This window comes from Paenibacillus sp. FSL R7-0272, from assembly GCF_037969905.1.
GTDB classification, from domain to species: domain Bacteria; phylum Bacillota; class Bacilli; order Paenibacillales; family Paenibacillaceae; genus Paenibacillus; species Paenibacillus polysaccharolyticus.
Map to the genome: position 1 here is coordinate 6,110,933 of NZ_CP150221.1, position 57,671 is coordinate 6,168,603.

Annotated in this window: 51 protein-coding genes and 1 pseudogene (2 of these 52 running past the window's edge); 7 read left to right on the forward strand and 45 right to left on the reverse strand. The window is 48.8% G+C overall.

What is annotated here, in order from left to right:
* Together MKY23_RS26745 and MKY23_RS26750 are read left to right on the forward strand one after the other, a co-directional pair.
* Positions 1 to 71: the final stretch of a glycosyltransferase family 4 protein gene (locus MKY23_RS26745; protein ID WP_339833549.1), read on the forward strand. The gene continues 1,369 nt to the left of window position 1, outside the view; the window shows 71 of its 1,440 coding nt (coding positions 1,370-1,440); its start codon lies off the left edge, out of view; it ends in the stop codon at positions 69 to 71.
* On the forward strand, positions 68 to 748 hold the full coding sequence (locus MKY23_RS26750; protein WP_339833552.1) for a class I SAM-dependent methyltransferase: 681 nt from the start codon (positions 68 to 70) through the stop codon (positions 746 to 748). The genes MKY23_RS26745 and MKY23_RS26750 overlap by 4 nt, the downstream gene beginning before the upstream one ends.
* A gap of 542 nt (positions 749 to 1,290) precedes the next feature.
* On the opposite strand, the gene MKY23_RS26755 is transcribed toward MKY23_RS26750, so the two are convergent.
* The 5 genes from MKY23_RS26755 to MKY23_RS26775 all read right to left on the reverse strand — a co-directional run bounded on the left by MKY23_RS26755 (position 1,291) and on the right by MKY23_RS26775 (position 9,814).
* Positions 1,291 to 3,267 carry a glycosyltransferase gene (locus MKY23_RS26755; RefSeq protein ID WP_339833555.1) on the reverse strand — a complete coding sequence of 659 codons (1,977 nt, stop codon included), beginning with the start codon at positions 3,265 to 3,267 and terminating at the stop codon, positions 1,291 to 1,293.
* Positions 3,268 to 3,344: 77 nt separating this feature from the next.
* Positions 3,345 to 5,402: a TPR domain-containing glycosyltransferase gene (locus MKY23_RS26760; protein ID WP_186809701.1), complete on the reverse strand. Its 2,058-nt coding sequence runs from the start codon at positions 5,400 to 5,402 to the stop codon at positions 3,345 to 3,347.
* Positions 5,329 to 7,779 (reverse strand): tetratricopeptide repeat protein, encoded by a 2,451-nt coding sequence (locus MKY23_RS26765; RefSeq protein WP_339833559.1) that lies wholly within the window; start codon positions 7,777 to 7,779, stop codon positions 5,329 to 5,331. Before MKY23_RS26765 ends, MKY23_RS26760 begins: the two co-directional genes overlap by 74 nt.
* A 79-nt stretch (positions 7,780 to 7,858) precedes the next feature.
* Entirely contained in the window at positions 7,859 to 9,304 is a 1,446-nt protein-coding gene (locus tag MKY23_RS26770; RefSeq protein WP_339833562.1) for a DUF6385 domain-containing protein, read from the reverse strand.
* 39 nt (positions 9,305 to 9,343) lie between these two features.
* The gene (locus MKY23_RS26775; RefSeq protein WP_339833565.1) at positions 9,344 to 9,814 is read right to left on the reverse strand and encodes a DUF6385 domain-containing protein; all 471 of its coding nucleotides are present in this window, start codon (positions 9,812 to 9,814) and stop codon (positions 9,344 to 9,346) included.
* Between the two features lie 266 nt (positions 9,815 to 10,080).
* Between MKY23_RS26775 and MKY23_RS26780 the strand changes: the two genes are divergently transcribed.
* Entirely contained in the window at positions 10,081 to 10,614 is a 534-nt protein-coding gene (locus MKY23_RS26780) for a hypothetical protein (RefSeq protein ID WP_154890129.1), read from the forward strand.
* Between the two features lie 30 nt (positions 10,615 to 10,644).
* Entirely contained in the window at positions 10,645 to 11,226 is a 582-nt protein-coding gene (locus MKY23_RS26785; RefSeq protein WP_154890127.1) for a hypothetical protein, read from the forward strand.
* 113 nt (positions 11,227 to 11,339) lie between these two features.
* On the opposite strand, the gene MKY23_RS26790 is transcribed toward MKY23_RS26785, so the two are convergent.
* The 19 genes and pseudogenes from MKY23_RS26790 to MKY23_RS26880 form a co-directional block, all read right to left on the reverse strand.
* The gene (locus tag MKY23_RS26790; RefSeq protein WP_154890124.1) at positions 11,340 to 12,701 is read right to left on the reverse strand and encodes an MFS transporter; all 1,362 of its coding nucleotides are present in this window, start codon (positions 12,699 to 12,701) and stop codon (positions 11,340 to 11,342) included.
* A gap of 69 nt (positions 12,702 to 12,770) precedes the next feature.
* Entirely contained in the window at positions 12,771 to 13,949 is a 1,179-nt protein-coding gene (locus MKY23_RS26795; RefSeq protein WP_186809700.1) for a winged helix-turn-helix domain-containing protein, read from the reverse strand.
* Between the two features lie 205 nt (positions 13,950 to 14,154).
* Positions 14,155 to 14,949, reverse strand: a complete 795-nt coding sequence (locus MKY23_RS26800; RefSeq protein ID WP_090921652.1) for an ATP-binding cassette domain-containing protein — start codon at positions 14,947 to 14,949, stop codon at positions 14,155 to 14,157.
* Position 14,950: 1 nt separating this feature from the next.
* Positions 14,951 to 15,871, reverse strand: coding sequence for an ABC transporter permease (locus tag MKY23_RS26805; RefSeq protein ID WP_090921650.1), 921 nt, complete (start codon positions 15,869 to 15,871; stop codon positions 14,951 to 14,953).
* A gap of 131 nt (positions 15,872 to 16,002) precedes the next feature.
* Positions 16,003 to 17,052: an ABC transporter substrate-binding protein gene (locus MKY23_RS26810; RefSeq protein WP_154890118.1), complete on the reverse strand. Its 1,050-nt coding sequence runs from the start codon at positions 17,050 to 17,052 to the stop codon at positions 16,003 to 16,005.
* Between the two features lie 369 nt (positions 17,053 to 17,421).
* A complete protein-coding gene (locus MKY23_RS26815) occupies positions 17,422 to 19,440 on the reverse strand; it encodes a methyl-accepting chemotaxis protein (protein ID WP_339833578.1) in 2,019 nt (672 codons plus the stop codon).
* 274 nt (positions 19,441 to 19,714) lie between these two features.
* Positions 19,715 to 20,359: a metalloregulator ArsR/SmtB family transcription factor gene (locus tag MKY23_RS26820; RefSeq protein ID WP_339833580.1), complete on the reverse strand. Its 645-nt coding sequence runs from the start codon at positions 20,357 to 20,359 to the stop codon at positions 19,715 to 19,717.
* A gap of 21 nt (positions 20,360 to 20,380) precedes the next feature.
* Entirely contained in the window at positions 20,381 to 21,268 is an 888-nt protein-coding gene (locus tag MKY23_RS26825) for a rhodanese-related sulfurtransferase (RefSeq protein ID WP_154960536.1), read from the reverse strand.
* Positions 21,269 to 21,523: 255 nt separating this feature from the next.
* Positions 21,524 to 22,633: a hypothetical protein gene (locus MKY23_RS26830; protein ID WP_339833583.1), complete on the reverse strand. Its 1,110-nt coding sequence runs from the start codon at positions 22,631 to 22,633 to the stop codon at positions 21,524 to 21,526.
* Positions 22,634 to 22,695: 62 nt separating this feature from the next.
* On the reverse strand, positions 22,696 to 24,213 hold the full coding sequence (locus MKY23_RS26835; RefSeq protein ID WP_339833586.1) for a HAMP domain-containing sensor histidine kinase: 1,518 nt from the start codon (positions 24,211 to 24,213) through the stop codon (positions 22,696 to 22,698).
* Complete coding sequence (locus MKY23_RS26840; protein ID WP_154960523.1) at positions 24,210 to 24,923, reverse strand: response regulator transcription factor; 714 nt, start codon at positions 24,921 to 24,923, stop codon at positions 24,210 to 24,212. The genes MKY23_RS26835 and MKY23_RS26840 overlap by 4 nt, the downstream gene beginning before the upstream one ends.
* Before the next feature lie 269 nt (positions 24,924 to 25,192).
* Positions 25,193 to 26,073: pseudogene (locus MKY23_RS26845) on the reverse strand (Rpn family recombination-promoting nuclease/putative transposase).
* Between the two features lie 306 nt (positions 26,074 to 26,379).
* A complete protein-coding gene (locus tag MKY23_RS26850; RefSeq protein WP_253499345.1) occupies positions 26,380 to 27,297 on the reverse strand; it encodes an AraC family transcriptional regulator in 918 nt (305 codons plus the stop codon).
* Positions 27,298 to 27,444: 147 nt separating this feature from the next.
* Positions 27,445 to 28,854, reverse strand: a complete 1,410-nt coding sequence (locus MKY23_RS26855; RefSeq protein ID WP_090921633.1) for an MATE family efflux transporter — start codon at positions 28,852 to 28,854, stop codon at positions 27,445 to 27,447.
* 274 nt (positions 28,855 to 29,128) lie between these two features.
* Positions 29,129 to 30,010 (reverse strand): carbohydrate ABC transporter permease, encoded by an 882-nt coding sequence (locus tag MKY23_RS26860; protein WP_339839738.1) that lies wholly within the window; start codon positions 30,008 to 30,010, stop codon positions 29,129 to 29,131.
* Positions 30,011 to 30,047: 37 nt separating this feature from the next.
* Positions 30,048 to 30,929, reverse strand: a complete 882-nt coding sequence (locus MKY23_RS26865) for a sugar ABC transporter permease (RefSeq protein WP_339833596.1) — start codon at positions 30,927 to 30,929, stop codon at positions 30,048 to 30,050.
* Positions 30,930 to 30,991: 62 nt separating this feature from the next.
* The gene (locus tag MKY23_RS26870; protein ID WP_221786690.1) at positions 30,992 to 32,329 is read right to left on the reverse strand and encodes an extracellular solute-binding protein; all 1,338 of its coding nucleotides are present in this window, start codon (positions 32,327 to 32,329) and stop codon (positions 30,992 to 30,994) included.
* Between the two features lie 165 nt (positions 32,330 to 32,494).
* Entirely contained in the window at positions 32,495 to 33,283 is a 789-nt protein-coding gene (locus tag MKY23_RS26875) for a response regulator (RefSeq protein WP_339833604.1), read from the reverse strand.
* Positions 33,273 to 35,039, reverse strand: a complete 1,767-nt coding sequence (locus MKY23_RS26880; protein WP_339833607.1) for a sensor histidine kinase — start codon at positions 35,037 to 35,039, stop codon at positions 33,273 to 33,275. The genes MKY23_RS26875 and MKY23_RS26880 overlap by 11 nt, the downstream gene beginning before the upstream one ends.
* A 425-nt stretch (positions 35,040 to 35,464) precedes the next feature.
* Here MKY23_RS26880 and MKY23_RS26885 point away from each other — a divergent pair, with 425 nt between their 5' ends.
* On the forward strand, positions 35,465 to 36,130 hold the full coding sequence (locus MKY23_RS26885) for a hypothetical protein (protein WP_339833610.1): 666 nt from the start codon (positions 35,465 to 35,467) through the stop codon (positions 36,128 to 36,130).
* A 116-nt stretch (positions 36,131 to 36,246) separates the two neighbouring features.
* Here the strand turns inward: MKY23_RS26885 and lspA are convergent, their stop codons facing one another.
* On the reverse strand, positions 36,247 to 36,729 hold the full coding sequence (gene lspA, locus MKY23_RS26890; RefSeq protein ID WP_090921622.1) for a signal peptidase II: 483 nt from the start codon (positions 36,727 to 36,729) through the stop codon (positions 36,247 to 36,249).
* Between the two features lie 222 nt (positions 36,730 to 36,951).
* Here lspA and MKY23_RS26895 point away from each other — a divergent pair, with 222 nt between their 5' ends.
* A complete protein-coding gene (locus MKY23_RS26895; protein ID WP_260510667.1) occupies positions 36,952 to 37,434 on the forward strand; it encodes a heme-degrading domain-containing protein in 483 nt (160 codons plus the stop codon).
* A 123-nt stretch (positions 37,435 to 37,557) separates the two neighbouring features.
* On the opposite strand, the gene MKY23_RS26900 is transcribed toward MKY23_RS26895, so the two are convergent.
* The 14 genes from MKY23_RS26900 to MKY23_RS26965 all read right to left on the reverse strand — a co-directional run bounded on the left by MKY23_RS26900 (position 37,558) and on the right by MKY23_RS26965 (position 50,809).
* Positions 37,558 to 38,535 carry a permease prefix domain 1-containing protein gene (locus MKY23_RS26900; RefSeq protein ID WP_339833617.1) on the reverse strand — a complete coding sequence of 326 codons (978 nt, stop codon included), beginning with the start codon at positions 38,533 to 38,535 and terminating at the stop codon, positions 37,558 to 37,560.
* Between the two features lie 6 nt (positions 38,536 to 38,541).
* Positions 38,542 to 38,868, reverse strand: coding sequence for a PadR family transcriptional regulator (locus MKY23_RS26905; RefSeq protein ID WP_154984372.1), 327 nt, complete (start codon positions 38,866 to 38,868; stop codon positions 38,542 to 38,544).
* Between the two features lie 206 nt (positions 38,869 to 39,074).
* Entirely contained in the window at positions 39,075 to 40,022 is a 948-nt protein-coding gene (locus MKY23_RS26910; protein ID WP_154890084.1) for a nucleoside hydrolase, read from the reverse strand.
* Positions 40,023 to 40,135: 113 nt separating this feature from the next.
* Positions 40,136 to 40,540, reverse strand: a complete 405-nt coding sequence (locus tag MKY23_RS26915) for a DUF350 domain-containing protein (protein ID WP_253499327.1) — start codon at positions 40,538 to 40,540, stop codon at positions 40,136 to 40,138.
* A complete protein-coding gene (locus tag MKY23_RS26920) occupies positions 40,528 to 41,922 on the reverse strand; it encodes a glutathionylspermidine synthase family protein (RefSeq protein WP_154984369.1) in 1,395 nt (464 codons plus the stop codon). The genes MKY23_RS26915 and MKY23_RS26920 overlap by 13 nt, the downstream gene beginning before the upstream one ends.
* 54 nt (positions 41,923 to 41,976) lie before the next feature.
* The gene (locus tag MKY23_RS26925; RefSeq protein WP_318283365.1) at positions 41,977 to 42,423 is read right to left on the reverse strand and encodes a hypothetical protein; all 447 of its coding nucleotides are present in this window, start codon (positions 42,421 to 42,423) and stop codon (positions 41,977 to 41,979) included.
* Positions 42,423 to 42,971 (reverse strand): hypothetical protein, encoded by a 549-nt coding sequence (locus tag MKY23_RS26930; RefSeq protein WP_339833631.1) that lies wholly within the window; start codon positions 42,969 to 42,971, stop codon positions 42,423 to 42,425. The genes MKY23_RS26925 and MKY23_RS26930 overlap by 1 nt, the downstream gene beginning before the upstream one ends.
* Before the next feature lie 717 nt (positions 42,972 to 43,688).
* Positions 43,689 to 44,807: an IS110 family transposase gene (locus MKY23_RS26935; protein WP_154985940.1), complete on the reverse strand. Its 1,119-nt coding sequence runs from the start codon at positions 44,805 to 44,807 to the stop codon at positions 43,689 to 43,691.
* Positions 44,808 to 45,340: 533 nt separating this feature from the next.
* The gene (locus tag MKY23_RS26940; RefSeq protein WP_339833638.1) at positions 45,341 to 47,479 is read right to left on the reverse strand and encodes an ABC-F family ATP-binding cassette domain-containing protein; all 2,139 of its coding nucleotides are present in this window, start codon (positions 47,477 to 47,479) and stop codon (positions 45,341 to 45,343) included.
* Between the two features lie 98 nt (positions 47,480 to 47,577).
* Complete coding sequence (locus tag MKY23_RS26945; protein ID WP_186809699.1) at positions 47,578 to 47,739, reverse strand: hypothetical protein; 162 nt, start codon at positions 47,737 to 47,739, stop codon at positions 47,578 to 47,580.
* Positions 47,740 to 47,963: 224 nt separating this feature from the next.
* Positions 47,964 to 48,416 carry a hypothetical protein gene (locus tag MKY23_RS26950; protein ID WP_339833642.1) on the reverse strand — a complete coding sequence of 151 codons (453 nt, stop codon included), beginning with the start codon at positions 48,414 to 48,416 and terminating at the stop codon, positions 47,964 to 47,966.
* A 14-nt stretch (positions 48,417 to 48,430) separates the two neighbouring features.
* Positions 48,431 to 48,718 carry a YesK family protein gene (locus MKY23_RS26955; RefSeq protein WP_221786697.1) on the reverse strand — a complete coding sequence of 96 codons (288 nt, stop codon included), beginning with the start codon at positions 48,716 to 48,718 and terminating at the stop codon, positions 48,431 to 48,433.
* Positions 48,719 to 48,756: 38 nt separating this feature from the next.
* Positions 48,757 to 49,755 (reverse strand): glycosyltransferase, encoded by a 999-nt coding sequence (locus tag MKY23_RS26960; protein WP_339833647.1) that lies wholly within the window; start codon positions 49,753 to 49,755, stop codon positions 48,757 to 48,759.
* Positions 49,756 to 49,801: 46 nt separating this feature from the next.
* Entirely contained in the window at positions 49,802 to 50,809 is a 1,008-nt protein-coding gene (locus MKY23_RS26965; protein ID WP_339833650.1) for a phosphotransferase, read from the reverse strand.
* Positions 50,810 to 51,034: 225 nt separating this feature from the next.
* On the opposite strand from MKY23_RS26965, the gene MKY23_RS26970 reads away from it, so the two are divergent.
* Entirely contained in the window at positions 51,035 to 51,478 is a 444-nt protein-coding gene (locus MKY23_RS26970) for a hypothetical protein (protein WP_186809698.1), read from the forward strand.
* Between the two features lie 122 nt (positions 51,479 to 51,600).
* Here MKY23_RS26970 and nikE read toward each other — a convergent pair whose 3' ends face one another.
* The 6 genes from nikE to MKY23_RS27000 all read right to left on the reverse strand — a co-directional run.
* On the reverse strand, positions 51,601 to 52,401 hold the full coding sequence (nikE, locus tag MKY23_RS26975; protein WP_339833656.1) for a nickel import ATP-binding protein NikE: 801 nt from the start codon (positions 52,399 to 52,401) through the stop codon (positions 51,601 to 51,603).
* Positions 52,402 to 52,478: 77 nt separating this feature from the next.
* Positions 52,479 to 53,285 carry a nickel import ATP-binding protein NikD gene (nikD, locus tag MKY23_RS26980; protein WP_339833659.1) on the reverse strand — a complete coding sequence of 269 codons (807 nt, stop codon included), beginning with the start codon at positions 53,283 to 53,285 and terminating at the stop codon, positions 52,479 to 52,481.
* 35 nt (positions 53,286 to 53,320) lie between these two features.
* Positions 53,321 to 54,151, reverse strand: coding sequence for a nickel ABC transporter permease subunit NikC (gene nikC, locus MKY23_RS26985; protein ID WP_339833662.1), 831 nt, complete (start codon positions 54,149 to 54,151; stop codon positions 53,321 to 53,323).
* On the reverse strand, positions 54,148 to 55,092 hold the full coding sequence (nikB, locus tag MKY23_RS26990) for a nickel ABC transporter permease subunit NikB (RefSeq protein WP_090921753.1): 945 nt from the start codon (positions 55,090 to 55,092) through the stop codon (positions 54,148 to 54,150). The genes nikC and nikB overlap by 4 nt, the downstream gene beginning before the upstream one ends.
* A gap of 94 nt (positions 55,093 to 55,186) precedes the next feature.
* Positions 55,187 to 56,827 carry a nickel ABC transporter substrate-binding protein gene (gene nikA, locus MKY23_RS26995; protein WP_339833664.1) on the reverse strand — a complete coding sequence of 547 codons (1,641 nt, stop codon included), beginning with the start codon at positions 56,825 to 56,827 and terminating at the stop codon, positions 55,187 to 55,189.
* 277 nt (positions 56,828 to 57,104) lie between these two features.
* Positions 57,105 to 57,671, reverse strand: the 3' portion of a protein-coding gene (locus MKY23_RS27000; RefSeq protein ID WP_339833666.1) for a glycoside hydrolase family 130 protein. Its footprint extends 471 nt past the window's final position; the window shows 567 of its 1,038 coding nt (coding positions 472-1,038); the start codon falls outside the window, past its right edge; the stop codon is at positions 57,105 to 57,107.

Sequence of the window (57,671 nt, forward strand, 5' to 3'; positions counted from 1 at the left end):
GTAGCCGGTGGAGCAGGGTACTGGAATCTTTTTTGGCTGATACAGGAGTGAAGGAGGCGATTCAAACATGATGGACACACCCGACACCACGGCAATGATGGAATCAAGGTACATCCGGCAAAGCGATCCGAAAACAGATACGCTCGTTTTCCCGCTTCATCCCGCATGGTGGAGCCGTCCTTATGAGTATGAGTGGGCGCGGCAGTTTGCACGTTCAAGCGACGTGGTACTGGATGCAGCCTGCGGCATTTCACACCCGTTCAAATTTTGGCTCACGGAGCATTGTCGTGAAGTTCACGCGTGTGATTGGGATGAACGCATCTTGTCGGATGAGACGATTCGTCTAGATATTGCGGCTGATTTTGGCGAACAGGCGGCTCTCCATCTGCCCGAGCATTACCTTACTCGGCTTCACCGCGCTCAGGCCAATCTGGCTCAGCTTCCGTATCGTCCCGAGCAGTTTGACCGCGTATTCTGCATCTCTGTTCTGGAACATCTCGACACGGGCACGATGCTGCGGGCTTTTCGCGAATTCGCTCGGGTGTTGAAGCCACGCGGACAGTTAATCGCCACTTTTGATGTGCCCGAGATGCGACCGGATTTACTGGAGACGATCATGGCTGTCACAGGGCTGACGATTGAAGATAAGTTAACCGTGGAAGAGCCTGCGGACGCCATCTCCTCGGAGATGTATGGCGCACCGATCCGCTGTTTCAGGGCTGTGATATGCAAGACGGGAAAGGGATAGTGACGTTAGTGAGGCACAACATTTTAATGCACCTATCTTTACACACGTTATACAGTACTTCATCTGATCTATATAATTTGAACTAAAGATTTTACATAGTCCACTCCGATGACAGAAGAACCTGGAGAGTAGCGGTTATCCCCAGATTTTTTGGATTCCCTTTTCCAAAGGGAAAAATCCGGTGATAAAGGCGAAGCGTATGCTTCCGATGCTAGCTTTCTTTCAGAAAGCTTTTAGCTCCGCTTTTCCAGGTTTTTTCTGTCTTCTCGTTATTGTGTAAAAGAATAGTTCAACTTATATAGCATCTAAATAAGCACTCTCATAGAGGCTTTTGATAAGAAAACGATCGGGTATCCAAACGTAATATGAGGAAACGGTAGTGTTACGGATTGCATAACGAATTGCATAGTTATATGTTTATCCGTCTGAAACAGCAGGCCAAACTTGTGGTAAATGCAGTGTGTGCCGGGATACCCCGGCTTTTTTGCTGTGCTGTGAAGTCGGGGCATCCCGGAGACATCCGGCGCTATGGGTACGCCGGATTACAGGTATACCAGCAGCATGTTGCACTGCTGCTGGAAGGCTGGGGCATGGGCTGCGCCAGAGGCCGTCAGGCGCAGCAGGGTCTGTAGGCCCGGCGGCGGGGTCTTCGCCGGGCGGCCTTGGGCGGCAGCATGCCGTGCCGTGATCCGGGCCGCGCAATCGACCCAATCACGCGCCAGGCTCTGCCGCCCGGCGAGCAGCGCGAGCGTGCCCGCCAGGAGCGCATGCGCTGCGAGCGCCGGGGCGGGCACTTCGTCCGCGCAGGGCTGCTGCGCGCCGCATAGCGCAAGCAGCCCTGCGCGGACGCAAGCGGGCGCGCGCAGCAGCCCGCAGCGGGCCGCAGGCGGGAGCGCTGCAAGCAGCGCCAGCGCGCCGGCTGGCGGCAGGGCCTGCAGCAGGCGCAGCCATGCGGGCCAGGCGCCCACGGCGGCGAGCGCTTGCGCGGGTAGCGCCATGCTGCTCGCGTAAGCGCCGCACGTTGCTGCGCCCTCGTCTTGCAGCAGCGCCTCGGCCGCACGCGCCACCTCCGGCACGGCTACACGCTGGCGCGTTGCCGCCGCACGCCCGGGCACGCCGCGCTCACGCTGCTTGTGGCCCAGCGCCCACAGTGCCAGCGCAGCCTCTGGCCCATGCTGCGCATGCGCTGCCCACGGCCGGAGTGCCGCCCTCGCGGCTGCGTCCTCACCGATCTGGGCCAGCGCCAGCCCAGCGGCAAGCGGCTTCGCGCGCTGCACCGGGCCCAGCGGCCATGCATGGCGCAGCAGCCATTCCGGCCGATGCGCCGCAAGCGCGACAGAGACCAGTGCTTGCCACGACGCTAGCGGCAAGCTCCCCCACTCGGCTACGCCAGCAATGGCCTGCGGCCGTCCCGTGGCTGCCCCAAGGAGCAACATTCGCTGCCATGCTACCCCGTTGCCGGGCTGTATGCGCAGCGCTTCCGTATAGGACGCTTCCGCTTCTGCCCAGCGGCCATCCTGTTCATGTGCCATGCCTTCCAACGTTAGGCTACGGTAGCTTCCGGCACCGGACACCGAGGTATATCTCCCTGCTGTCGATGCGGCGGATTTCGCCTGCTTTAACCATTCTAATGCACGATCTGCACGGTTCTGATCCAGTTCCAACACAGCGGCAAGTTCAAGCAGGTCCGGGAAATCATCATATACCGTTACCCAGTTCTCCACCACAGAGAGCGCCAGCTCAATCTGCCCCAACTCTCTCCACGTATATGCTGTTTTTAGTACCACATCCGAATGATATCCACACGTCGGATCAAGCTTTGCCAGCAGCGGCAGCAGTAATCGAATTGCTTCATCATACTTCGCTTGCTGAAACCACTCTGCAGCCAGCGCATAGAGCAGTTCCTGCTGATCTGGTGTCTGTTGCAGAGCCAGCCGAATCAATCTCATGTTACGCACATCTTTTCGTTTAGTAGCAATCACTTTATCCAAATAACCGTAATGGACAACCTCGAAGTCCGAATGACGAATCCCTTGCGGCATCAACGCAAGAATAGAAGAAGCGACTTCCTCATGGATTCTTCCATGAAAAGCAATTCGGGGGTCATTTCGAAATAAACGGCACACCTCGTCCGTTACACGTTCTTCGCCTGAGTTACCCAGCAGACTCGTCACCTTAACCCAGTATCCCCAGCTCTCTTCACTCCCCGCTTCGAGCCACTCCATTAGCTCTGACTTTGTCCATAACGTATGCATCCACATTTCATCGGCATCCAGCACCAGAATCCATGTAAAACTTGCGGCAGCAAGTGAAAGATTACGCGCCTGGCTAAAGTCTCCGTTCCACTCTGCACTAATGATGGTTGCATCATATCGCTGAGCAATAGCTACGGAATCATCCGCCGAACCTGTATCCACGATAATGATCTCGTCTATGATTTCACGTACAGAAGCCAGACAACGTTCCAGAAACTCGCTTTCATCCCTCACGATCATACATAAGCTGATACCTTCCTTCACCCGCACCCTGCCCTCCTTCCGTCAAAACCCTCCCTGCATATCCTTTCCTTCCATGTATTGTCCGCCGCTCTTCCGACTCAGCCCTCGAATCCGTCTGCTCCAGGCAACTCCAGCCGAATATGCTGAATGACAGGCCAGTATGAAAGACGCTGCCTTTTCCCAGGCTCCACCTGTTCCGTATCAGACGTCAGTTGCGCCAGATGGTGATCTGCGGCACGAATTAGTCCTTTAACTAGCCAGCTCGTTCCGCTAAGCGTATCCGAAGCTCCTATAAACGGTTCTCGAATCAACTTTCCGGCATCGATTATCTCCCGTTTAACTTGTTCTCCCTGACTTCTCTCCTTCGCCAGTCTTTTTTCAGTTGCATCATGCACTTCATCCAGCAGTTGCCTCCCCCGTTGAATCAATCCATGCAGCGCCTGCCATCTTCCAGACTGAACACAGCCTTCCAGCATCAGCCCAAGTGCTTGCCATCCGTCGTACAACTCTGCATGGTCTGCGTCCGCCACACCCTCAAGTGTAGCTGCATTCTCCAAGTTCGATCTGTTCCCCATCTCTACTGCGAGCTTTCCCCATCCTGTAGACCCTGACTCTTCCTCAGATGCACTCTCCCTGCCCTCGCCTACCTGTGAGCCGTTCATCAGCCAACGGGTGAAGGCATCCTGGAATTTCATTTCCTGCCCCTCTTTCCCACTCAGCCATTGCAAACGTTCAAGCCAACGGGCAGCCATAGGTGCAAATGAGCCCTTTTTCCGCTTCACCGTTTCGAGTTTCAAACGCGCGCTACTCCAGTCCCCTCGCTGTACATGCAGAACAGCCTCAGCTATAGAACGTTTCTCCCGTTGCTCGCCGGAAGAAGCAGACGGTAACTCCCCGAGCAGTTCAAGCGCCGCATCGTAACAATGGCACTGTTCCAGAATACCTAGTACTTTAGATAAAGCTTCCTCCGAGCTCATGGCAAAACGCGACTCCATCACCGCTGGAATCTGCCCCTCCTGCCCGGATACCCGCATGATTCGAAATAGGCGATACAGTGGCGGTACCAAGCTGGATTTTGCCCGCACCGTTTCCACATAAGCATCGACCGCTCCCTCAAGATCGGCCTTTCCTTCCAGCAAGCGGCCCAGCGTGTACCATGTCTGGTATGTGCCCATGCCTTCCTCTGTGTGAAAAATCGCTGGCGGTGGCCCCTGCTGAACGGCTTTACGAAGCCACATCTCAGCAGCATCCGTATCCCCCACAGCATCCGCACATATCGCCCGATGATGCATCAGGTCTGTGTATTCTGGAAAAAGTTCCAGCGCCGCGTCCACAAGTTCCAGCGCCTCCTGCCAGCGCTCTAAATGCTCCAGACAGCGGACTTCGTATTTCAACAGCAAATGCGCATAACTGGTCACGGTAGGATCAATCATCTTCCGGGCTTTACCGAACGATTCCAGTGCCTGCTCCGCTTCACCCACACGCAAATACTCCACGCCCAAGTTATAGTGATGGAACGGTTGATCTGGCTCTTCTTCCACCGCCTGTTGTAGCAAACGCACGTTGCGATTCACCTTGTCCTTGCGCTCCACAACCACTGTCTGATACCCGTAATGGTGAATCACCATGTCCGTGATATGAAACGCGGCCTCCGGATTTCGCTCACAGATCGCCGCCGCAATCTGCTCATGGATGCAACCTTTGAACCGATGCTCAGGATGACTGCGAAACAAACGTAGCACCGGATTGACCGTTGCGCCCTGCTGACCCGAACCCGTATAGTTATGAATGTTTAGAAACAATCCGTCGCATCCGCTGACTTCCGTCCAGCTCCTGATCTGCTCCCGAGCTGTCGCTTCCAGCGCCTCGTCCGCATCAAGAAAGAGAATCCAGTCGCCGGAAGCCCGCTCCAGGCCAGCATTTCGCGCGGCGGCAAAATCATCGCACCACGCAAACTCAACCACCGACGCGCCATACTCCCGCGCAATGGCCACACTGCGATCAGATGATCCAGTATCTACTACAATGATCTCATCCACCACATCCCGCACACTTTCAAGGCAACGTGGCAACATCTCTTCCTCATCCTTGACGATCATGCACAGAGAGATCCGCTCGGCCTGACTCCGCTGTCTCTGATGCTGATGTGCCTGCATGATGATTCCTCCTTTCTTTTGCATGATATACTGTCCGCCAAGGTATCCCCTCCGCTATTCGCAACTGTTTCTCCAAAGCCAGCTGCTGATCCGCAAGCACCCTAACCTCGGAAGAACGATTCCGTTCCTGACGAATTAAACCAAGAGCCATCTGCAAGTAACAGATAGCCGCTCCAGCACGGGCTTCACTGAAATCCGGTTTTTGCTCCAGTGCCTGTTCCAAGAGCGACAGTGCTTGATCCAAATGTCCTTTGGAGTACAGCGTTTCTCCCAAACAGAACAGCCCTTCCGCATCCAGTTCTCCTTCCGTCATACTCTGAATCAGCATCTCGGCGGCAATCATCGTGTATCCATGCTGGTGCAACAGACCCGCATAATTTCGCCGAATCTCTGTTTCTGTCCTCTCAGGATCTGACATGATACGAACCAGTCGCTCATGCAACTGCTGTGCGATGACCAAATGCCCGCTCTGAATCGCACGAGCCACTAACTGCCTTGCGATCATTTGCACAGGTTCACTCCATTGCAGAAGCTGCCCATCCGGTACAGCAGGTACAGGAGCGATAGAAGAACTAGCTGATAGAGCTGCAGGCTTATACTCAAACAGTAATCGGTCCGCTACCTTCCACATTCCCCTCTCTAGAGGAGATACTTTAGCGAAGAAAGATGAAGGCAAACGCCTGCCACTCGCCCAACACGCTAGCGCCCAATCACTTCGCTCATCCGATTGAAGGCTCATATCAGCAGCATCCTCCACTCCTGACGTGATGACAGACGAGAAAGAGGTCCGTTTATGATCCTCTCTATCCGCTTCTCCCCAGCTACTCTGAGCGAGATTCCATGCATCGGTAACTTGGCCTGCACACAACATCCAGTGAAGTTGATCACCTACTGGAATATGAATATGGGATGCCTCACCACCCAGAAGAAGTAGTGCTTGTTTATACGCTCCACAATTAGCGAGGGCATAGAGCATATGCATCAGCACAATCTTCGTTTCCTTTCCCAAAGAGGGATGTGGTCGGTTCATTTGATCTGCATGATCTGTCGTTACATGGATCTGATGTAATCGATGAGCTAGATGAAGCAACCGATCTGCAATGGATTCGTCCGAAACTCCCTGCTGTTGCAGTGCATCCGCCAGCCCCATCCAAGCCGGTCTGTAGGTAGATAGATGCTCCAGGGCAAGCTCATATAGCCGAACCGCTTCCTGCCCGAATCCCCGTTGCTGTGCCAGCCGAGCCATCGATGTATATGCCCGGTAACTGCAAGCGCCTGCTTCTGTCACGTAAAAAGCTTTGACCACGGCTTCACCGCCACCAGACCTTCCGTGATCATTTGGACTGGAGGCACAGGTGCTCGCCCGTGCATAGGCACGATAAGCCCGTTCCTGCAAGCCTTGTCGCTCCAACACTTCACCGTATATCAAATGCAGATCAGCGTATGCAGGGTAACGTTGAGTTTCTGCGGAAAGCAACAGATGTGCTTCTTCGTAACGCTCCAGTTCTACCAGCACTTTGGCCAAATCTCTCACAAGGGTGGAGCGATAGGGAGCTTGCCATTTGGCCCGTTTCAGTGACTCACGAAATGCCTCCACCGCCTGTTCCAAATCACCCAACTGGCAGCGTGTTACGCCCAGATTATACAGGTGAAAAGGATCTGCAGGATGATCGGCAAGCTCCCGCTCGATCAGGCGCAAATTACGCTTGCTCTTATCCCCTTTGGCGATTACCGTAGCGAGATAACCATCATGCCCCAGACGCAAAGGAGCAAGCGGCTCTTCTTCGACTTCTACATCTATTTCTACTTCAACAGCTGCTGAATGATCTACTGTACTTATTTCCAGTGAATCTAAGTGTATATCGCTCTTACTTATGGACTTATTTGGTTTAACGGCATCGCTCTGATAATCCGTATTTTGGCGAAACAACTGCTCATGAATGCGTCCTGTATACCTGTAACCGTGATGAGCCCGGAACAGCCGTACCGGATGGGACAGGATCTTATCCTCCGGCCCTTCGCCGTACTGATTTTCGATCGTTATACGCAATCGGGTAATGCTCTTATGGACACCTGGCAAAACATACATCAATTGATCCAGACCGTCGATGACATACTCATCGGCATCCAGACAGAGAATCCATTCGGTCGTTGCCAGGGGCAGGCTAATATTTCGGGCTTTAGCAAAATCATCTTCCCAACTGGCGTGCAGCACTGTCGCACCATATGTTCTGGCCATATCAGGTGTCTGATCGAACGAACCTGTATCCGTAATGAACCATTCCGAACCCGCTTGCTTCAAGCTGTCCAGACAGCGGGGCAGGTGATGCTCTTCATTTTGCACAATCATATGAATACCGAGTAACCGGTTCTGCATCCGCAGTGACCTCCAATACATAAAAATACATGAAGCCCACTAAAGTGAACTCCATGTACCTATATGACAGCAGAGCAGGTTATGTGCCTTGTCCATTGAAGAACACATCAATCGTGCTTGGTGCACCGATCAAGCTTGAGCGATAAGAAAGACGTGTGTATTTCAGGAAACGTTGCGGTACCAGAACATCTACAGAACCGGATAGAATCCCTGTTACCGTAGTCACATCGGTGTACCAGTTAGTTCCGTTCGCACTGATCTCTACTTGGGCATCCACCCTGTTCACACCTGGTCCCCTGTTATACACGAAAAAGGAGTATGTGCCGAATACACTCGTGGTCACAGCAGGCAGCGGTGTGAATGTGTTAGCAGTCGGTGTGCCGACAAGTTGGTTCTCCTGAAAACTTTTTTGCGAGATAGAGGTTACGCTGCTAAGTGTACCGGCCGTAATCGTTGCGCCAAGCACGCTGGTAATGGTCCCGTTCAACAAGTTGGTTAACGTTCCGGCTGTGATCGTGGCACCGAGAACACTTGTGAGGGTACCATTCAGCAAGTTCGTCAATGTGCCAGCCGTCACAGTGGCACCGAGAACGCTGGTGATCGTTCCGTTTAGCAGGTTCGTCAGCGTTCCGGCCGTCAAGGTAGCACCAAGCACACCGGTAATCGTTCCGGCCGTGATGGTTGCTCCAAGCACACTCGTAATTGTACCTGCTGTGATCGTTGCTCCGAGGACATTCGTAATCGTTCCGTTCAACAAGTTCGTTAACGTACCTGCGGTAATGGTCGCGCCCAGTACACTGGTGAGCGTACCATTTAACAGGTTCGTTAAGGTACCTGCCGTCAACGTTGCTCCGAGCACACTGGTAATCGTTCCGGCGGTAATCGTAGCACCCAGTACACTCGTAATGGTTCCCGCCGTGATCGTTGCTCCAAGCACATTGGTTATCGTACCGTTTAGCAAGTTCGTCAGGGTCCCAGCAGTCACCGTCGCGCCCAGGACACTGGTGATTGTCCCAGCTGTAATCGTCGCGCCGAGCACGTTCGTGATCGTACCATTCAGCAAGTTGGTCAGCGTTCCAGCCGTGATGGTTGCACCGAGTACGCTGTTAATTGTTCCTGCGGTGATCGTTGCTCCGAGCACACTGGTAATTGTACCGTTCAACAGATTAGTTAATGTTCCGGCAGTGATTGTTGCACCGAGGACACTCGTGATGGTACCGTTTAGCAAGTTGGTCAGGGTCCCCGCTGTTACTGTGGCACCCAGCACACTTGTGATCGTTCCAGCTGTAATCGTCGCGCCGAGTACGTTCGTGATGGTACCGTTCAGAATGTTGGTGATTGTACCCGCGTTAATGGTAACCGTGGTCAGACCTGAAATGTTGCTGATCGTCCCGTCTAGAATGATACCTACCACATTCCCGCTTGTATCCGTTCTGACGGGCTGAGCCGTACCTGTACTATCCTGACCAAAAATCAGTGTTCTCAAGTTATCCGGATTCGTATTAAACGTTGTAAAGTTAGGCATAAGCCTCGTCCTCCTCCCTGGACAATCTGGGTAATGAAACTACCTTACGAGCATACGCTGTGCCTGAAAATATACATCAAGCCGAGTAGGCTGAGCCGGATCTACAGGCAGGAGCACAAGCCGGGTATAGTGTAGAAATCGCAAGGGAACCAGCGCCTTCGTCTGTCCCCCCTCAATGACTTCCTGACTATCCACTGCATAATCTACGGCATTCGGACTGACCTGAACTTGAACGATAGCTGGATGTTTTCCGCGATTCACCACGCCATAACTGTACATGCTCAGAGATGAGGTATCCTGCGGCGGGAGGGCATGTTCACCCTGACCTGTCTCTGCTCCAGTGTAGGTATGCTCTGTAAAACAGTGAGTAGCACCAGGGAGTTTCGTGCGTGAGAAAGCACCCTGTTTGAACCTAGGACGGGTAATCCGGGAACAAGGGGGCTTCAGCAGTTTGGCGCGGCGAGAACAACGGGATGGGTGGCGGCTGACATATTTAGTTTTTGGTTTCATCGTCTGCTTGGCTGAGGGTTTCGTTCTCTTCCTGCTTCGCTTGGCTGTTCGACTCATCTCGATTTCCCCTTAAAAAATGTGCTTACGCATCGTATGCCCGGAAGGAAAATACGGGCACGGCATCCGCCGTTATTTGGGAATTCGGATGTAATCCCCAAACGCTTTCTCTTGCTTCTACATATCATGCTAGTAATGAGGACAGGCGAAAAAACGCAGGCTATAGGCTTTTTTCCATCTATTCCATGGTTCAGAGGAGGTCAAGCGGGATGACCAATACGAATGTGTTCAACCAGTCCAATGGCCCTTTATTTACACAGCTGACCAACACATTTGCGGCCCCGGGAATCGGAGCAGCTCCAGACACCGGTGCGGCTGCGGCAGGCAGCTTTTTCGCCCTGACCACGAACAATACATTGATCCCCTCCAACCAAAATCTACTTCTGCAAATTTTGAACGCAGCAGGTAGCGGCAGAACGATACGCATTGCGAGCCTCTCAGGGGGCACAACAGCAACAGCTACACTTGTGGTCTATTCCGGTGGAACCGTGACTGTCGGCAGCACACCCGCGCCTGTCAATACACTGCTTGGCAATGCCAATACCAGCATCGTAACAACAAGGCAGAACACAGGCACACTTGGCGGAACCTTCACAAGCCTGCTCAGTATCCCGCTCACCGCAGGCCTATATGCTTTGGATTTGAATGGCTCCATTGTTGTTCCCCCAGGACAATCGTTATCCATTAGTTTGGGCATTGGTAATCAGACGGGAGCAATAAACCTGTTTTGGTGGGAATTCTAACCAGATTTTAGATCAAAGGTGGTGCACAACGTGCCAAATAATAATGTGTTTAATCCATTAAATCGCCCCGTCTATACGTCGAATACCAACACATATATCTCGCCCGGTATTGTTGCCCCACCCGAGAATAGTGCGGGCAGCACAGGTAACCTGTACAATGCAGGTTCCACTAACTCCACCACACTGGGGTTGCTTGGAGGGAGCGTAACGGCCACTTTGCAACTCGCCAATCCAACCGGAAGCGGCAGAACATTGTATGTTTCCCGTTTGTCTGGTGGAATTACTGTTGCGCTCAATCTGCTGTCCTCGTTCAGCGGCACGTTGACCCTGACTGCAAACGGTACACTCTCATCGCCAAGCACACTTACAGCCGTAAACAGTAATCTGTCCAGCAGTAACACAAGTGTTGCTCTTGTTCGATTTTCTACAGCAGCCCCATCCGGTGCTACCGCTATCATGTCCATGCCTCTGCAAGTTGGCCCATTCCAATCAAATGAGTTTGGCAGATACGTCATTCCTCCCGGTCAGGCCATAAATCTTTCCGTCACCGGATCACTCTCCGTTGCCGGTTTATTAGCCTCCACAACGTATTTCACTTGGTGGGAAGTGTGATAATCTATAGCCGTGCCTCTGTGCAGGCCAAAGAACAGAAATAGCCACATTCGGATGAGTGCCGAATGCGGCTATTTCGTATGTTAGGATATGGAACGATCCAAACAAGCAATTTAGGAGACGCCTTGCTGTGCAGATCCCACCTTTTCACTCGAAGTGGATCTTCTGTTAAGCGACCACAACATACGCTGGAACAGGATGCCTGTCAGACCAATGGCTAGCGTAGCCAGACCGATCATTTGAAAAGTCGGACTTGGTCCCGCCGAGCGGATAATCGCACCGCCTGCCAGTGGGGCAGCGACCAGCACAACGCTGTATAACGAGTTTTGAATGCCGAATACACGTCCTACATAGTCAGGAGAGGTCTCTTTTTGCAGCAAATAATTCATCGTGACCATAAACAGTCCATTCCCCAGACCTGTACACAGGCCCAACATAATAATCCATGCCGTCGACGTATCCGGACCAACCCAGCCGAGTCCCGCAATTCCGGCCCCAATGAGAAAGTAGCCGCCGCCAAGCCCCCACCCGTACCCTAATCTCGGCAATCGATTTAACAGCAAAATGATAAACACTGCTCCCGCACCTACGGATGAACCGAGCCAGCCGAGCATAGATTCATTACCTGGCTTGATTTCCCGAAACAGGGTCGTAAATTGATATTCGACCATTAGAATAGACATGAGGCCAAGACAGCCAAACACGATGGTATTCCTGACTGTGTGGGTGTGGCGTAAATACTTCCAGCCCTGTTGCCACTGCTTGAAGAAAGTCTCGGGTTCCTTCTGATTCTCTTCGTTATGCTCATCGGTTACTACAGCTTCTTTCTTCTCTACCAAACGTCGCAAAGGCCATAATACAGCGCCAGATAACAGCCGAGCACTCGCATTGATCAGAATGCAGATTTGTGGAGAGAAAAAGGCCAATACAACTGCACCCAGAAGGGGGCCTGCTATCTTGGCACACTGATTCACAAACCCGTTCAGTGACGAGGCTTGGAACAACTGCTCCTCTGCCACGATCTGTCGTGTCAATGCCTGCTGGGCAGGAACGTGAAACACACTCATCATCGCACGCAGAGCCAGAAGTGGCAGTAGCCATGCCGGGCTTGGTGCGAATAAAATGCCCACCGTTAGCGCAATGGTAATGCCATCACAGAGAATCATAATTCTCACTTTATGCAGTCGATCAGCGAGAGCACCAGCTACCGACCCAAATAAGATACCTGGTACAGCCATACAGACAGGGATCAGCGCGATAATCAACGGATCGGCTCCCCATCGGTAAGCCACCATGATTTGAATTGCGAGCGCATCGAACCAATCGCCAAAGGTGGCGAGTGCGTAAGCAACAAACAGACGCACAAACTTAAGATTAGTCCAGAGGCTTTTTGAGGTTTTTGCAGCAGATTCACCAGATGAATTACCTGCTTTAGACGAATCGGATGTGTCGTTTCTTGATGAATTAGCTGTCATACATGTACTTCCTCCCTTGATTACAGCGGTTTTGCGAACATGATGTCCTTAGCTGTAATCTTAGGCGAGCTATGTCAGAGGAAGATCAGAGGATAAGGAATTAGCGAATAAAAAGTGACGGATCGTCTTCACGATCTGCTGCCCGTATACGGACACGCCATAGGATTTACTGATTTCTGTATAAATCTGTTGGTATTTATTGCGGAGTCTCCCTTCAACTCGGTGATGATCCATGAACAGGAGAATTTGATACGCTGAATTAAGATAAAGCGGTGCATGGAGCGACATTTTCAATACTTCCAGACCGTCATCCATTCGCAGTTCAGCTTCTCGCACCCGTCCCTGCCGCAGTAGCCATAAGCCCTCCATCACCTGGAAACGGCCGATCTCCCGCAGATAAGGAGCGTCTTTTAATTGCGTGCGCAGAACGGCCATCTGTTCCTCAACGGCCTCACCGCTCCCACCCCATAGTTCAACAGACAGTGCAGTTATACTCACAGGTAACTTGAAATAGATTAACTGATTTGCTTCCATCACCCGATATGTTTCTTTCAACTGCTTCTTGGCTTCCTGATACTGACCCGTCTCGGCATAGATATCAATGATATTAAGAATCCTTAATTCCTGGCGGTGCTCGGCAGGCAAAACAGATGAATGAATCGCTTGTTTGTACAACATCAGACTTTCCGCAGGTTCAACGAGAGCATGGACATAAATCAGCAGCCAATACAGACGCTCCTCCAAGGGAAACTCCGCTGTGTTCATTAGCCAATCCAGATCTCCCTGTATGAAATGCAGGTACAACTGATAATACGGTTCTATTCGTACGCCGAGTGCCTCTTGTTGACGAATCAGCATCTGGATTGAATTCCCCTGGCCGAACAGATGATATTTCCGAAGCAGTCCATGCACAACTTCCTGCATCTCGGGATCATGGATAGACGGATTCGGGGGCAACACGGCCCTATTCTCCCGTAAAGCAAGCCGATATCCATAACCACGAACCGTATCCAGACTGACTTCATCCCAGCGCTTCAACTTCTTACGGAGACGATAGATGTGATCATCTACGGTGCGCTCCACCGGATATTCTAGCGGCCATACTCGATCCAGCAGTTGACTACGTGTGAAGGCCTTATCTTTGTTTTCGTACAGAAAATGCAAAAGCGCAAACTCCTTCGCCAGCAAGCGAATCGAATCCATTTGCTGAGATACCGTATAGGTTCCCTCATCAAATTGAAGAGACATTCTCGTTCCTCCCTTGTGTGCCCTCATATATGCCATACGCAGATCAGCAATCTACTTTATCTTTTTTCTAATGTATCTATGTATCTCTCAAGTATTTTCCAACTCACACCTCTTCAAGATACCATAAAAAAAGCCCCTTGCGATAACGCAAAGGGCCCTGTTTCTCAAGCGATAGTTGTGGATGTGACTTCACATGAATTCAACCTTATCCCAATACCACGCGGTCATCCGCCATTTTTTTGCCGCTGATCCGCTCGAATTCACCGAGCAGTTCCGGCACCGTAAGTGTGCGCTTACGCTCTTCACTGACATCGAGGATGATTCGTCCTTTGTCCATCATAATCAGGCGGTTGCCTAGACGAATGGCCTGTTCCATATTGTGCGTTACCATCAACGTGGTAAGTCTCATCTCGCGGACAAGGGTCTCTGTCAGTTCGGTAATCAGCTCTGCGCGAGATGGGTCAAGCGCAGCTGTGTGTTCATCCAACAGCAGAATCTGCGGCTGAGTGAAGGTTGCCATCAACAAGCTGAGCGCCTGGCGCTCACCGCCCGACAAAAGACCCACCTTCGCATTCGGGCGTTTCTCCAGCCCGATTCCCAGTTTCTCCAGCTGCGCGTTAAAGATTTCACGTCTCGCACGGGTCACACCAAAACCAAGTCCGCGTCCCTTGCCGCGTTTGTACGCCATTGCCATATTCTCTTCAATGGACATATGCGGGGCGGTTCCAGCCATGGGGTCCTGAAAGACACGACCGATCCAACTACTACGTTTATGCTCCGGCAAGTTTCTGATTGAACGGTCGTTGATGAGCACGTCGCCCATATCTGGTTTCATCACACCTGAGATAATGTTCATCAAGGTTGATTTCCCGGCGCCGTTACTGCCAATAACCGTTACAAAATCACCCGGATTCATAATCAGATTAACACCAACCAGAGCTGTTTTCTCATCCGTTGTGCCCGGGTTGAACAGTTTGGTGACTTGTGTAATCTCTAACATGCTACATGCCCCCCTTTGCCTGTTGGCCGCCGGAACGCATCAGCTCTTCGGTCCGTTTGCGAGCGAGGCTACGCTGTTTCATGGAACGCTGCATTGTCGGGAAGACGAGTGCAATAATAACGATAACGGCAGTGATCAGCTTCAGATCAGATGTATCAAACCATTCCACCTGCAAAGCCAGTGCAACCACAATCCGGTAGATAATGGAACCAACGACAGCTGCCAGTGTCGCCCAGAATACTGTTCTGGCACCCAGGATCGCTTCGCCAATAATGACGGAGGCCAGACCAATGACGATCATGCCAATGCCCATTGTAATATCAGCAAACCCGGATTGCTGGGCAATAAACGCACCAGACAAGGCTACCAGTCCATTGGACAGACTGACACCAATAATGGTCGTTACATCCGTATTCGCGCCAAAGCTGCGAATCATGCGTTTGTTATCCCCTGTAGCGCGAAGCGCGAGTCCGATATCTGTTTTCATGAACAGATCGAGCATGATTTTAAATACCAGCACAACAATAATGATAATGATCATGACATGTTCGCCTGAAAATGGCGTTTCCACGCCCATAATCGATTTATTCGGTGCGCCAAGAATACGCATGTTGATCGAATACAGGGCAATCATCATCAGAATCCCGGACAGTAGTCCGTTAATTTTGCCTTTCGTATGCAGCAGACCCGTTAGGGCTCCAGCGATCATGCCGCCAGCCATAGCTGCCAAGCAGGCCAGCCAAGGGGAGTAATCATTGGAGATCATGACCGCCGCAATAGCGCCTCCTGTTGTAAAACTTCCGTCTACGGTAAGATCGGGGAAATCCAGAATGCGAAACGTTATATACACACCAAGTGCCATCAGTGCATATAACAGTCCCAGTTCAATGGCCCCTTCAATGGAATTCCAACTTATACTCACACTGCTTCCTCCCTGTCTATCTCTACCGGAAAAGAATGAGGCGAACCCACCTGCTCGTTCGCCTCGCCTCCGTCTGCCGAAATAATGTCAACCTTTCAGCTAATCAATAAATGAATCCGGCCATTGGTTCATTATTGGATAATATTGTTTGCCTGATCTTTCACTTCGGCCTTCATCTCATCCGTTACCGTGATGCCTTGAGCTTCGGCTGCCTTCAGGTTCAGGATCAGATCCAGCTTGTCCGGCACGGTCACTTTCATATCGCCTGGTTTGGTTCCATTTTTCAAAATGTCCGCAGCCATCTCGCCTACTTGGTAGCCGTGGTCATAATATTTAAATCCTACGGTTGCAAAAGCGCCTTTCTCTACCGTATCCCGATCACTGGAGAAGAACGGAATTTTGTTGCTGTTTGCCGTCTGGATGATCGTATCTACAGCACTTACAACAGAGTTGTCGAGTGTAATGTAAAATGCGTCGACTTTACCAACCAGCGAGTCTGTCGCTTGTTTGACTTCCGATGTATTGGTTACTGGTGCTTTAACCAGCTTGATATTATGTGTAGCAAGAGCCTTCTCTGCATTATTTGCCATAACAACTGCATTCGGCTCACCTTCATTAATGACGAGTCCTACTGTTTTTACATCTGGCAGATTTTTAGCAATAAAATCAGCCAATTGCACGATTGCCTCTGGATTCGTATCCGACGCACCGGTTACGTTGCCGCCCGGTTTGTCCATATCACTCACGAGTTTCGCACCCAACGGGTCCGTCACAGCGGCAAACAAGAGTGGCTTGTCCTTCACTTGTTGCGCAAGAGCTAATGCAGATGGCGTCGCAATCCCGAGCACGAGGTCGTTTTTGGAATCACCGGCAATTTTCTGGGCAATAGACAAGTTGTTCGTGGAATCCCCTTGCGCATTGTTATAATCAATCTTGAGGTTTTTGTTCTCTTCAATGCCGGCATCCTTCAGAGCAGCGATGAAACCTTCACGTGTAGCATCCAGCGATGGATGTTCAACAATCTGGGAGATGGCAATTTGATATGATTTTTCTGCACTTCCGCCCCCTGTTGTGCTGTCTGAACCTTTGGACTCCGAGCCTGCACCACTGTTATTTCCGCAACCCGCCGCTACGATCATCGAAGCAGCCATCATTAGTGACATCCAAAACTTCTTTTTCATCTGTAAGAACCCCTCTCCAAATGTTAAAATGTGGTCTTCCGGTTACACTCCATCTTGTATCCCCTCGGATACGATAGAGCGGGACAAAACAAACGCTTCAACGCATTGTTGCTTTGATCGACAAAAGCAGACAAATCTAGACTTTTGGCATGCGACTGAAGTCCATGCCGTGATGCTCTTTTATTGTTTTCCTAATATTAAAGTGCATCCTGACTTCCGTCAATGGTTGAACCGCTTCCATTTTCGTTTCACTCAGATTCGTGATAGAAAACTTTACATTATCAAAAAAAGACAACCCCAAATAATGGGTTGCCTCTTTTTTTATATCTACTTTAATCCATAAGCATCGATCTAATACGTTATATCGATCTACAATTTAAATTTCTCAATCTGTGACCGCAGTTGCTCTGACATATTAGCAAGTTCCGCTGATGAGGAAGCGACTTCCTCCATAGAAGCCATTTGTTGCTGTGCCGCTGCGGAGACATTTTCAGTCTCTGCTGCTGTCTCGCTAGCCGAATCAGCAATGAGGCGAATAGAACCCACCAGGCTTCCCGTTCCAGAGACAATCTCCTCTGCCGCCGCTGTCACACTACGGATACTGTCAGCGACCTGTTCCACGGACGAGCGAATATTCGTAAACAGCTCACTTGCCACTTCGCCCGCCTGTTTGCCTTGAGCAGCCTGCTCAACGGTCTGCTCAGAAGCACGAAGTGTACGCTCAATCTCCACCTGAATGCGCCCAATAAATCCAGCAATCTGCTCTGCGGATGCAATCGACTGTCCGGCAAGATTACGAACTTCATCGGCCACGACGGCAAATCCCCGGCCAGCCTCACCAGAACGTGATGCTTCAATTGCCGCATTCAGAGAGAGGATATTCGTTTGCCGGGCGATGTTGCTGATTACACCTACAACCTCACCAATAGAGGTGGACAAACTGCTGAGGTTTTGAATCGTACCGGACAACTCACGAATTCCATACTCCATCTCATCCATCTTCCTACCCAGATCATGCATCGCTGTAGATCCATCCGTCGCGAGTACATTCGCTTCCGAAGCAACGGTAGATACATGAGAGCTATGTTCTGCGACACCATTAATCTGCATCGCAATATTTTCCGCTACATCGCTACCATCTTGTACGCTCGACGTTTGACGCTCCGAGCCCTCAGCAACCACCATAATAGCCTCCGTAATGCTCTGTGATGCATTGGAACCTTGCTCAGCACCTACGGCTAACTGTTTGGCAGAATCGGTTAATTGTCCGGAGAGATCCGAAACATTCGTCATCAACTGATGTAGTTGCTCACTGGATCTATTAAATGAATGCAGAGCTGCGGTAATATCCGTTTTCCCTTTTACAGGAATGCGATACGTCAGATCGCCTTGTGCCAGTAGATCAATCCCGTGTGTGAGTTGACGAATGGGCTTTACAATTTTTGTCGCGATTAAAATACTGAGTAACAATGCTGCCGCAACGATGATGATTCCTACAGTTAGTACAAGTACGAGCAGATCATTAACCGGTTTTGAAAATTCACTCTCATCCATATATGTAACAACAAGCCAGTTCAGTTCTGTTTGAGTCATGTATCCCAATCTTTTAACACCATCTATTTGAAAATCAAATGCAAGATAATTGCCTTTTACCGCTTCAGCAAATGCTTCATTCATATGGGTGTTACCCATATCCGTAATATTACTATTCATAATCTTCGTCTCATCTGGAGAATAGATAAAGATTCCACTCGCTGTAGTCAACACTGCTTGTCCCGTGTTGCCGTGCTTAAATGCAATTACATCTTCGACCAATTCATTAATCTGATATCCAGCTGTATAGAAACCAACCGGTTGACCATCTTTCATAATCGGCGACCCAATGGCAACGCCAAGTTTATTATCTACTACAGAAATCAACGGTTCAGAGACATACGGACGACCCGCCTGAATTTCTTTTACATAAGGCCGGCTCGATAAGTCATATTCTTTACCTGTCGCGTCCATCGCAGACTGTCCTGTTACATCCGGTGAATAGAGAACCGTAGTAAACTCCGGATGTTGTTCTTTTAAACTGGAGAGAAATTGCATCTGTTGCTCTTTATTGTCTCCAATTGATGCACCTTGCTCGGCAATCATTCTAACGATAGTTTGTTGCTCTTTCATTTTGATATCCATTTCTTTGGCCAGCAATTTCGTATCCAATACGAGCTGTTTCGTTGAATAACTTTTGACCTGATTCGATGTAGGAACATAGAAGGTAACTGAAAGGACCGCAACACAGACAATAACGATGATCAGTGAAGACAGCATGATTTGTCCTGCCGTTTGCCTTAATGAACAAAATGTGAGTATTGAACGAAGAAAACCTGATTTTTTCCGAGCCATGACCTATCCCCTTTTTTTTAGAAGCTATAATTTTTATATGATATATATCGGTATAATCACGAGTGTTTTTAATCCGAAAAATACCGCTTCTTAAAAAAAATTTGGATCAGAATTCATATAACAAGTAATTTAACTCACATATGTTCATAATGAGATATGGGTGTGTTTATTCATATCAGAGCGAATAAACGTGTATAAAAATTACGTACAAATGTTTTTTTAGATAAAAAAAAAGACTGCTTCGACAATTCGAAACAATCTTATAAATGACCGGCTATGATAACTTCCCCGATACTTCACGAATCTGGTACTTGCACTTCTTGCCGCCATCAGCATAACATTCAGTGCGCTCGACGTCCGCTTGCAATAGGGATCGAAATAGCTCCAGCTCACAACGACAAGCCTGCTTGTACACACTCGCAACCTGCACGATTGGGCAGTTCAGTTCGGTGATGACATACGTACCATCCTCTTCGATAGATGCATCAGCCATATACCCGTTGGCATTCTGGATTCGTGCCAGTTCCTCGACTCGTCCGGCAAGGTCATAACCCTCCATCTGCGGCAAGCCGCTGCGAAGCAACTTGTCACGGCGACCTTCGAAAAGGGCATCCACGACTCCACTGCCTGCCGTATCAGACAGTTCATCAAGCAGTTCCAGCGTTAGAGAAGAGTACGACTTCGGGAAATAATTGTCTCCTTGATCCGTCAGATGATATACCGAGGAGGGACGCCCTGCTGTTGCACGAGCTTCACGCACCTCGATCCAGCCTTCCTGCTCCAGCGCTGTCAGATGGCGGCGAATCGCCATTCCGGTCAGCCCCAGTTCCGCCGTGATTTCACGAGCCGTCATCGTTCCTTGCTGCTTCAGCATGAACAGAATTCGTTCACGCGTTGTACGTTCTTCTTCACGCTTCATGTTCAGCACCTGCTCTCCTGCTTATGCCTGTACGGGCGCTGCCTCCCGGCAAGCATCCGAGCAAAAGCGGTTATGCGTCTCTTCGCAATCCTCACAGCAGACATGCTGCAGGTTGCAGGTCGGACAATTAATATATCGGTCATGTGTCGTACCACAGTGATAACAGCTGGCGATAACAATATCCTCATCGGTACGGTTGATCGGTACGGAAATCCGCTCGTCAAATACATAACATTTTCCATCAAACAGGCGCCCTTGCACCTCAGGGTCTTTCCCGTAAGTTACAATTCCGCCTTCCAGTTGGGCAACATCCTGGAAACCTTCTTTGATCATAAACCCGGTCAGCTTCTCACAGCGGATACCGCCTGTGCAGTACGTAATGATTGTTTTGTCCTTCATATCGCCGAGATTCTCGCGAATCCACTCGGGGAATTCACGGAATGATTCGACATCCGGGCGGATAGCGCCGCGGAAATGACCGATTTCATACTCATAATCATTGCGTCCATCAATGACGATAACGTCATCCCGTTGCAAATGCTCGTGGAATTCCTTCGGTGAGAGGCGTTTACCGCTGATCTCATTCGGATCAAGTTCATCGTCTACGCGGAAAGTCACCAGTTCTGCTTTGTGACGCACAAAGATTTTTTTGAACGCATGCTCTTCCACATCATCAATCTTAAACACCATATCCTTGAACAGCGGGTTGGCATGCATGTCCTTCATATATTGCTCTGTCTGCTCCGGTGTTCCTGATACTGTGCCATTGATGCCTTCGGAAGCAATCAGAATACGGCCTTTCACCCCCAGGTCCTTGCAGTATTGCAAATGCTCCTGCGTTAACGTCTCGGGGTCTTCGATCTTCACGAACTTATAATATAAAAGCACGCGATACGCGCTGTTACACATGTATATCACCTGTTCCTCTTCCATGTTGTTGGCCGGTTCCTCCGGCGAGCCACCTACATTGCACCCTGACTTGCAGAAAAAGAAAAGAAACAGCCGCCCGAAACATCGTCTCGAACTGCTGTCTAACCATTCGACTTTATATTCCTGCATACTAGTTTATCGGAAGCGGAAGGACTTAGTCAATATAAATGTATAGAAAGGCATGAAAGATATGGAACACGCCTTCCATGCCGCCACTATCCTTTGATTGGGCAACTATTCCGAAATCGTAATGACCGAGGTCACAAAGTGATACTTCTCATTCTCCATCACCGATTGAGATAGCAAAATTTTATTCCCCTGCGGGCTCCAGGCTAACGAATCAGAGACATTGTCCATCTCTGCGGAAATCTGGAATTGCTCTGCAGATTCGGTGTTGGAAACAAACAATCCTTTTTCGTTATCCTTATCGGAATTAATCGTGTACGCGATCTTGGAGTCGTCACCCGACCAGCTTGTGCCAAAAATCTGTGTGCCTCTGGCGAGTGTGGCCTTCTCATTGCCTTCCAGATCGGTTAGCACCAGCGCCCGTTTGGTATCCGCTGTTCTTTTTACAATCGCAAGCCTCGTTCCGTCGTTCGAAGGGATAACCCACTCCACGCTTTTGAGCACCTGTTTGGCTTCGCCCGTCTTCGTATCATAGGTGTTCAGTTGACCGTCTTCTCCGGTAATGTAGTAGATCATGTTGCCCGACACCTTGATACTGCGCACATTAAAGTTACCTGTCTCTACCAATACTTTAGTGGTGCCGTCCAGTGCAGCCGAGATCAGATCTCCTTTCATATTGGAAAAAACAACATGTTCATTATCGAGCCAGGCACCTTCCTGAACAAATCCATCCTCTTTACCCGCAGCAACCGCTTCTCCGCTCTTCAGGTTCAGAATGAAAGGCCAGCCTGTCGTTTCCTCCGTCTGCCAGTAGAACAGATGCTGCCCATCCGGCGATACCTGCGGTGCCCCCAGGTTAACCTCGCTCTCTATAAGCGGTGTATCTGTGCCTTTCGTCAGATCAACCATGTACAGGTTGTGCGGATAACGTTCCTCTCCCTCTACACTAACAGGTTTCATGGACGTGTTTTCTTTATCTGTCACAATCGAACTCTCGCTCAACCAAGCGATTCCGCGCATATTAGGCAGTTTATCTATTTTCTCAAGTTTGAAATTCTGGTAAACGGACGTGTTCGTGTTATCTTTTACGGTAATATCTGTACCTGTTTTTGCACCTTGTATATTGCCAGACGGCTCTGTGGTGCTTCCACAGGCAACAGTGGTCAATAACGCAGCTGCCCCCAGTGCTCCAAACGTGACTTTCATCCATTTCATCATGTCGTGATCCCCCTCGGTTACTTATGCTATACACCCATCATAAAGCCGGCATACTTCCAAAGTTATTCAGACTTGTTTCCAACTTGTAAACTTGTATCTATGTCTTGATCTACAAGCGGGAATACAAGTTGAAATGTCACGCCTTCTTGATGCGCTGGATCACTTGGTAGTAACGTAATCGTTCCGCCCTGTTTCTCAACAAACTGTTTTACGAGGGATAGACCGAGTCCGGTTCCGCCTGTTTTGCGAGCTCTGTCCTTATTGACGGTGTAAAAAGGTTCAAAGATCTTCTCGCGTGCCTCTTCCGGAATCGGCGTACCTGAGTTATAGATGCGAATAACCGCCTGATGTTCCTCTGTACGCCGCTCATTCTCCACTCGAATGATGCCTCCAGGAACGTTATATTTGATCGCATTGTCCAGCAGGTTGATGAAAATGTGCATCAGACTTTCCCGGTCACTGTGAATGACGGCAGGCACCAGATCGAGCTCCATGTTCAGTGCAAACTTTTCAACCTTGCCTCGCATTCGTCCGCAAGCGTCCGCAAGCAATGCTCTGATTTCCACATCCTCCGCCTGATTCTCGAAATCGTACTTTTCAAGCGCAGACAGGTGTAGCACCTTCTCTACCATTTCATATAATCGTTCGGTTTCTTTCCCGATATTATTCGTCGCATCATCCAGCAGTTGTGGATCATCCTTGTACATATTTAAGAGCTCCACGTATGCCTTGATGGACGTCAGTGGTGTCTTGAACTCATGACTGATGTTGCCGATATATTGCTTCTGCTGCTGCTCCAATGCTTGCAACTTCTCAATCGCCAGTTGCAGTTTCTGCTGCTCGGCATGCATGGCTGCAATATTTTGCTGAATAGACGTGCTCATATAATAAATCCCTTGTCCCAAATCGCCTAGTTCATCCTTACGTTTGACCGGGGATTCGGTAATATAGTTCCCTTCTTGAATGGAGGCTGCTGATTTCTTCAACCGGGTAATGGCTACAGCAAAACGGTTGTAGAACAGATAACCTAGAATGAAACTAAGCGCAACCACCGTGATGCCTGCCCATAGGAACAATTGTTGAATCCGGGCATAGAAATCCTGATAACTCTGCACGGAATATTGAATCCAGATGGCACCAATCTGTCCCTCCGGTCCGTCCAGCGGAGCGGCATAAAGCAATGTCTCTCCCTGCTCGTGATAGGCAATTTTATTCTTCAATGCGTAATTCAGAGTCTCCTGAACGAGTTCATTCTCACTTGGCGCAAAAGAAGCTCCCACTTGTTTGCCACTCATGTCATATAGTGCAATTGGCAGGCCTGTTGAGTTAGAGAGAGCTTGCGCCAATCTACGTCCATTTTGCTGCAGGAACTGTTCCGGCTCCTGACGAATGGCCTCCGTATAATATGCCTGGCGCACATTCAGATTAATGAGACGCGTCTGTTGCGCGAGAGTACGCTCTACCTGTGATTGCTGATTAAGCTCAATGCCTCGGAGTACGAGGGAACTAAGCACAACCACCGTGAGGATGAGCAATGCGGCCAGAAACACGCTGAATTTTAGCTTGATGCTGACTCTCATACCGTTCCGCCTGTTTCAGGAGCAGTTGCCTTGTACCCAATACCGTATACCGTTTGCAGCATTTGCTGATCGGTATCCCCGATTTTTTTGCGCAAACGCTGGATGTGAATATCTACCGTCCGTGTCCCCCCTGCGTACTCCATGCCCCACACTCGATCCAGCAAATCATCCCGTGTGTACACCCGTTCCGGATTGGACATCAGAATGGTCAGCAGGTCGAACTCCTTGGGCGTTAAATCCAGCTTCTCTTCACCCACCGTCACAGTGCGATGAGCAACATGAATACGCAGGGTTCCATTGACAATTGCTTGGCTCTTGGAGTCGTCCTGCGGTGGGGTACTGCTTTTCTCTACCCGACGCATCAGTGCCTTCACGCGGGCGAGCAATTCGCGGATTTCGAACGGTTTGGTCATATAATCGTCTGCGCCCATTTCAAGACCGACAATTTTATCCACCAGTTCGTTCTTGACGGTGAGCAAAATAATGCCGATATCCTCCCGATCTTCCAGCCTGCGGCAGACGCCATATCCGTCCAGTTTGGGCATCATCACATCCAGAATCATGACTTGAGGATGGAACAAAGCCACCTTCTCCAAGGCCTCTTCGCCATCATTCGCTGTCTCCACTTCATATCCTTCACGCCGCAGTGCGTACGCAATGGCACTAACGATGCTGGATTCATCATCCACAACCAGCACTTTTCTATTCATCGGATTCATCCTCTTTATCTGTGTCATTGGTTTATGCGTTTATGTTATCAAGATCGCGATCATTACGCCATGAAACTTTGGTCGTTTTCATTACCCTATGGATACCTCGCAGCAGGTACGTTGCTCTTCTTCTTTTATACCCCAAAGACGGCAAAAAGAGCCATTCCACCGATGGATTGGCTCAAAATTTCTCTATTACATGTGGACTGTAACGATGTGAAATTGACTGATAATATTTAAACTCTAATCATCTTTGTTGGTACCTATTGCTAAGGTAGCAACTTACGGATTTCCTCTTCGGAAAGACCCGAGGCTTTCACAATGGCGGACATGTCCACTCCAAGGGCTAACAGCTCACGAGCCATCTCTTGTTTACCTTCGCGTAAGCCTTCCTTTTTACCTTCCCGTAAACCCTCCAGTCTGCCTTTGGCAGTCCCTTCGGCCCGCGCCCCCTCAATCATGGACTTTTCATCGCTCAGGGCCTTCATCCGGGCATCATACGCCATACGGGTAGCGGCATCATGACTCAGAAACTCCAGCGTATCCATCGCTTTTTTCAACATCGGTTCATTCATGGCCAGCACCTCCCAGTTTGATATGTCGATCCCTTTCAGAAATAACAGCCAATTCACAAGTCCGCCCTTCTCCAGCGGAATAGGGTGTTGCTCCAGCTTCGTTAACTCCATCACATGGATTTCAATGTCATCCGTCAGGCTAATCCCTGTGTGGTCTTCCCGCAAATGAAACACATTGTGGTAACGTTCATTATCCAAACAGGAGTAGTTCAAAATGTTAATAGTCACACACTTTTTAAGCAGGTTGTAGTTCTCACCCTTTTTAATCTGGTGGAAGTACATCTCACTCCAATAGAACAGTGTGCGCTTCTCCATATGGTACGGGTTGAACAGCTGCATCTCAATATTAATGAGCTTTCCTTCGACCGTCTTCGCCTTAATATCCAGAATGGACTGCTTATCCTCTGGACTATCTTTATCCGTGTACGTGTTAATAACCGTAATCTCCGTCAAGGGAGCCTCGCCAGTTTCAATAAACGTGCTGTTCAGAAAAGCTAACAAAACATCTTTATTTTGCTCACTTCCAAAAATGCGTTTGAACACAAAATCTACCGTGGATCAAGCAGTTCCGCCACACATCATCAGCTCCATTATTCACCAGAATTATACCATAATTCCCATCATTCCTTTTGTTTAAAAATAATGAACTAAAGTATTTACACAATCCACTCCGATGACAGAACAACCTGGAGAGTAGCGGTTATCCCCAGATTTTTTCGATTCCCTTCTCCAAAGGGGAAAATCCGGGGAACAGCGTATGCTTCCGATGTAGCTTTCTTACAGAAAGCTTTCAGGCGACCGCTCCGCTTTTTCAGTTTTTTTCTGTCCTCTCCGTTAACGTGTAAATGAACAGCTCAACTTATATAGCATCATTTGATTATTCATTCCTCAAACGACAGATTTAACGGCTCGTCCGACATCTCATACTCCGTTTCCATATGCGTCACAGGTGTGTTTAGATCCACCTCTTCGAAGCGGAAGCTGTCCACCCAGACCTTTCCTTTTCCATTCAGAATCACCCCAAATGAAATAACTGCACTCTCTGCTGGTACATCCAGTACAATGCTGTACTGATTCCATGGCTGCGTACCTGAGATCGGCCGGTCATGCATGTTATCAAACTGCAGTACATCCTGCACTTGATTATCCACACGCATCCATAGTCCGCAGAATGCTTCCACACGATCCGTTTTAACAAATCCCGTCAACTTCATTCGTTTACCTACATACTTGTCTGCCTTGAACTGCTGCATCATCGTGGCAAATTCATTTGGTTCCATCGGTGTAACGGCCTTCAAATACCCTGAGGCCTTGCCTTGATGTACCTCGGCAGGATCAAGTCCCATCTCATAGTTTTGCGGGTGACTCCCTGTTAACATCCAACCTTTGATTGCCGTTGTAGTATTCATCTCTATTTCTCCTCCTCTGGTTTTCCCAGTGAATAGTTTAAGATCAAATAATTTGCGAAACCGCCCAGGTGGCATCCCATACATTTTGCGAAAAGCCCGAGTGAATGCTTCCTGACTTTCGAATCCGCAGGCCAGCGATATGTCCAGAATCCCTGCATCCGTAGAACGCAGTGCGGTGGATGCCAGACTCATCCGCCGATGGCGAATGTAATCAACCACCGTCATGCCCACCTCATCCCGGAATACCCGGTGATAATGATATGGCGATAATGCCGCCTTGGAAGCCACGTCTTCCAGCCCAATCTCTTCATGCAGATGGTTCTCGATGTAGAACAAGCTGTGCTGAATCATCTCCTGATATCGACTCAATTGAAGATGTCCCCCTTCCATATCTTTACTATACGTGTTCACGAAGGAGCCGTTTTGATCATTTTTGCGGAAAATAAAAAAAGAAGAGCCTGATCAGGGACAACCATGTCCCTAACCGACTCTTCTTAACTCTCATTTAAATGTGCTTCTCGGCCAAGTACAGCCTGATCAGACTGCTGGAACCGGCTGTACACCAGTCTCTTCTTCTTCATGCTCTACCAGCTCGTGTTTCTCCCAAGCACGACTCTTCCAGCGGAAGTACATAATAACCGCACGTGTCCACTCGTCTGCCGCAATAGCAAGCCACACGCCTGCCAGCCCCATATTCAACTGGAACACCAGCAGATAGCCAAGAGGCAGACTCATGCATACCATAGAGATCAGGCCCATGTATACCGGGAACTTCGCATCCCCCGCAGCACGCAGGGAACCAATGATAACGATATTACACGTACGCCCGGTTTCAAGCACCAGACTGAGCAGCAATACCTGTGCTCCCAGCCTGATAATTTCTGGATTTTCCGTAAAGATGCTCATCAGTGGCACGCGGAAAATGATAATGATCACGTCAATCGCAACGGTAGCCAGAAGCGCCCATTTTACACTGTCGAATACACGTTTGTACGCATCATCCTTGCGGCGCGCACCGACAAGCCGGCCAACGATGATAGATGTTCCCATGCCGATCGCCATACTGAACAGATAAATGTAGCTCGAAATGTTACCTGCATATTGTTTGGTTGCCATCGCTTCCGCGCCCAAATAGGTCACGTACAGCGTGAATACGAGCTGGCAGGAGTGATACACCATCGATTCCATCGCAGAAGGAATACCAATGCGCAGAATTTTGCCAATAAAATTTTTGGACAATTTAATGTAATATTCAAAATCGACACGAACCTCGCTTACACGATACAAGAGCCAGAAAAAGATCAACAAGCAGACGAAACGGCTACCTACCGTCGAGATCGCTGCCCCTTCCACACCCAGCTTCGGCAAGCCGAAATGTCCAAAGATCAGAGCATAGTTACCAATCACGTGGATGACGTTCATAAATACGGACACATACATCGTTTCCTTGGTATAACCATGTGTACGAATCGTTGCCGCCAGTGCATTAATGAGGGCCTGCAAGAAAATTCCGCCCCCGACAATGCTGATATAGGAACGAGCATAATCGTAAATTTCACCTTGTATATTCAAAAGCGACAGCAAGTGTCCGCCAAACACCAGGAAGATCACACTAAGAATCAATCCAACCGCTAGATTAAGCGTGATGGCATTACCCGTAACCTGAGCTGCTTCTGTCAGCTTTTTCGAACCGATATATTGGGCTACAACAATCGCAGCGCCATGTCCAATGACTTCGAGTACAAGAATCGCAATGGAAATAATCTGGTTGGCTGCACCCACCCCGGAGACGGCATTATCCGATACCGAGCTAAGCATGAGCGTATCCACGCTCCCCATCAACATAAACAAGAAGAGTTCCAGGAATATAGGCCAGGTTAACCGAATCAGCTTCAGATCCTGGGCATCTGAACGGAGAGACTCTTTGGTCGAGGATATTGCTGTCATTTTCTCACCTTTCCAACGTTTGCTTTAATTCATAGGGTATGTTAGCACAGGTGGTTTGAAAATGCAGTAGTTTTGCGAAAATAATTGAAAGTTTTTTGAAATTCCAGAAATAGGAATTATATCGTTTTCATAAAACACGTCTCGCTACTCCTTTCGAGTGGCGCTCGATGATGCCCCCAGGACATAACAAAACCCTCCCAGCACGCGTATTAAGCGATTAGTGGGAGGGCTATATTCTCTTACGTTTATAATCAGTGGAAGCACTGGCAAGCAATTAGCCTTTGACCGAACCAGCCGCAATCCCTTCGACAATTCGTTCACTCAACACCAGGAACGCAATCAGAATCGGCAAAATGCTGATCATCAACGTTGCACCAATGGCACCCCAATCGGTGGTGTACTGTCCAATAAAGTTCTGTACACCGACGGTCAGCGTTTTGTATGCATCGGAACTGATGAAGGTATTCACAAAAATAAATTCATTCCAGTCATAGATCATATTAATGATCGCCGTTGTTGCAATAACGGATGCTGTCATCGGCAGTACAATGCGGAAGAAGATGCGGTTCACCGAGCAGCCGTCCATCACCGCCGCCTCCTCGACCTCTCTCGGAAGCGCATAATAGAATCCGAGCAGAATCATAATCGTAATCGGCATATTAAATGCAATGTAAGAGAGAATGACCGATAACGGATGATCCGTAAGATTCAACTTCAGGAACAGACTAAACAGCGGAATCAACGTGGAATGCACCGGGATCATCAGACCCACCATGAACAGTCCGAGCACCAGTGAACGTCCCTTCCAGCGCATCCGTGTAATAGCAAAGGTTACGAGACTGGCAAACAGCACCGTAAACACGACAGAAACGACCGTAATCCATACACTGTTGAAAAAATATAAGCTGATATTGCCTTCCGTCCATACCTTGACATAGTTCTCCCAACGCGGGGTAGCCGGTAGTGCAAAAGGAGCCATGTCGAATACTTCCTGATTATTTTTGAGTGAAAATAACAGCAACCAGATTAAGGGCAAGATTTGAAGCAAAGCCACCAGAGACAGAAGTACATATAACAGGACGTATCCTAACCTTCTTATCCATACCGGGCTATGGCCTGTCTCCGGGCTCACGGGCAACCGAACAGCCGGTTCCATCTTCAACGGAATGACCTCCTTTCATTGTACGTATGCGTCAGGAATATTGAATTGTGTCTTTGGATGCCGTTGCCTTGCGCAGCAGCCAGGTCACGACCAGACAGATCAGAAGTAGGAAGAACCCTACCGCACTGCCGTATCCAAAGTCAAAACTGCGAAACGCCTGACGATACATGTAGGAGGCCATGACTTCACTGGAGCCATTCGGACCGCCATCTGTCATGACGTAGATCAGGTCAAAATATTTCAGTGAGCCGACCACGGCTAGCACCACGGTCACTTTAATCACTTCCGTAATGAGCGGCAGCTTAATCCGAAAAGCAATCTGCCACGGGTTTGCACCATCAATACGCGCAGCCTCGATGAGTGATTCCGGGATATTTTTGAGTGCAGCGTAATAGATCAAAATATAGAAACCTGCATACTGCCACAGAATCGGCACGAACAATGCATACAGCACCAACGATGGCTCCGCCAACCAGGCTGGCGGATCGTTAAATCCGATGGCTTCCAGAAAGCTGTTTAACACACCATTGCTGGGGTGATAGATTTTCAGCCATAACTGGGCAATGGCAACCGAAGATAGCAGCATCGGAATCAGATATATTTTGCGAAAAAAATTCGCGCCCTTGATCTTGCCTGACAGCACCAGTGCAATCATCAGATAACCGATGAGACTCAGCGCAGAGAACAAGGCTAATAAAAAGGTATGATTCGCACTCTGCCAGAACGTACTGTCCTGAAGCAATCTGGCGTAGTTATCCAAACCTATAAACGTCATTGCCCCAATTCCATCCCATTGCATCAAACCGTAATAGCCCGTAAGTACAATGGGGATGTAGACCAGAACCAGGAGCAGAAGCAGCGCAGGAAGCACGTACAGCGCAGCCACCAGGCGGTTCGACATGACTTTGTCCAAGACGTATTCCTCCCTTCAAGCGTTCAAACATTCATATGGTGTACGTGTCGGTGAGGTCTACATCAGTTGCCTTTGTCGATCGCAGCCTGATGATTCTTCACAAAGTCTTCCGGTGTTACTGCTTTACCAAACAGTGCCTGAATCATATCGAGATGCGCCTGAGCAGCAGCCGGTTTCATCTGTACATCTGCAAAGAGGGTCAGGCTGCTCGCCTGATTCAGCTCGTTCAGCAGATCGATGTAAAGTTGTGGCAGCTGGACTGCAGCGGTATCCACTTTAGTTGCTGGAATGACTCCAGCTTCAGTCACCGAGCTTTCGCCCCATTTTTCCACAAAGTATTGAATGAATTTCTGCGCTTCGTCCTTCACTTTTGAGTTCTGAGCCGCAAACAATCCTACGCCCGGTCCGCCTACCCAGCTGTTAATGTCGCCTTTGCCGCCATCAATCGTCGGGAATTTGAAAAATCCAACCTTATCCTTGAAGTCCTGCGGAATGTCCGGGTTCGTTGTAAAGTTTGGCAATTCCCATGTTCCCATCAGATACATAGCCGCTTTTTCATTCATGAATTCGGATTTGCCCTCATCGTTGGACAAGCCGTTAAAACCTTTGTTGAATGCGTTCATATCCACCAGCTTCTGCACTTCAGCCGCAGCCTGTGTCAGTGCCGGATCATCAAACTTACCGGAGCCGTTAATGGCTTTCTCCAATGCATCCCCGCCTACACGATTCGCAAGGTACATGTACCAGAGTGACCCCGTCCAGCGGTCCTTATTCCCCAGTGCAATCGGCACTTCACCGTTATCGGTCAGCGTCTTCACCACGTTCAGGAATTCATCATAGGTGGCTGGTGTCTGCAAATTATATTTTTCAAATATCGCTTTGTTGTAATAAATAGGAGAGATATTCAGCTCAATCGGCAGCGCATAAGTTTTACCGTCTACCGCGTAAGCCTCGGTCGTTCCGGCGATAAACTTCTCGCCCAGATCCCCCTTCAGCAAATCATCGAGTGGTGCAAACAGGTTACCCTTCACATAAGGCTCCAGGAATCCCGCAGCCCAGGTTACGCCCACATCGGGAAGTTCATTGGAAGCAGACAAAATTTTCAGTTTGTTTTTGTATTGTTCATTCTCCAGCACTTCCTGCTTGATCGTCACATTTGGGTTATCGGTCTGATACTGCTGGATAATATCGTTGACCAGCTTGTTCTGTTGTGCGGAGCTGCCTGCAGGCCATAGATGCATGAATTTCAGAGTAACCTTGCCATCTCCGCCACTGTCACCGCCGCCTGCATTACTACCGGAATCCTTGCCCGCCCCGGAACCTGCATTGTTGCATCCAGACAAAATGACAGCCAGAATCAGCGTCCATGACAGGATCATAGCCAGTGTCTTTCTTTTCATATTTCCAACCCCCAATAGTGGAATTTCGGTTTTTGTAACCGCTTTAATAAAAGTGTAGCATGGGCATCATCCGACTATAAGGGTAGAATGATTTGGAAAAACTCCACTATTTTGAGTATTCATTCCCTTTTTGTTGAAAGAGTGAACTCTGCTTAATTCCATCTGTTAATCCTTTTCGTTCACAGAGTGACGATATTTACTCGGACTGATATTCTCCAGGCTTTTGAATACTTTGATAAAATATTTATCGGTCTGATAGCCTACTCTCTCCGCAATTTCGGAGATGGGCAGGTTCGTCTGCACTAACAACTCCTTTGCTCGCTGTACCCGTTTGCGCATGAGATATTCGCTGAAATTCAGCCCGACCTGTTCTTTGAACAGCACACTGAAATAACTGGAATTCAGGTGCAGGGAATCGGCAAGCTCACGCATCGTCATCGGTTCACCTAGATGTGTCTCAATGTATGCCAAAGCTTCTCCAATCGGTGTATTACCCTGTTGCTCTCTCCGTTCCCGGATGTCTACCAGCTTCGGGTCAACGATGTCTTGCATCGCTTGGATACGTCGTTGCTGCTCATGAAGAAGAAGTGCCTTCTGTACCGTCTGAAGCAGCTGCTCTTTATCAATCGGCTTGAGCAAGTAATCCACCACACCCAGCTTAATCGCTTGCTGCGCATAATTGAAGTCTGCGTATCCTGACATGATCAGCACCGCTGGTTTGCTAGGAAAATGTTGAATAGCCTCCACGAGAGACAAGCCAGACAACTCTGGCATGCGTACATCCGTAATCAACAGGTCAGCCGGTTGGCTTGCAAGCCACTCTCTGGCCTCCACGCCACTCGCCACTGTCTGAATCCGGTTCTTCCCGGCAGACCATGCTTCAAGTGTTTTACGTATGCCTTCTCTTGTACGTGGTTCGTCGTCCACAATCAGGATCGTTTTTTCATGAATCATGTGTAGCCTCCGTTCCCCTCGGAATGCCGAATCGGATCACTGTTCCTTTACCAACTCCGCTCTCGACCGTAAGTTTGGCCTGCTCAGCAAGCTGATCGCCAAAATAAAGCCCGAGACGTTGATGCACATTAATCAACCCCACACCTGCTCCTCTTCCGGGAGCTACGGGCTCACCACCGTTTAGCGCCTGTTTAATGTTCTGAAGACGTTCCTCGTTTATTCCTGGTCCATTATCGCACACCTCCACACAGACGATATCTGTTATCGATGAAGGTTGTACGCTGATCTTTACCATTCCAGGTTTTAACGTATTCTCGATGCCATACAGAACGGCATTTTCCACAAACGGCTGAATCAGCAACTTCGGCATGGGTACGCTTCGCAACTCTTCACTCAGCCTGATCTCCCACTGCATCCTATCACCCAGCCTCATCTGCATAATGTTCAGATACCGTTCTACATGTTCAAGCTCGTCCGCCAGCGTAACCCATTCATCCTGATGGGGACTGGAAATGATGTAGCGAAATAACCGAGACATCGCGATAACCATACGCGCCATCTCCTCCTCTCCTTTTTCATCCAGTGACCAGTAGAACGCTTCTAATGTATTGAACAGAAAATGAGGGTTGATCTGGGATTGTAGCGCCTTCATCTCAGCCCGGGACTGCATGACTTCTTTCTCATGTACCACCTGCGTCAATTCATTCTGCCTGTACACCATCTGGTTATATACGTCATTCAGTTCATTGATTTCTAAGGTAGAACTTACCATAAGGTTAGGCCTCATTGCCCCCGGTTGTGCCCCGCGCATCGCCCGCATCAGCCGAATTAGTGGACGGGTAATCATCGTGGAGAGGAAAAAGGACATGACTAAGAAAAGCACAACGCCGATAATTCCCGATACAAGCAATGCCGTTCTCAGGATTGACACTCCTTCGGTAGTCTCTCGTAGTGGTGTCAGTACAGCCAGTGTCCAGCCTGTTAACTCCGATCGTTGCTTCACCACGATATAAGATTCTTTGCCATTCTGAACAACCGATTCACTGTTCATCACTGCCTGAGGATCGAGATGCACATCCAAATTAGAGGTCACCACTTCACCGTCACCGTCCAGCAGCATGATTGAATCCTGGGAGCCGTCTGCCCCAACCGAATCATTCAGTTGAAAAAAACTGCGTTGCATACGTACAACCACGTATCCCCCGTGCTCAAAGGAACGTTCCAGCAGACTGATTCGCCGAACAGCCAGAAGAATGCTTGGATCATCGGGATCGGAGCCAGCCCACACCAGTCGACCCTTACCCTCATCCGCTTTGACAATCCAGTTCCGCTCCAGCCTATGACTTAAGGAACGATCATCCATCGGAAAGATACGACTATAATCCGTGGTGTATATCTCCATACTCTGTGCACCATTAATAAAGGACTGGTAACTACCTGCAATCTGCAGTAGCGCCTGCCGCTGATTAAAACTCGCCTTCTGCCCTAGCTTCTCTTCATTCAGCAGACGTTGCACGTAAGCATCATCTGCAACCTGAGCGGTCAGGGAATTCACCTGTGCAATCAGTGCATCCAACCTGCCACTGGCCTGTACAGCGGTCTGATGGATATGCTTCTCGGCATTGTTTTTCAACAAAACCGCTACACGGTCATAGGCTGTGATGCCTGCGAGCAGCAGGACTATGAGCATGACCATCACAAAACCGACAAAGATCTGATTACGAAGAGAGTTAAAATGCCTTGTTTTCCGCTGCACTATCTAGACGTCCTCCTCTTTCTGCATGTAAAAGAAACCACCATCTCACGCCCGTATGTTACATAACGGGAATACACTCGATGCCGGATTCATCTACGTTATTCTGTTAAGGTTATATTGAAGCGCTTGCAAAAGAGCCGAAAAATTAAACTCTCTTATGTTTCTTTTCCTCTTAGCGGATCAACTTTGTTTAACCATTAAATTATCTCATTCAAAATAACATAGTTTTGTTTGGGGATCAATGGATTTCAACTGATTTTCAATAGATTAGAACATGATAAGAGAAGAACATGGAGCAACGGAAGCTCCACCCTTTGAAACTCCTTAATATGTAATTATATATAATATTATGAAATATTCCATTATGATAGACAATATGACAATACGAAATCAAATACCTAATTTTCTAAGGAGATCCTTAACTTATGAAAAAAATGAGCCAAAAAAATTGGATTATCATTTTAACACTTGCTCTTGTAGCCTCTCTAGTTGCAAATGTTGTTGGTTATAATTCAAGTAACGGAAAACTAAAAGATTATTTAAATCAACAATACAGTCAGGTGCTGTCAGATTACGAACGTAGCATTCTTTCCACTTCGGATTCAATCTTGTCAACTTTGCAGAACGCTATAGATAAAAAGATGATTAGTAAAGAGGAATTATTATTGTTATACAAGAGCTACGAACAGTTAAATCAGAATCAGAATCAATATGCAAGCTATGTACAGATATATAACTCTCCTGATGGAAAAAAAGCTTTCTCTCTGGACAAGAATGAACCTATTACTCTTAATTATCTTCCTGGTTTTATCTACTTTAATTCAAGCAAAGCTATGTTTGAAAAACTTCTTTTGCAAAGCGAACCAGCTTCTGACTTAGTTGTAACTGCTAGCTTAGATAAGAGTCTAAAACTTGCAAATGAAATCGTTCAATTAAATACAGCCATTTATAAAAAATATATCAATGAAAATTTCGCTCAATTGTCAAACGAGGAGGCAATAATGACCCGGCTATACATACAAAAGGATCTGACCACCTCGTCTGCAAAACTAGCCGATCTTGATGCAGAATTATCTAAATTGAATGACTAAATCCCTTTTAAAAGTCGCCATAACAAAGAGCCGAAACAGGACTAACCTCTGCTTCGGCTCTTTTGCAACCATACATTAGAACATTCGTCACCAATCATTGCTTATATCCATCAATGTTACCCTTTAGGCAGCGCATTACGTAGACGTTTCTCCCGATACCTCTGATATGCACGAATCAGCATGCCGATGATGATCATCACTACACCAATGTTAATTGCCACATCCGCCAGGTTTAAAATGCCCCGTCCCGACGGAAACACCAGAAAGTCCGTCACACGAGCATAAACAAAGCGATCTATGGCGTTGCCGAGTGCACCGCCGACCATGAAACCTGCCCCGGCCTGCATCCAGAATCCCCGTATCTCACCTTTACGCCGATAATAGAGCATACCTACGATAAACAGCACAGCAATGACCCCGAATAAACGTGCATTCCCTTGAAACATGCTTCCGGCCATACCGCTATTTTCGTAATGTTGCAGCTGCATCCCTGAATCCCCAAGCCGCATCACTTCGCCAACCTCCATATACATCCGAACTGCAATTTTAGTACCCTGATCCACAAGCGTAACCAGCAACGCGATAAAATAAAACAACATCGTTTTCCCCCTGCCTGCCTAAGCCGCTCTTTATGTTCAATTGCAGAAAAATCATTATAACGTTCTTCTTACTCTACCACAGCGGTTATAACGTCTCCAAATGATCCGATCTTAAGTCTCTTCTAACATTCGATAAAGTGTGCAATTCACTACGGGCAGGTAGAGCCCCGTCCTGCGTCGAATGTAGAGCTTCATCACACATACGAAGGAGATGTCTTTCATTTGAATCCGATTAATCCCGAAATCACTGCAAGACTTGCACAGATGCAGCAGGAAGAACAGGAACTGGTATGGGATACATTCAACTCCGAAACAGCACTACAACTCGGCCTGTATCTAGTTCAGGAAGCGAAACGCCGCTCACAAGCGGTGACCATTGATATTACGCTAAAGGGACATCGTCTCTTTTTGCATGCGATGGAAGGCACCCACCCCGATAACGAAAACTGGATTCGGCGCAAAAACAACGTGGTCAACCACTTCGGCTCCAGCTCCTGGCATACGGCCTTACGACTACGGAGCGAAAATAAAATATTGGAGCAAGATTACCAACTATCTGACTCCGATTATGTACTGGCTGGTGGTGCATTTCCACTGATCCTAAAAGAGGAAGGGCAAGTGGGGACAATCACAATTTCGGGTCTGCCTGATGAGGAAGATCATGATCTCGTCACCACAGGCATTCGCTCATTTTTAGAGGGGTAGCACATACTCCATACTCATAACTGCGTGTCCTGGAACGTTGTGCATGTGGAAACCCGCCTTATATGATTGAATAAGGCGGGTTTAGTATTTTTAACTTTTTCGATCCAGAACGCAGTTAAGGAATCAGGATGGCTTTTTATTTTTCATCATGTGATATACATTGCTAAAGCTGCCGGAGAGAATGCCGACAATCGGGAAAATCGCCCAGTTAATATCCCAGCGCTGGTAGACGAAACCGGTAAAGAGGAAGAACGCTGTCGCGAGTGGCCAAACCACAGCCTCAACGGCTCGCACTGCTCGTGCCTCTTCTCTCTTGGCTGCATTCAGATGCTGATCCTCAAGCAACTTCGTATAGGAACCCTGAATATTACCGTAATAGACAAACAAAAACACACCGATCCCCGCTGTAGCCAAGAGAGCCGACACACCGTAAGCCGCATACGTATCATTCACATAGGCCCCTGCAAAGATGAAAACAGGAGACAGGATGCACAGACACACGCCCGTAATAAGAGCCACACGATATGTGAGTGCAAAACTTGACTTACCACGCTGAAGAATCATCAGAATAGAACGGGGGAGCTGGAACCCCTTCTCCATATACTCAAACCGTCCCAGCTTCATACCGCTGTAGATGAACATGCCCACGGCAACAGCCACCAATACAAACATTCCACTCATGCCTAGCACAGAGCCAATGCCGAACGTACCTTGATCTGATGATGTACCCATGCTTTCGAACAATGTATCCATTAATATGAGAAAAGCTATTCCCGCTGAGGACAGCCACACGCCAAACCCCGTCCAGAAACCTGCACTTCGCTTAGCCGCGAGATAGGCCTGAACCTCTTCTTCGGTCAGCACTGGATAGGTTTCCGTAGCATCCTCAGTCTGAATACCGAGCTCTTCCATCAGTTCCTCAATGTTGCCAAACTCAGAGATCACAATGCCAACGGCCTCATTCTCTGATCTGCCTTCCTGTTTTAACTCCAGATATTTATCTTCCATACCCGAAAGAAGCTCCTGTTTCATGCGCTCCACCTCAGGACTTCTCGGCAATCCCGCAAACATATTGTCCAGATACACCATTATTGTCTCCATGTCTGATCACAGCTCCCTGATAAACAGATTAACGACCTCTTGCGTAACCTTCCATTCCTCACATTTTTCTCTGTAATAGTCCAGGCCAGCTGGTGTGATTCGGTAATACGTGCGGCGTTTGCCCAGACTTTCATCCTGATAAAAAGATTCAATATATTCGTTTTTCTCCAAGCGGGTAAAGGCCGAATAGAGTGTAGTCTCCTTCATGACATACTTTTCATCGGTTAGCTGCCGGATGTTCTTGGAAATCTCGTATCCGTACGATTCTCCTTCAAGCAACATGTAGAGGATCAGCGTATCATTATACCCCCGTATTACGTCACTGCTAATCACAAAAGGTATTCCCCCTCATTACTTCATCTGTCGTAGTAGTTTGAGTATAGCACAGTTACTACGACAGATGAAGTAGTTTAGTTAAAATAGGCAAAATAAAAATCCGCACCTGGTTAGAGGTACGGATTTAATAGATGTAACCTAGTCTACGCATATTCTGTAAACCATTTACAAACGTTTCTCCTGCTCTGCGTTTAACGATGCGGTTACTGAATGGCAGTCAGCACATCCAGCAGCATGGACTTGAACTTCGGACGATCAATTGCTTCACAGACACGTACATTTGGCGCTTTACCAAAACGTCCGTTGATATCCACCACGCTGTATCCGCGTGTCAATTCCCCTGCCGCTTCTACGTCGACGTAATAATGACCCGACTTCGTCATGAGTGACTCTTCTGCGGCAACCGCCATTAACAAAGTGTCGGGATGGGTTGTTCCGTTTAATTTATGTACCGATTTGTTGAATTGCATGACTACTTTATTGATTGCAATGAAGAAATCGGAGCCCGAGGTACGGAGTGCTGCAATCTCTGCATGATCGTTATCATCCATAACGGAATATTGAGTACACATCTCCCAGCCAACCATCGTAATAGGGATGCCTGCATGCAGTACAATTTTGGCTGCCTCAGGGTCTACGTAAAAGTTATACTCCGCCGCCGGTGTGATATTGCCCAGTGCATTGTTCGTTCCACCCATGATATATAGATGAGCAATCTCAGGGATAATCGTTGGGTCCTTCTGAATCGCCATCGCGATGTTCGTTAGCGGCGCAATCGCCAGCAGTTCAATCTCCCCAGGATGTGCGTGAACCTTCTCGATAATAAAATCAACCGCATGCCCGCTCTCGGGACGTTGATCCGCCTTGGGGAAATGCGCGCCGCCCATACCGTCATCGCCATGCACATCTTCTACCGTACGATGCTGAGCCTGACCATAGGCCATGAGTGGACGCTCGCAGCCTTTATATACCGGAACCTTGCCGCCGTGTCCGGCAACCTGCACGGTGTACAGTGCATTTTCAACCTCTTGGTCAAACTGCACGTTCCCTCCGGTTATCGTAATGCCTTCCACCTGAAAATGATGCAATGCCGTCAGGATCGCAATCGTATCGTCTCCTGCTGTATCGGTATCAATGATGACTCTTCTCATGTTGCCGCGCTCCTTTTTCTGTATAGTATTCGTTTTATATCCGCCAAACGACCTTCGTTTATATCACTATACTTATTCAACGGACATATCTACGCGAAACGTCAGGGTTTATTTTACATCAAAAACGTACCAATGACGATGGAAACGCCGATGATCACGGAGCGTAACAACTGTGCTACCGCCATATTACCTCGTGCAATCTCGTCACACACTCGCATTTTCGGGATCAGGAAATCAAATATAATATAGACCAGACACAGAATAAGGATACCCAGTCCCGACCACAGAAGCATATCCAGCCATGCATGCGTTGAGAACGACACCATACCCACAATAATACACAGACCCAGCAGCTTGCTGCCCATGTACATACCTGCCGCCTCGTTGCCTTTGGCGATCTCCTCACTGTCGTTATACCGGGTCAATTTGCTAAATGCAAAATACCCCACAATCAACACCACTAACAGAATGCCGATCCCCACCGCAACATTCACGAGGTTTAACCCTAGCTTTTCCATTCCTTCTCCTCCTCATCATTCATTGGTTTACGTACAGCGGCTGCGCAATAATACGCCATATCTCCGGTTACCTTCTCCCCGACCCTGGGCAACATTCCGGCAAAACGTCCACCGATTACAAATACTCCTGTCAGCAAATAACCACTATACTCGCCGTCTTCTGTCTGAATGACAGCCTGTTCCATCGGCATGAGCTGCTGATATACCTTAGGCTGGTTTTCATAATAAGCAGTGACCTCTTCGTCCTCGTCATCATCCTTATTCAAGACTGCAGGGATGTCCCCCGTGGTGTCTGACTCCGGTTGTTTTTTCAATTTAGAAAGAGAATCTGCTTGATGATCCAGCAAAATAGTCCCCCGGCCCTCGCGCCCCCAATAGCTCTTGGCTACGTAAGGTGCATCGCTCTGCTCAAACGGCTCCGCGGTGAAGTAGGTCGGCAGCAAATACCGTGAAATCACGTCCAACTCTGCCTCGTCAAAAAGCGTAAATCCACAGTACTCTGGCGTCTGCTCATTCCGCTCGTACAGCGACCAGATGGCAGCCATAAAACCTTTGCTTTGCATCAGCACATGCTGGACAGGATTCATCAGGCCAAGCTGTGCTTCTCGTACCAGTTCAATCAAAGCTGCGCCAATGTCCACACCGGTCGTTTCGTCCCGATCCCCAATCAGGTATTCCAGCGGATACAACCGATATAACAATTGAATCTCGCGGCCCTGATGATACAGCGCTTCTCCCGGCACAATCTCAAGCTCCTCCAGCGGAGCATATAACACCTCATATCCAGCCTCACGGCAGCGTTCCATCAGGTAGGTGGTATTCGTACGATCCTCGACATGCTCACCGTAAGAGGTGAATGTGACTGGCCCCTGCAACCCTTGCTCAGCATAAAAGGATAACCACGATCGGAAGCAATCTCGGATACGTGCATCCATATGCACAGAGGGTGCAGTCCATGCCTGGTCTTCTGTCCGTCCGATCAAAATGTGTTCAAGTGCCGCCGATTCAGGAATACCTGTGGGCGTGTCGGTGTTATTTTCAATACATTTCAAACCAGCTTCGCCAATAATCCAGTCTTGACGAGTGATTCCGCCTGTAACAGCCTCCATACGCGCTGCCGGAATCAGCCCCGGATGTATGCCAAGTGCATGCTCCAGAAACGAATCTGGCATATATCGCTGAATAAAACGCATCACTTTTCCGTAAATCGCGTCCACCGCCTCCGCCGCAGTGTGTAGCTCTTTCAGTTCTTCCGGTGTATAAACCGTCAATGCGGGCACACAGTACTGTTTGCCGTACATACGATGATAGGGGATCTGCTCGCCAGCCTTACCTGAGAAAATATCCTCATGACTGAACGGCAATGAGTACATTTCCCTCATCCCACCGACCTCCCCCGGATGATGCGGAGAATATTTGCCTGCTTCATGATGTCATTAACCTCCCGAACTTCGGAAAAAGCTGCCAAAGCCGCTCGATTTGGATTTGGTTGAGCTTTTATAAGAGCTACTGCCGTCTTTGCTTCCGCGATAAGAAGATCCGCCGTAATAGTAATGACCGCTGCTGGAGTCGTACTCACAGCCTGTATCATATTCGGGATCACATTCGTCATTGCTACTGCCACATCCCGCAAGCACCGCAGGCACAGCCAGCATCAGCGAGAATGCAACCAGTTTCGCTTTGGAGCCTGGTTTGGCGCTTGGAGTAGAGTGTGGTTCAAAGCCTATTTCAGAGCCTAAAATAGATGATGATTCTGATTCTAATGCTTTGCTAGATGCTACTACAGTCTCAGAACTAGACTCTAACGTGAATGCAATTTCATCCCCGATGACATTTCTGGACACTTGCCCGGATACAGGTTTTCGCACCTCTTCTTCCTTCATTACAGATCCACCTCTTTCATGAAAAACAGTACTTTCTTCCGATCCGCATCGAGCACGGAGTACAAAAACCCGTACGTCTTGCCTTCGCGTACCATGTAGTGATCCAGCAGCTGCTCGGCCAGTTCCATGGTGTAACCCGAGGATTCTGCAAGCTCCAGTTCCTCAAAGGAACGTCCATTCCACAGCATATATTCCGGGCTGTACATGGAAGACATTTTACACCTGCCCAGCGCTGATTCCGCAATAGCAGCACCGTGCCCTTCCGGCATCTGCTGGTCATACGCAGTCACATAAATGGCGTGATCCCGCCGATCCTGACACTCATTGGACAGATGGGCCCATAGTTTGTTTTTCATCAGGGTAGCATCCACCAGCTTACGCATAAACAGTTCATCCCGCGTCACTGAAGCCTGCTCAAGCACGCCCGTTTCTGCCTGTTTATCCTTCGACCAACTGCGATACATCAATGAATAATAGATGGTGATTCCCTCCCAATCTGCAAGCTCGTAGGTGAGCCGATTCAATATACACAAACGTATTAAACGCATGAGGAGGAAAAAAGTTACACTATTCGCCGAGACATGTAAAAAGAAACACATTTAATTTATGGTGCTCTTTTAACTATGCTCCAGCCCACACACCAGACTTACTTTACCTACTTATCTGCCTACCTAACATGCCTTACATGTTTAGCTACTGATCTACCTCCCTTCCCTAACTACCTTACTGCCTCTAATTCCTTACTTCCTTACTTCCTATACTCCCTTACTTACCTAACAACCTAACTCCATACTTTCCTAATTTTATCCCCCGCTCATGCGCTAACGATCACCACAGAGCTTATTTGGCGGAAAAACAACCTTTCCAAATTCTAACGATCAGGAGAAACGTTATTTAGGAGAAAAACCAGTGAAATCGGCTAAAAGCTCCACATTTTTAGTAAATAACGTTCCTGGTGATCGTTGCTATGAACGTTTTAGTCAAGCCCAGCACAAAAATACTGCAATTTCGTCGAAGTCCTAAGCGCGGGGGTCCATATGCGAGCGACGGTTGGCACGCTGCTATCCGTGGGTTGGTTACCACATGGTATGCCTTCGTCAAGGAGAGCGGTTGTAAGCTAGAAACGCACGTTCAGCCCACGTAGAGCCTAGTGCAAACGATCAACACAGATTCTCTCCTGAACCTTTTCATGAACCCCCGGGCGTAAGACTCCGAGTTTTACCCTATTCCCTTGTGACGAACGTCTTGGACAAATGCAAAACAACTTACTTTGCGTTCGGCTGTTCCATGGTTCGGGCAACCGCCCAAATAAAGCCCATCAGTTCACGTGCTACAGCGGCAATCGCCACATTGGGATGCTTGTGTTTTCCAAAGATCAGACGGCGGTATTTAGCATGTAGCCTGTTCTGCGCTTTCCATGAAATCTGTTGTATGTCCGCGGACAGACCTTCTAAACGGATGGCTAAGTCTCCTTTCACCGCCGGTCGGTGACGGTAACTCCAAGCCGATTCGATCAAGGTTCGACGTAGGCGCCCATTCCCTGTTTTGGTGATGGAACCTCGTTTGGTACTGGCTCCAGACGAATGCTCACGGGGAACCAGGCCCAAGTAAGCCATGAGCCTCGCTGGGGAAGAAAACCGGGCAAATGAACCGATCTCCGAAACCAGGGTAACCGCCGTCAGAAAACCAATGCCGCGAAGGGACTGCAAGATGCGGATCATTTCCGTTTTGGGATGGGTCGCCGCTTCTTCAATAAGTGCTTTTTCCAATCGACTAATCCGCTGTTCCACCTCATTCAGTGTGTGAAGATACTCGGTAAATGCGGTTTGCATCGAGATTTGCGGGAAAGTGACTGTTCCCAGCCAGATCCGATATTTTTTCGTCCAGGCCCGTTTGATGTGTTCCGGCGGATGGATCTGGTGGCGAAGTAAAAACTTGAGCACACGCTGGCGAGCCCGGTGTAAATCCTCTTTAGCTGTTTCACGTGCACGAACCAATTCACGCAGAGCTTCATCCTCTGGAGCGGGAACGTAAATGGGAGTGAGTTCGCCCGCACGAAATAAACGCGCCAGTTGTTCTGCGTCGCGGCGGTCGGTTTTCACTCGATCCCCTGCACGTTTGGGAATGAGGGACGGAGCGATGACCACACAATGTGCACCCATAGATTCAATCCAGCGGTGGGTTTCGTATCCTGTCGGACCAGCTTCATAGCAGAAGGACAAGGTATTTGCAGGTCCAAGCGCTTTGATGAGTTTACGTAAAGCGGCAGGCGAATGCGCAATGGACCCGTAATACCGAGGTTTGGCCTGTCCTTCGTCTGCGATAGCCACCGAAATTTTTTCTTTGGACACATCTAAACCGATGAATTTTGTGGTAGACTGCATAGTGATAGCTCTCCTTTGCTGTGTAGCTCTGAAATGGTGGTTTTGTCACTTTCCATTTTAACCTACGAGTGCAGCAATATGGAGGGCTATCCTTGTTTACGTTCATCATAGCTAGAATTTTGAATCGCTAAAAATCAGCCAAATAGCCTCTCCTCAGATCGTTAGAATATATTCTGATTCACAACCACACAGCAAAGGGCTGCCCCATGTCAGTCAATGCACACCAAATGCATCAACCGTGAGATAGCCCTTTACGTCCTTTGTACTCTAGTCAGTTTCTTTGTGCTCTATTCAGTTTCTTTGTGCTCTATTCAGTTTCTTTGTGCTCTATTCAGTTTCCTTGCACTCCAGTTAGTTCCCTACAGTTATAGCTATTTACCTTCAACAATCAGCCTAGTATTTACCCCATGGTACGAGTCTTAGATGTTTTACTTGCACGTTTTACTGTCATCTTCACTTCTTCGCAGGTACTTAGAAATTGCTCTTTGTTGAAGCACACACAGGAACACCCACTACTTACAATACTTCTACGATTACATCTCAGCCCATTGAGCCAATAACTCATCATAAGCTGCGGATAACTGCTCACGCTCGTTCCAAGTTTGCTCCAGCGCTATCGGATCATTGGCTAACGATTCAAGCTGCTGATCAAGTTCCCGAATCTGCGTTTCTATAAGAGCCATCGCCTGCTCCAGTTGCTGAGCAGACCTGTGACTCCCACGATTGCCACCACTTCGGCTTCGGCTTCGGCTTTGACTGCTACTGTAATCACCATTCCCACTTGCAACATTCATGTTCACCCGTCCAGCATCGAGCTCAGTATGAGCTTGCTCCAACATGATCTCTCCGCTTGCAGACGCAACATCAGGTCCGTCGCCTTCGGCTTTCAGTCGGGCACCTTTGTTCGCTCCCGTCTCCAATGACTTCCCATCGATCCCAGTACCAATTTCCTTTTCCGCTTTTCTTCTTCCGGTTTTCGATCCGTTTCCAGCAAGACCTGCTCCTAGTTCTTGTGAAACTTCTTTCGCTGCATGTGCCTGTAGATCAAGCTTTTTCTCTCGGTACGCTTCATAATCTCCGAGATATGCCGTCAGCTGTCCGTCCTCCAGTTCCCAGACACCAGAAGCCAGACGATTCACAAAGTATCGGTCATGGGAGATAGCCAGCACGGTTCCTTCAAAATCAGCAAGTGAATCCTCCAGCGCTTCTCTTGAGGCAATATCCAGATGGTTGGTCGGCTCATCCAGCAGTAATACATTGGGTTTGCGATGTACCAGCAACGCAAGCCTCAGGCGAGTCCATTCCCCGCCGGACAGTTGCCCTACCGAACGGAAAACATCTGCGCCATAGAATAGATATCTCGCCAGAATGCCACGGGCTTCTCCTTCCTCTACGCCTGCTTCCAGACGGAAGTGCTCCAGCACACTCAGCTTTGGATCCTCAGGCTCCTCCTGCTGGGCCAGATATCCCACATCAACGCGTGCGCCCCATTCCAGCTTGCCTGCATCCGGCTGTTCTTCACCCAGCAGCAGCTTGAACAGCGTGGTTTTACCGGAACCGTTACGGCCGATCAAGGCCGTTTTGTCCCCATATTCCAGTAACGCCGAGACGCCTTGTAAAATATCTCGATCACCGTATCGTTTCTCCACGTCTTCCAGCACAGCTACACGTTTACCTGTCCGATCCGTCGGACGCACATCAAAATCCGCATGACGACGTTCCAGCACAGGACGTTTTATTTGCTCCATCCGCTCCAGTGCTTTGCGCATGGAGGCTGCACGACGGAAAAACTTTTCGTTACCGCCGACGCGGCCCCATTCTTCCAGCTGGCGGATCGTTTCCTTCATTTTTTTCATAACCTTCTGCTGCTCCTTGAACTCCTCAAACTGCTTCAGCAGCCGCTGTTCCTTCACTTTCATATATTCGGTGTATCCGCCCGTAGCGATTTCGGCCTCTCCGTCCTCCAGCTCCAGCGTACGTGTCACGACCCGATCCAGAAAATAGCGGTCATGTGAGATCAGAATGACGGTACCCGAATAATCTCGTAAAAATCCTTCCAGCCACTCCACCCGCTCCAGATCCAAATGGTTCGTCGGCTCATCCAGCAATAACAGATCCGGACTGACGATCAGCTGCGAAGCCAGCACCACACGGGTCTGCTCGCCACCTGAGAGTGAACCGAACCGCCAGCCGTAATGTGCCTTCGCAATATCCAGCCCGTCTGCGACTTGGTCAATCCGTGCATCCATTTCGTATCCACCTTCGCGTTCGAACCGCTCCTGCAGTGCTGCGTACCGCTTCAACAGACGCTCCAGTTGCTCTGGATCTGCCGCACAGGCGGGATCGGACATCTGCTGCTCCAATTCGGTCATCTGGGTGCGGCAAGCGATAAGTTCCCGAAAACCAAGGCCCAGTACATCCAGCACCGTGTGGTCATCCATTCCTTCGGGTACTTGGGCGACATAACCGACCCGTGTATCTTTTTTTAGCATCAGTTGGCCTTCATCCGGCTGGCTTATCCGGGCCATCAGACGCATCAAGGTGGTTTTGCCGCTTCCGTTGCGGCCAATCAGGGCCACCTTGTCGCCTTCCATAATTTCAAATGTAATGCCGTCCAGCACCAGATGTGCTCCGTGATATTGTTTCAACTGTAGCGCGCTAATAATCATCATAATAAGGTTCCTCCTATGGATTGGAAGAGCCTAACCGCAACACAAAAAGAGCCGCAGGAGGTTAGCTCCGCGGCTCTTCAGAATTCAAGCAAATATGCTTATCGTCCGAATGAGGTCAAGGCAGGCATCTTCTCGTACATGTTAACTTCCGTATATTCAAAATTGGACAGACTTCTCCCGTTGTTCGAAAAAGTGTGAACAATGCCAGCCATAGCAATCGGCAGCTGGCTAATACGGTTGTTAAGCATCTCGTGATTCACCTGTCTTCACCTCCCTTTGTCATAAGTAATGTCAATATATCACAGACGGTTGCACCTCTGCAACCACCTCATGCGCCTAGCATCCCTGTCATATGCTGTGCTCAAGGTTTTCATTCGCCATTCTCCATCAGCCGTTTTCATTCCCTGGGTACTCTTGCTGAATTCCTACAATCTTCCACGGCTCTTCTTCAGATTTCCTACATCTCTTCTACCCTGAAGACAAATTACCCTATATAAGTCATTCGAATATCCACTACATTGTGCAAATTTATCTCCACGCGCAGTTCCTCATGCTCATTGATCGCAATTAACGAGTTACCGCTAACACTTAATTTTTTGATGGGATTGGTGTCCTCCAAAAAAATCGCCCACACCAAATGATCTTCTGCATCGGTACAAGCAATGAAGCCTTCATTCCCCATTTGCCCGTCTCCACCAATGATTTTCCCACCTTGATAATCCACACTTGTCCATACATCTACCATCGTCCAGCAATCCGGATTGTATTTCACAATACTGTCTATCGTCGTATCACAAACGGGAGAACAATACATGGTTCGCTCGTTGCTGTTAGGGTCAAAATATGTGCGGATATCTAAAATAATGACCGTTCCTTCTGGAAAAGCGATGCAATTTATACCTGGCATCTCTCGCTGTTCAGCGGACCAATGTTCCATGATTAAGCTATTCATCATATGTCCTTTCCTCGGCGCCGAAGCACCAAAGCCGTAATCGCAACCGTAATCAGCGTCAGCAACCCTGATGTACCTAGTGCCGCACCAAGGAGCGCATACCCGATACCGTTCCAACCACCTATATCGATGCTGATCAGGATAATAACTGCCCCGCCAAGCAACGTCAGACACGGCAAAATAGACTGAATCCAAGTCATTCGGCGCTTCTGCACCCGATAAACGATCCATTCAATTAACAGCTGTACTACCCACATCCCAACTGTCCACAAAATAACGATATCCACAAAATCCTCTCCTTATGATTGGATATTCATATCGACCGCTACTTGAGCCAGTCTGCAAAAAAGTTCCGATACCCTTCCTTCATTATCGTTCTTGAAAAGGCACCAAATGCATACTCGCGATTGTCCTCTGATACACTTCGCGGCGCAGCCGCGGCCATGTTCACCAGTTCAAACCAGTTATCCTCATTGCCTGCAAAAGCATGCGTGGACCTGATGTGACCATAGCAGGCATGCTCGGGTTTCACGACCATTTTCCCCATCGCCATCGCTTCCGTCAGTGGCATCGCAAACGTATCAAACGCTGAACAACTCCAGTACACCTTGGCCGAGTTCATCAGCGTAAATATCTCATCCTGAGTAAGTGCAAACTTCAGCTTCACGTTACTTGGGATATCGTATTTCTTCATGCTCTCCTGGTAGCGCACACCGCCAAACACCATGTACACTTCTTTGTCCGGGTTCTGCCGGGCATATTCCAGCACAAGGTCGGGACGGCGGTTCGCCTCATCCCGCCCGATCCAGAGCACGCGATTATGCACGACCTGACTCGGGTCATAATGGCGGTGCGCCAGCTCTTCGTTGAAGCCAATCGGAATGACGTTCACGTCATGCACGCCGAAATTGCGCCCCAGCTCTCTTTTCAAAAACTCGGTCTGCACAATCGCTTTATCCACCATCGTATAGAATGGCTTCATCATCTCATACCCGGTTAGTGCCGGGTCAGGGAAACTGTGCGGAAACAGAACACTTTTCGGCAAAAACATTTTCAGAAATGTAAATCCCGATACCGTATAGATCACATGCTCAATATTTTGGCTATGAATCTGATCCAGCACGATATCATAGTTCACCAGGTCACCCTTCTCATGCTCGTACCCCGATAGCCAGTCGTATCCGCTCACATGGCGCTCCGGCGAGATGAACACAACGTCCACGCCCAGCTCCAGCCCGATCTGTTTCAGTCGATCCGCGAACACCCGCGGCCCCTGAGCCTCCGTGAATTGAATTTTACGCATAACCAGTCCGACTTTACGCAAACTTTTCACCCCTTATTTCCATATGGCACTTCAACCGTCTAATCTTTTATCTTACCTTTTTCAGATGATTCATGCATTGCTCCAGCGTCGTAGCCGTCTCATGCCATTGATTGCGCAGCTGTTCCTGCGGCCACACACAGTCCGGATTCCGTAAATCGCCGTCGATCAGACGTAACATCCAGAGCGAGAATACAATCGCATAAGCATCGTACCACTTAGCAAAAGAAACCGGTTCAACCTGCACGCCAAGGCTCTTCAGCTTGTCCAGATACACCTTCATCACACGCGCCCGAAGCCCCGGCGTCATCGTACGTGGAAAGAGCGGATGCGACAAGTCCAGCAGATGATATACGTCCCACAATGGCGTATTCAGGTGAGCATGCTCCCAGTCAAGAATGACCAATCTACCCTCCACCTCGGCTACGTTGCCGGGGTGCAGATCACCATGGCACAGCACCAGCGGTAGCTCGTCCTCTGCCGTGAGGATCAACATGGTGAGTCTGTCCCAGTCCGCTGCAGACAACGTCAGATGCAGTTCGCGTAGCAGTTTATCCGTTGCTGACGGGTACTGCAGCAGTTCATGCAGCATATCCCGAATGGGCGGCTTATGCCCGACTCGCGGCAGGTCTTGCCACGTTGCAACGGGAAGTGCATGCCAAGCCGCCATATGTGCGGCAGCATTCAATATCGTCGATTCGCACAAGTGATGCTCCAGCTGTCCCATGTCCTCGTAGATCATCCAGCTCTGCTCCGGAGCCGCCGCCTGGTCCGAAGCCGCAATGAGCTGCGGATATACGGGTGGCAATTGTGCCATCACATGCTCGTACATCCAGCGTTCCCGTCCATGCTGTGCAGGATTCGTCAGCGGTTTGAAAATATAAGTCTGGCCAGATTGAACAGTAAATCGTTCCACACACCTGCCGTTCATCCCCTTATAGAGAATCTGCCGTGCTGTAACCTGCTTTTCATCTACTGTTCCTTCGGATGTCACCCAGCGCTCTGGAAACATGTTCTCGAAATTCTCTGCATCCTCTATATTTTCCATGCTCTTCATAAACTCACCCTCCCTTCTGTCTAGCCGTTCCGTACAGGATTTCTATCCATCATACGTTGCAGATGAACAGCCTGCAAGGGGTGTTTCTTACTGTTAAGCAGAGGTGTATCACAAGTGCATTTTTCTCCCTGTGCCATTCATTCTTTTCCGATCCCTTTATAGACAATGATATAATGGAACGACAGATTGTGAGGGTACTTGAACATTTACATAGGAGGAACGACCATGAGCATTGTACTGATACCTGAAAAAGTAGATTTCCGCATCTCCACAACCGATCTGAAGGCCATCTACACCGAATCGGGCGGTGTAACTTTACGTATAGATGTGCAAACGCGTGGGGATGTACCTCTAGATCATTATCGAGAAATCGAACTCACTTTCGACACCGTTGCTGAACTGCGCTGCATCACGGTTAATTTCTTCGAGCTACATGCAGGTCAGGTTGAAGGAATCAGCCAGCAAGACGATGTGCTCGCCTTCTGGGAGACGAGCAGGTATCATCCCGATCCCGGCTTTTATCAGGTCGTAGATTCACCCATTCTAGAGGAGAAAAGAACACTATTTGATCCCCGAAACCGGCTTGATCTGAAGCATTATCTTGTGGCCGGATATGACAGTTATGTTGAGGTTATTGCCTCATCTTATCAATTTGCGGTGAAGGGTTAGAACGGTTTCCAGAGAATAAAATACTGAGCGCCAGCCGAATCCAATGCATACAAAAAAAAGAACCAGGCCGATCATTAGACTTGGTTCTTTTGGTAACTCAAATTGGTTTTGGTTTCTCACACCTATTCAAACAGAATTCTCCCTGACGGATGCTCTGGCAAAATGGAGGATGCGAGCTGCCGGACAGCAGGCTGATCCGACTCCAAGATGGAATCCGTGGCATCCCCAGTATAGACCAGCCTTCCCTGATCCATCACGGCGATGCTGTCGCAGATCGTCAGTGCGGCGCGGATGTCATGCGTGATAAACAGATAGGACAGCCCGTACGTTGCTCGCAGATCTGCCAGTAAAGACAGAATTTGTGTCTGATGCACCATATCCAGACTGCTGATCGATTCATCCAGCACGATTAACTTCGGTTTAAGGGCAATGGCTCTGGCGATGTTGACCCGTTGCAATTGCCCTCCGCTGAATTGATGCGGAAGCTTGCCCGCGTCCTGCGGTGTAAGCCCGACCTGCACGAGTAGCTGTTCAATCACGCGCTGTTGTTCCTTGGCAGACAGGCGCTCGTAATTGTCCAGCGGCTCTCCAATAATCTGCGCGGCCGTCATCATCGGATTCACGGCGGAGTAACAGTCTTGGAAAACGACTTGCAAGTCACGACGTAGCCCTTTGAGCACCGTTTTATCCGCTCGATAGATATCCTGGCCTTGAAATAACACCTGACCTTGGCTGGGTCTCTCCAGCCCAAGAATAACTTTGCCCAAGGTGCTTTTACCTGCTCCACTCGTTCCAAGCAGTCCTAAACACATGCCTTCTTCAATCGTAAGTGAAACATCTTCGAGCACAGAAGGGCGCAAGCCCGAACGCTGGAGCCAGCTCCGCTTGCCATAGCGATGACTTACTTCATGTACTTGTAACATTCGGTTCTCCGCCCCCCTTCCTTCGTTTCAATAGTACGTATCCAGACAGTTCCGCACTACTCCACATCTTCTCACCTTTAGCGACCAATGGACAGTTTCGGCCGAGCACTCAATAACATCCGCGTATACTCATGCTGTGGATGATCGAACAATTGGTATACATCTGCCTGTTCAATGATCCGCCCCTTCTGCATTACTGCTACTTCGTCTGCCATCTGTGAGATGACACCCAGATCATGTGAGATGAGCAAAATAGATGTACCGTGTTCCTTGCGAAGCCGATCCAGTTCACGTAGCACATTCAACTGATTCACGACATCCAGCGCTGTTGTAGGCTCATCAGCAATCACCAGAGCTGGCCGCAGACACATGGAAACGGCAATCATCACTCGCTGCAACATACCTCCGCTGAGTTGGAACGGATATCGTTTCATCAACTTTGCCGGGTCTGGAAGTTTCATATCAGCCAGCGCGGCAATGGCCTGTTCCCGCGCCTCTGCTTTGGACATTTTCTTATGGGTTCGCAATGTTTCAATAAATTGAGAGCCGATCGTATACACCGGGGTAAAAGCATTCATCGGATTCTGCATAATAAATCCGATATCCCTCCCTCGTATGCGCCGCATCTCTTCTTCAGATAAGTTGCTAAGCTCCCGTCCGTTCAGACGAACACTTCCTGACGCTTCCATTCTGCGGGGATGAAGAAGGCGCATCAGCGCGTTACACGTGATCGTCTTGCCGCAGCCACTCTCACCAACAAGGCCGAAGACCTGACCCTTTTTCAAAGTCAACTGAACAGGTTCCAGTAACGGGACGGCTCCCTTCGCTGTCTTGAGCTTAACCTCTAGATCACGCACTTCAAGTGCAATCTCCGCCTTGTCCATCGTCACATTCCCCCCTGTTCAGTTTATTTTCACCATTACTTTTTGGAAATGCCGTAACGATCAGATAAAGCTTCTCCCAAAATGTTAAACGTCATCACCACCAGCAGAATGGCTACACCCGGATAGATCATAAGCTCCGGATGACTGCGAATATACCCTGTGCCTTCATGAATCATGGCTCCCCACTCCGCATTAGGCGGCTGAATGCCAAGCCCCAGGAAGGACAGCGCCGAGATATCCATAATTGCCCAGCCCATCTCCAGTGTGCCCATGACCACGATGGGCCGTTGCACATTCGGAATGATATGTTTACGGATGATCGTCCAGGTGGAGGAACCACTAATTCGAGCGGCTGCGATAAAGTTCCGTTCCTTCAAGCTAACCACCATGTTTCGGCATATACGCGCATAATGCACCCACTGTACCATCATGAGCGCCAGCAGAATCTGCATCAGTCCTGGACCGAAGATCCCGACGATGCCCAGCACCAGTACCAGCTGTGGGAATGCCAATATGCCCTCACATAAACGCATCAGCACATTGTCAATCCAGCCACCAAGATAACCGGAGATCGACCCAACGATCAGCCCGATAATCAAAGACGACAGGAAGATCATCGTTGCAAATCCAATCGAAACCCGCGCTCCATAGAGAAGTCTGGAGAGATTGTCCCTTCCCAGATGATCTGTGCCGAGCCAGTGTTCGGCAGATGGGCCCTTTAACTTCTGCAACAGGTTAACTTTGACCGGATCATGCGGTGCGATCCATGGAGCCAATAATGCCAGAATGAAGAAAAGCAGCACGATCGTAGCGCAAACCCAAATTATTTTTTTTCCTCGAAACATCGTTCGCCATCGGTTCATCAATGCTCTGCCCGTCCTTTCGCCGAAATCCGCGGGTCCATATACAGCTGCACCAGATCAACGATTAGATTACACACGATGAACAGACACGCCGAAATAAAGACATAACATTGGATCACGGGAATATCTCGGTTGAAGATGGCTTCGACAAAGTAACGCCCGAAACCCGGCCATGAGAAGACCTGCTCTACAATAATTGTTCCTGTTAACAGCCTGCCCATGGTCATGCCCATTCCTGTAATAAACGGGGTAATGGCAATCTTGAGCACATGTTTCAGCATGATAACACGTTCACGTATGCCGCGGGTTCTGGCGTATTGCACATATGCTTCCTGTAATTGTTCGAGTACACTGGTACGCAACATACGGGTGTATAACGCAATCATCACCATAGAGAGCGTAAGCGTAGGCAGCACCAGGTTCTCCCAAGAGCCGCGCCCTTCGACGGGAAGCCAGTCCAGTTTTACTGCAAAAAAGAAAATAAGCAGATAACCGAGCCAGAACTGCGGAATGGAAGCACCAAAATAGGAGATCGCCCGGCTCACCATATCAATCCAGCTATTTTTGTATACCGCCGCCAAAATTCCGAGAGGAATACTCACCAGTGCAGAGAACAGAATGCTCCACAAGGCCAGTTCTGCTGTGGCTGGGAACTTATCTTTGACCTCATCGATCACGGGTTTATTCGTGAGATACGAGGTACCAAAATCCAGCTGGGCCATCCTCTTCAACGTATCAACATACTGAGTAAGCAAAGGCCGATCCAGACCGAATTCATGTCGCTTCTCTGCCAGCAGCTCTGGTGTTGGATAAATATGTGCAGCTGTCAGATACGCTTCGGCTGGATCAACCGGTGAAATATGGATTAGCCCAAAAGTGACAAGTGTAGCGATAAAAACGATAGGAATGATCGCGATCATTCGTTTACCTATATAGCCGATCACCAAACTTTCCTCCCCTTTTACCATGCCACACAAGCTATTGTTGCCTGATGTGTTACGTGTTCATTGCTACGTTTTTGACGTTCATCAACTATGATTATGGATTGCTTAACTGCATCCCCACAAACGGATTTTCATCCCGATTGGCCGGGAAGACAAATTTAGCAATTTTCTTCTGATATACGGCTGTTTTCTTCACATAAGAGATCGGCACAATCGCCGATTGGTCCTGCAATGTCGTCAGGATGGATGTATACAGCTCCTGACGTTTCTTCTCGTCTGTAGAAGACAGTGCGGCATGCACCTGCTCGTCCAGTTCCTTTTTCATCGGCAAAGCAGTTAGTGTCTCGGAGATTCCGAATCCCGGGCTTGCTACGACGTTAATGAAGGAATGTGGATCGTATGGTGCCCCGTAATTGTACCAGAAGTACAGATCGAAATCATTGGCTTTCAGACGTTTAATTTGTACCGTCAGTTCAAGTCCGGTAAGGTTTACTTTAACCCCCAGCTCGCTCCATTCGGCCTGAATCGTTTCGCCCATCGCTTTCTGAATCGGGTCGGTCTTATCAAAAATCAATTCGAATTCCAGCTTCTGTCCATCCTTCTCACGCACGGTTCCGCCTGCCGGCAACTTCCAGCCTGCCTCATCCAGCAATGCTTTGGATTGCTCTACGTTATATTCGATCGGTTTCAGATCCACATTGGTATATGGATAGTTTTTGGACAATGCGGTATCAGCCGGTTCTTCCAGACCCGATGTGACACCTTCCACCATCGCTTTTTTGTTGAAGCCCTGTTGAAGTGCCTTCCGCACTCTCACATCAGACAACTTCGGATTCGAAGAGTTAAGCAACAGGTCACGAGTACCTACAGGGTCAGACAGTTCGCTTACATACTTATCGTTCTCACGCAGCTGCTGGAATGCATCCAGACTAATCACGCCTTCACCGTAAATCAGATCCAGATCGCCCTTTTCAAAAGCAAGCACACGGGTCTCTGCATCAGGAATGATTTTGACCGTAATCTGATCGAACGCCGGTGCAGTACCCCAGTAATTCGGGTTACGTTTGAAGACCGCATACTCATCCTGCTTATATTCAGCCAGCATCCATGGGCCTGTACCTACCGGCTCTTTGATGCCTTTGGATGTATCCCCATCATCCGGGAATCCAGCCGCACCCAGGAAACGGAACGGGCGAACAACAGACAGATCCTGAAGTACAGGATAGTACGGCTCGGTAAGAGTCATACGGAACGTATGGTCATCCACGACCTCTGTCTTGCCCAGCACGCCGATGATGCCAAGCCAGCTATGTGTTTTTTTATTTTTCATGATGGAGTCAAAATTCTTTTTCACAATTTCAGCATTAAAAGGTGTGCCATCGGAGAATTTCACCCCTTGGCGCAGCTTGAATGTATATACTTTGCCATCATCAGAGATGGTCCATGACTCAGCAAGGGCCGGTTCCAATTTACCATCCTTCTGGTAACTCACCAGTGGTTCGTAGATCATGGATTGGGCAAACAATTGGGACGGATTGTACGTATGTGGGTTCATCGTACCGATATCCCGCGGCCAAGACATCGTAATCGACTTCGCTGAAGCCGCCTGATCTCCCGAAGCAGAAGAAGACGCCGAACTGCTCTCTTTATTACTGCAACCCACGATAAATAACAGCAACAACAGTGTTGTCACCATCATAAGGGTAGTAGAACGTTTGTTTTGTTGTCCTGACATAGATATAAACCCCTTTTCTCTCTTCTCTCATTCTTTACCTGACCATTACCGTGATAATGATTCTCATATTCATTAAGAATATGAAGTAGCCTCCCTTTTGTCAACAAAAATCGACATAATATGTATGCCCATTAAATAGCCAAAAAAGCCCTTCCTATAGGATGAGGGGCTTTTTTGGTGAATAGCAGCAAATTTGCTGCATATTCTCTGTACATTTCCTATTCATTTCATACCTACACTCAATTCATCAAGTCATTTCTGGATGCGCAAAACCCCATTATAGTTTGCCTTCCTCGCGGTCGCCAGCGATCACTTCATCCGTTTCTTTAACATAGTCCACGATCTCTTGGACCGTTGTGTAGGCCACACCGACATAGGTATCGGCTGCGCCGTAATAGATGGCAATTCGTCCAGTATCGGCATCATGCAGGGTTGCGCATGGGAAGACAACGTTATCAACGAAGCCCTGCTCCTCATACCATTTCTCCGGCGTCAGCACGAAGTTGGAGGAACGATATTTTACTTTGGACGGCTCATCCAGATCCAGAATCACCGCACCCATGCTGTACACAAAACCGTTGCATGTTCCGGTTACACCGTGGTAGAACATCAGCCAACCTTCAGACGTCTCGATCGGAGCGGGGCCACCGCCAATTTTCACGGATTGCCACCAGCCCTGACCGCCTTTGCTCATGACATGACGATGTTTGCCCCAGTACACCAGATCCGGGCTTTCGCTCAGAAAGATGTCTCCAAACGGAGTATGTCCGCTGTCACTTGGTCTGGATAACATCACGTAGTTATCGTTGATTTTGCGTGGAAACAATACACCATTGCGATTGAA

Bases quoted from the DNA above. Each gene is read 5' to 3' on its own strand.
- MKY23_RS26750 (WP_339833552.1), top strand. From the start codon at position 68: ATGATGGACACACCCGACACCACGGCAATGATGGAATCAAGGTACATC.
- MKY23_RS26760 (WP_186809701.1), bottom strand. From the start codon at position 5,402: ATGCAGGCACATCAGCATCAGAGACAGCGGAGTCAGGCCGAGCGGATC.
- MKY23_RS26765 (WP_339833559.1), bottom strand. From the start codon at position 7,779: ATGCAGAACCGGTTACTCGGTATTCATATGATTGTGCAAAATGAAGAG.
- MKY23_RS26770 (WP_339833562.1), bottom strand. From the start codon at position 9,304: ATGCCTAACTTTACAACGTTTAATACGAATCCGGATAACTTGAGAACA.
- MKY23_RS26775 (WP_339833565.1), bottom strand. From the start codon at position 9,814: ATGAAACCAAAAACTAAATATGTCAGCCGCCACCCATCCCGTTGTTCT.
- MKY23_RS26780 (WP_154890129.1), top strand. From the start codon at position 10,081: ATGACCAATACGAATGTGTTCAACCAGTCCAATGGCCCTTTATTTACA.
- MKY23_RS26790 (WP_154890124.1), bottom strand. From the start codon at position 12,701: ATGACAGCTAATTCATCAAGAAACGACACATCCGATTCGTCTAAAGCA.
- MKY23_RS26795 (WP_186809700.1), bottom strand. From the start codon at position 13,949: ATGTCTCTTCAATTTGATGAGGGAACCTATACGGTATCTCAGCAAATG.
- MKY23_RS26800 (WP_090921652.1), bottom strand. From the start codon at position 14,949: ATGTTAGAGATTACACAAGTCACCAAACTGTTCAACCCGGGCACAACG.
- MKY23_RS26810 (WP_154890118.1), bottom strand. From the start codon at position 17,052: ATGAAAAAGAAGTTTTGGATGTCACTAATGATGGCTGCTTCGATGATC.
- MKY23_RS26815 (WP_339833578.1), bottom strand. From the start codon at position 19,440: ATGGCTCGGAAAAAATCAGGTTTTCTTCGTTCAATACTCACATTTTGT.
- MKY23_RS26820 (WP_339833580.1), bottom strand. From the start codon at position 20,359: ATGAAGCGTGAAGAAGAACGTACAACGCGTGAACGAATTCTGTTCATG.
- MKY23_RS26825 (WP_154960536.1), bottom strand. From the start codon at position 21,268: ATGTGTAACAGCGCGTATCGCGTGCTTTTATATTATAAGTTCGTGAAG.
- MKY23_RS26830 (WP_339833583.1), bottom strand. From the start codon at position 22,633: ATGATGAAATGGATGAAAGTCACGTTTGGAGCACTGGGGGCAGCTGCG.
- MKY23_RS26835 (WP_339833586.1), bottom strand. From the start codon at position 24,213: ATGAGAGTCAGCATCAAGCTAAAATTCAGCGTGTTTCTGGCCGCATTG.
- MKY23_RS26840 (WP_154960523.1), bottom strand. From the start codon at position 24,923: ATGAATAGAAAAGTGCTGGTTGTGGATGATGAATCCAGCATCGTTAGT.
- MKY23_RS26850 (WP_253499345.1), bottom strand. From the start codon at position 27,297: ATGGAAGGGGGACATCTTCAATTGAGTCGATATCAGGAGATGATTCAG.
- MKY23_RS26855 (WP_090921633.1), bottom strand. From the start codon at position 28,854: ATGACAGCAATATCCTCGACCAAAGAGTCTCTCCGTTCAGATGCCCAG.
- MKY23_RS26860 (WP_339839738.1), bottom strand. From the start codon at position 30,010: ATGGAACCGGCTGTTCGGTTGCCCGTGAGCCCGGAGACAGGCCATAGC.
- MKY23_RS26870 (WP_221786690.1), bottom strand. From the start codon at position 32,329: ATGAAAAGAAAGACACTGGCTATGATCCTGTCATGGACGCTGATTCTG.
- MKY23_RS26875 (WP_339833604.1), bottom strand. From the start codon at position 33,283: ATGATTCATGAAAAAACGATCCTGATTGTGGACGACGAACCACGTACA.
- MKY23_RS26885 (WP_339833610.1), top strand. From the start codon at position 35,465: ATGAAAAAAATGAGCCAAAAAAATTGGATTATCATTTTAACACTTGCT.
- lspA (WP_090921622.1), bottom strand. From the start codon at position 36,729: ATGTTGTTTTATTTTATCGCGTTGCTGGTTACGCTTGTGGATCAGGGT.
- MKY23_RS26900 (WP_339833617.1), bottom strand. From the start codon at position 38,535: ATGGAGACAATAATGGTGTATCTGGACAATATGTTTGCGGGATTGCCG.
- MKY23_RS26910 (WP_154890084.1), bottom strand. From the start codon at position 40,022: ATGAGAAGAGTCATCATTGATACCGATACAGCAGGAGACGATACGATT.
- MKY23_RS26915 (WP_253499327.1), bottom strand. From the start codon at position 40,540: ATGGAAAAGCTAGGGTTAAACCTCGTGAATGTTGCGGTGGGGATCGGC.
- MKY23_RS26920 (WP_154984369.1), bottom strand. From the start codon at position 41,922: ATGAGGGAAATGTACTCATTGCCGTTCAGTCATGAGGATATTTTCTCA.
- MKY23_RS26925 (WP_318283365.1), bottom strand. From the start codon at position 42,423: ATGAAGGAAGAAGAGGTGCGAAAACCTGTATCCGGGCAAGTGTCCAGA.
- MKY23_RS26930 (WP_339833631.1), bottom strand. From the start codon at position 42,971: ATGCGTTTAATACGTTTGTGTATATTGAATCGGCTCACCTACGAGCTT.
- MKY23_RS26935 (WP_154985940.1), bottom strand. From the start codon at position 44,807: ATGCAGTCTACCACAAAATTCATCGGTTTAGATGTGTCCAAAGAAAAA.
- MKY23_RS26940 (WP_339833638.1), bottom strand. From the start codon at position 47,479: ATGATGATTATTAGCGCGCTACAGTTGAAACAATATCACGGAGCACAT.
- MKY23_RS26950 (WP_339833642.1), bottom strand. From the start codon at position 48,416: ATGGAACATTGGTCCGCTGAACAGCGAGAGATGCCAGGTATAAATTGC.
- MKY23_RS26965 (WP_339833650.1), bottom strand. From the start codon at position 50,809: ATGAAGAGCATGGAAAATATAGAGGATGCAGAGAATTTCGAGAACATG.
- MKY23_RS26970 (WP_186809698.1), top strand. From the start codon at position 51,035: ATGAGCATTGTACTGATACCTGAAAAAGTAGATTTCCGCATCTCCACA.
- nikE (WP_339833656.1), bottom strand. From the start codon at position 52,401: ATGTTACAAGTACATGAAGTAAGTCATCGCTATGGCAAGCGGAGCTGG.
- nikD (WP_339833659.1), bottom strand. From the start codon at position 53,285: ATGGACAAGGCGGAGATTGCACTTGAAGTGCGTGATCTAGAGGTTAAG.
- nikA (WP_339833664.1), bottom strand. From the start codon at position 56,827: ATGTCAGGACAACAAAACAAACGTTCTACTACCCTTATGATGGTGACA.